This window comes from Acinetobacter sp. P37 (assembly GCF_057480965.1).
The window spans coordinates 173,015-230,685 of sequence record NZ_JBLIYY010000005.1; the positions used below are offsets into that span (position 1 = coordinate 173,015).

Annotated in this window: 51 protein-coding genes and 1 pseudogene (2 of these 52 running past the window's edge); 33 read left to right on the plus strand and 19 right to left on the minus strand. The window is 40.6% G+C overall.

What is annotated here, in order from left to right; translation table 11 throughout:
• From AC25JC_RS06520 to AC25JC_RS06530, 3 genes are all read left to right on the plus strand, one after another.
• On the plus strand, nucleotides 1-569 hold the 3' end of the coding sequence (locus AC25JC_RS06520) for an amino acid permease (RefSeq protein ID WP_249679807.1). The gene continues 835 nt to the left of window position 1, outside the view; the window shows 569 of its 1,404 coding nt (coding positions 836-1,404); its start codon lies beyond the left edge, outside the window; the stop codon is at nucleotides 567-569.
• Between the two features lie 194 nt (nucleotides 570-763).
• A complete protein-coding gene (locus AC25JC_RS06525) occupies nucleotides 764-1,048 on the plus strand; it encodes a cation efflux protein, CzcI-like (protein WP_486923705.1) in 285 nt (94 codons plus the stop codon).
• Nucleotides 1,049-1,243: 195 nt separating this feature from the next.
• Nucleotides 1,244-1,453, plus strand: a complete 210-nt coding sequence (locus AC25JC_RS06530; protein WP_486923706.1) for a hypothetical protein — start codon at nucleotides 1,244-1,246, stop codon at nucleotides 1,451-1,453.
• A gap of 51 nt (nucleotides 1,454-1,504) precedes the next feature.
• On the opposite strand, the gene AC25JC_RS06535 is transcribed toward AC25JC_RS06530, so the two are convergent.
• The 4 genes from AC25JC_RS06535 to paaZ form a co-directional block, all read right to left on the minus strand.
• Nucleotides 1,505-2,203 (minus strand): DUF1826 domain-containing protein, encoded by a 699-nt coding sequence (locus tag AC25JC_RS06535; protein WP_486923707.1) that lies wholly within the window; start codon nucleotides 2,201-2,203, stop codon nucleotides 1,505-1,507.
• A 128-nt stretch (nucleotides 2,204-2,331) separates the two neighbouring features.
• Nucleotides 2,332-2,568: a VF530 family protein gene (locus tag AC25JC_RS06540; protein ID WP_078193741.1), complete on the minus strand. Its 237-nt coding sequence runs from the start codon at nucleotides 2,566-2,568 to the stop codon at nucleotides 2,332-2,334.
• A gap of 396 nt (nucleotides 2,569-2,964) precedes the next feature.
• A complete protein-coding gene (locus AC25JC_RS06545) occupies nucleotides 2,965-4,350 on the minus strand; it encodes an MFS transporter (RefSeq protein ID WP_233943956.1) in 1,386 nt (461 codons plus the stop codon).
• 302 nt (nucleotides 4,351-4,652) lie between these two features.
• Nucleotides 4,653-6,767: a phenylacetic acid degradation bifunctional protein PaaZ gene (paaZ, locus tag AC25JC_RS06550; protein ID WP_486923708.1), complete on the minus strand. Its 2,115-nt coding sequence runs from the start codon at nucleotides 6,765-6,767 to the stop codon at nucleotides 4,653-4,655.
• A 262-nt stretch (nucleotides 6,768-7,029) separates the two neighbouring features.
• Here paaZ and paaA point away from each other — a divergent pair, with 262 nt between their 5' ends.
• The 12 genes from paaA to AC25JC_RS06610 all read left to right on the plus strand — a co-directional run bounded on the left by paaA (nucleotide 7,030) and on the right by AC25JC_RS06610 (nucleotide 18,070).
• Nucleotides 7,030-7,974 (plus strand): 1,2-phenylacetyl-CoA epoxidase subunit PaaA, encoded by a 945-nt coding sequence (gene paaA, locus AC25JC_RS06555; RefSeq protein WP_111884663.1) that lies wholly within the window; start codon nucleotides 7,030-7,032, stop codon nucleotides 7,972-7,974.
• 37 nt (nucleotides 7,975-8,011) lie between these two features.
• Nucleotides 8,012-8,302, plus strand: a complete 291-nt coding sequence (paaB, locus tag AC25JC_RS06560) for a 1,2-phenylacetyl-CoA epoxidase subunit PaaB (protein WP_078193737.1) — start codon at nucleotides 8,012-8,014, stop codon at nucleotides 8,300-8,302.
• Nucleotides 8,303-8,317: 15 nt separating this feature from the next.
• The gene (gene paaC, locus AC25JC_RS06565) at nucleotides 8,318-9,073 is read left to right on the plus strand and encodes a 1,2-phenylacetyl-CoA epoxidase subunit PaaC (RefSeq protein ID WP_078193736.1); all 756 of its coding nucleotides are present in this window, start codon (nucleotides 8,318-8,320) and stop codon (nucleotides 9,071-9,073) included.
• Between the two features lie 27 nt (nucleotides 9,074-9,100).
• Nucleotides 9,101-9,601, plus strand: coding sequence for a 1,2-phenylacetyl-CoA epoxidase subunit PaaD (gene paaD / locus AC25JC_RS06570; RefSeq protein WP_180172010.1), 501 nt, complete (start codon nucleotides 9,101-9,103; stop codon nucleotides 9,599-9,601).
• A gap of 61 nt (nucleotides 9,602-9,662) precedes the next feature.
• The gene (paaE, locus tag AC25JC_RS06575) at nucleotides 9,663-10,721 is read left to right on the plus strand and encodes a 1,2-phenylacetyl-CoA epoxidase subunit PaaE (RefSeq protein WP_486923709.1); all 1,059 of its coding nucleotides are present in this window, start codon (nucleotides 9,663-9,665) and stop codon (nucleotides 10,719-10,721) included.
• A gap of 25 nt (nucleotides 10,722-10,746) precedes the next feature.
• Nucleotides 10,747-11,517, plus strand: a complete 771-nt coding sequence (locus AC25JC_RS06580) for an enoyl-CoA hydratase-related protein (RefSeq protein WP_486923747.1) — start codon at nucleotides 10,747-10,749, stop codon at nucleotides 11,515-11,517.
• Complete coding sequence (paaG, locus tag AC25JC_RS06585) at nucleotides 11,517-12,308, plus strand: 2-(1,2-epoxy-1,2-dihydrophenyl)acetyl-CoA isomerase PaaG (RefSeq protein WP_180084975.1); 792 nt, start codon at nucleotides 11,517-11,519, stop codon at nucleotides 12,306-12,308. The genes AC25JC_RS06580 and paaG overlap by 1 nt, the downstream gene beginning before the upstream one ends.
• A gap of 3 nt (nucleotides 12,309-12,311) precedes the next feature.
• Complete coding sequence (locus AC25JC_RS06590; RefSeq protein ID WP_486923710.1) at nucleotides 12,312-13,859, plus strand: 3-hydroxyacyl-CoA dehydrogenase; 1,548 nt, start codon at nucleotides 12,312-12,314, stop codon at nucleotides 13,857-13,859.
• Nucleotides 13,860-13,869: 10 nt separating this feature from the next.
• Nucleotides 13,870-15,090, plus strand: coding sequence for a 3-oxoadipyl-CoA thiolase (gene pcaF, locus AC25JC_RS06595; protein ID WP_180079110.1), 1,221 nt, complete (start codon nucleotides 13,870-13,872; stop codon nucleotides 15,088-15,090).
• Nucleotides 15,091-15,136: 46 nt separating this feature from the next.
• Nucleotides 15,137-16,429: a phenylacetate--CoA ligase PaaK gene (paaK, locus tag AC25JC_RS06600; protein WP_486923711.1), complete on the plus strand. Its 1,293-nt coding sequence runs from the start codon at nucleotides 15,137-15,139 to the stop codon at nucleotides 16,427-16,429.
• A 57-nt stretch (nucleotides 16,430-16,486) separates the two neighbouring features.
• Nucleotides 16,487-17,428 carry a PaaX family transcriptional regulator gene (locus AC25JC_RS06605; protein ID WP_486923712.1) on the plus strand — a complete coding sequence of 314 codons (942 nt, stop codon included), beginning with the start codon at nucleotides 16,487-16,489 and terminating at the stop codon, nucleotides 17,426-17,428.
• Between the two features lie 42 nt (nucleotides 17,429-17,470).
• On the plus strand, nucleotides 17,471-18,070 hold the full coding sequence (locus AC25JC_RS06610) for a gamma carbonic anhydrase family protein (RefSeq protein ID WP_486923713.1): 600 nt from the start codon (nucleotides 17,471-17,473) through the stop codon (nucleotides 18,068-18,070).
• 5 nt (nucleotides 18,071-18,075) lie between these two features.
• Here AC25JC_RS06610 and AC25JC_RS06615 read toward each other — a convergent pair.
• Nucleotides 18,076-18,765: pseudogene (locus AC25JC_RS06615) on the minus strand (cupin domain-containing protein).
• Nucleotides 18,766-19,923: 1,158 nt separating this feature from the next.
• Here AC25JC_RS06615 and AC25JC_RS06620 point away from each other — a divergent pair.
• Genes AC25JC_RS06620 through AC25JC_RS06655 form a run of 8 tightly spaced genes read left to right on the plus strand, consistent with a single transcriptional unit; the run spans nucleotide 19,924 to nucleotide 27,205 of the window.
• Complete coding sequence (locus AC25JC_RS06620) at nucleotides 19,924-20,664, plus strand: GntR family transcriptional regulator (RefSeq protein ID WP_486923714.1); 741 nt, start codon at nucleotides 19,924-19,926, stop codon at nucleotides 20,662-20,664.
• Between the two features lie 19 nt (nucleotides 20,665-20,683).
• A complete protein-coding gene (locus AC25JC_RS06625; RefSeq protein WP_486923715.1) occupies nucleotides 20,684-22,420 on the plus strand; it encodes a fumarate reductase/succinate dehydrogenase flavoprotein subunit in 1,737 nt (578 codons plus the stop codon).
• 33 nt (nucleotides 22,421-22,453) lie between these two features.
• A complete protein-coding gene (locus AC25JC_RS06630) occupies nucleotides 22,454-22,699 on the plus strand; it encodes a 4Fe-4S dicluster domain-containing protein (protein WP_486923716.1) in 246 nt (81 codons plus the stop codon).
• Nucleotides 22,700-22,712: 13 nt separating this feature from the next.
• Nucleotides 22,713-24,176: an ABC transporter substrate-binding protein gene (locus tag AC25JC_RS06635; RefSeq protein WP_486923717.1), complete on the plus strand. Its 1,464-nt coding sequence runs from the start codon at nucleotides 22,713-22,715 to the stop codon at nucleotides 24,174-24,176.
• A gap of 48 nt (nucleotides 24,177-24,224) precedes the next feature.
• Nucleotides 24,225-25,073: an ABC transporter permease gene (locus tag AC25JC_RS06640; protein WP_486923718.1), complete on the plus strand. Its 849-nt coding sequence runs from the start codon at nucleotides 24,225-24,227 to the stop codon at nucleotides 25,071-25,073.
• A complete protein-coding gene (locus AC25JC_RS06645; protein ID WP_180155671.1) occupies nucleotides 25,073-25,924 on the plus strand; it encodes an ABC transporter ATP-binding protein in 852 nt (283 codons plus the stop codon). Before AC25JC_RS06640 ends, AC25JC_RS06645 begins: the two co-directional genes overlap by 1 nt.
• A 5-nt stretch (nucleotides 25,925-25,929) precedes the next feature.
• Complete coding sequence (locus AC25JC_RS06650; RefSeq protein WP_486923719.1) at nucleotides 25,930-26,922, plus strand: HEAT repeat domain-containing protein; 993 nt, start codon at nucleotides 25,930-25,932, stop codon at nucleotides 26,920-26,922.
• Nucleotides 26,912-27,205 (plus strand): DUF971 domain-containing protein, encoded by a 294-nt coding sequence (locus AC25JC_RS06655; RefSeq protein ID WP_180084964.1) that lies wholly within the window; start codon nucleotides 26,912-26,914, stop codon nucleotides 27,203-27,205. The genes AC25JC_RS06650 and AC25JC_RS06655 overlap by 11 nt, the downstream gene beginning before the upstream one ends.
• 973 nt (nucleotides 27,206-28,178) lie before the next feature.
• Here the strand turns inward: AC25JC_RS06655 and AC25JC_RS06660 are convergent.
• From AC25JC_RS06660 to AC25JC_RS06690, 7 genes are all read right to left on the minus strand, one after another.
• The gene (locus AC25JC_RS06660) at nucleotides 28,179-29,516 is read right to left on the minus strand and encodes an MFS transporter (protein WP_486923720.1); all 1,338 of its coding nucleotides are present in this window, start codon (nucleotides 29,514-29,516) and stop codon (nucleotides 28,179-28,181) included.
• A gap of 202 nt (nucleotides 29,517-29,718) precedes the next feature.
• On the minus strand, nucleotides 29,719-30,744 hold the full coding sequence (locus tag AC25JC_RS06665; protein ID WP_486923721.1) for an enoyl-CoA hydratase/isomerase family protein: 1,026 nt from the start codon (nucleotides 30,742-30,744) through the stop codon (nucleotides 29,719-29,721).
• Between the two features lie 23 nt (nucleotides 30,745-30,767).
• On the minus strand, nucleotides 30,768-31,541 hold the full coding sequence (locus tag AC25JC_RS06670; protein WP_486923722.1) for an enoyl-CoA hydratase: 774 nt from the start codon (nucleotides 31,539-31,541) through the stop codon (nucleotides 30,768-30,770).
• An 80-nt stretch (nucleotides 31,542-31,621) separates the two neighbouring features.
• Nucleotides 31,622-32,749: an acyl-CoA dehydrogenase family protein gene (locus tag AC25JC_RS06675; RefSeq protein ID WP_180040943.1), complete on the minus strand. Its 1,128-nt coding sequence runs from the start codon at nucleotides 32,747-32,749 to the stop codon at nucleotides 31,622-31,624.
• 121 nt (nucleotides 32,750-32,870) lie between these two features.
• Nucleotides 32,871-34,526: an AMP-binding protein gene (locus AC25JC_RS06680; RefSeq protein WP_486923723.1), complete on the minus strand. Its 1,656-nt coding sequence runs from the start codon at nucleotides 34,524-34,526 to the stop codon at nucleotides 32,871-32,873.
• A gap of 80 nt (nucleotides 34,527-34,606) precedes the next feature.
• Nucleotides 34,607-35,506 (minus strand): 3-hydroxyisobutyrate dehydrogenase, encoded by a 900-nt coding sequence (gene mmsB, locus AC25JC_RS06685; protein ID WP_486923724.1) that lies wholly within the window; start codon nucleotides 35,504-35,506, stop codon nucleotides 34,607-34,609.
• A 15-nt stretch (nucleotides 35,507-35,521) separates the two neighbouring features.
• The gene (locus AC25JC_RS06690; protein ID WP_078193327.1) at nucleotides 35,522-37,039 is read right to left on the minus strand and encodes a CoA-acylating methylmalonate-semialdehyde dehydrogenase; all 1,518 of its coding nucleotides are present in this window, start codon (nucleotides 37,037-37,039) and stop codon (nucleotides 35,522-35,524) included.
• Between the two features lie 163 nt (nucleotides 37,040-37,202).
• Here AC25JC_RS06690 and AC25JC_RS06695 point away from each other — a divergent pair, with 163 nt between their 5' ends.
• Both AC25JC_RS06695 and AC25JC_RS06700 read left to right on the plus strand, forming a co-directional pair.
• Nucleotides 37,203-38,084, plus strand: coding sequence for a LysR family transcriptional regulator (locus AC25JC_RS06695; protein WP_078193328.1), 882 nt, complete (start codon nucleotides 37,203-37,205; stop codon nucleotides 38,082-38,084).
• Nucleotides 38,085-38,205: 121 nt separating this feature from the next.
• Complete coding sequence (locus AC25JC_RS06700; protein WP_168379604.1) at nucleotides 38,206-38,364, plus strand: hypothetical protein; 159 nt, start codon at nucleotides 38,206-38,208, stop codon at nucleotides 38,362-38,364.
• A 210-nt stretch (nucleotides 38,365-38,574) separates the two neighbouring features.
• Here the strand turns inward: AC25JC_RS06700 and AC25JC_RS06705 are convergent, their stop codons facing one another.
• On the minus strand, nucleotides 38,575-39,390 hold the full coding sequence (locus AC25JC_RS06705) for a hypothetical protein (protein WP_486923725.1): 816 nt from the start codon (nucleotides 39,388-39,390) through the stop codon (nucleotides 38,575-38,577).
• A 197-nt stretch (nucleotides 39,391-39,587) separates the two neighbouring features.
• Here AC25JC_RS06705 and AC25JC_RS06710 point away from each other — a divergent pair, with 197 nt between their 5' ends.
• Both AC25JC_RS06710 and AC25JC_RS06715 read left to right on the plus strand, forming a co-directional pair.
• Nucleotides 39,588-41,012 (plus strand): aminotransferase-like domain-containing protein, encoded by a 1,425-nt coding sequence (locus AC25JC_RS06710; RefSeq protein WP_486923748.1) that lies wholly within the window; start codon nucleotides 39,588-39,590, stop codon nucleotides 41,010-41,012.
• 120 nt (nucleotides 41,013-41,132) lie between these two features.
• Entirely contained in the window at nucleotides 41,133-42,569 is a 1,437-nt protein-coding gene (locus AC25JC_RS06715) for an amidase (RefSeq protein WP_486923726.1), read from the plus strand.
• 105 nt (nucleotides 42,570-42,674) lie between these two features.
• Here AC25JC_RS06715 and AC25JC_RS06720 read toward each other — a convergent pair whose 3' ends face one another.
• From AC25JC_RS06720 to AC25JC_RS06735, 4 genes are all read right to left on the minus strand, one after another.
• Nucleotides 42,675-44,804 (minus strand): TonB-dependent receptor family protein, encoded by a 2,130-nt coding sequence (locus tag AC25JC_RS06720; RefSeq protein ID WP_486923727.1) that lies wholly within the window; start codon nucleotides 44,802-44,804, stop codon nucleotides 42,675-42,677.
• Between the two features lie 369 nt (nucleotides 44,805-45,173).
• On the minus strand, nucleotides 45,174-46,436 hold the full coding sequence (locus tag AC25JC_RS06725; RefSeq protein WP_486923749.1) for a DcaP family trimeric outer membrane transporter: 1,263 nt from the start codon (nucleotides 46,434-46,436) through the stop codon (nucleotides 45,174-45,176).
• 177 nt (nucleotides 46,437-46,613) lie between these two features.
• Entirely contained in the window at nucleotides 46,614-47,987 is a 1,374-nt protein-coding gene (locus AC25JC_RS06730) for an aromatic acid/H+ symport family MFS transporter (RefSeq protein WP_486923728.1), read from the minus strand.
• Nucleotides 47,988-48,178: 191 nt separating this feature from the next.
• Complete coding sequence (locus tag AC25JC_RS06735) at nucleotides 48,179-49,093, minus strand: LysR substrate-binding domain-containing protein (protein ID WP_486923729.1); 915 nt, start codon at nucleotides 49,091-49,093, stop codon at nucleotides 48,179-48,181.
• A 281-nt stretch (nucleotides 49,094-49,374) separates the two neighbouring features.
• Between AC25JC_RS06735 and catA the strand changes: the two genes are divergently transcribed.
• The 6 genes from catA (at nucleotide 49,375) to benE (ending at nucleotide 55,482) form a co-directional block, all read left to right on the plus strand.
• Nucleotides 49,375-50,295 (plus strand): catechol 1,2-dioxygenase, encoded by a 921-nt coding sequence (gene catA, locus AC25JC_RS06740; RefSeq protein ID WP_486923730.1) that lies wholly within the window; start codon nucleotides 49,375-49,377, stop codon nucleotides 50,293-50,295.
• An 85-nt stretch (nucleotides 50,296-50,380) separates the two neighbouring features.
• A complete protein-coding gene (gene benA / locus AC25JC_RS06745) occupies nucleotides 50,381-51,778 on the plus strand; it encodes a benzoate 1,2-dioxygenase large subunit (protein ID WP_486923731.1) in 1,398 nt (465 codons plus the stop codon).
• Nucleotides 51,775-52,284 (plus strand): benzoate 1,2-dioxygenase small subunit, encoded by a 510-nt coding sequence (gene benB, locus AC25JC_RS06750; protein ID WP_078190730.1) that lies wholly within the window; start codon nucleotides 51,775-51,777, stop codon nucleotides 52,282-52,284. Before benA ends, benB begins: the two co-directional genes overlap by 4 nt.
• Nucleotides 52,285-52,378: 94 nt before the next feature.
• The gene (gene benC / locus AC25JC_RS06755; RefSeq protein ID WP_180115646.1) at nucleotides 52,379-53,395 is read left to right on the plus strand and encodes a benzoate 1,2-dioxygenase electron transfer component BenC; all 1,017 of its coding nucleotides are present in this window, start codon (nucleotides 52,379-52,381) and stop codon (nucleotides 53,393-53,395) included.
• A 14-nt stretch (nucleotides 53,396-53,409) separates the two neighbouring features.
• Complete coding sequence (gene benD, locus AC25JC_RS06760; RefSeq protein WP_486923732.1) at nucleotides 53,410-54,195, plus strand: benzoate diol dehydrogenase BenD; 786 nt, start codon at nucleotides 53,410-53,412, stop codon at nucleotides 54,193-54,195.
• Nucleotides 54,196-54,258: 63 nt separating this feature from the next.
• The gene (gene benE, locus AC25JC_RS06765; protein ID WP_486923733.1) at nucleotides 54,259-55,482 is read left to right on the plus strand and encodes a benzoate/H(+) symporter BenE; all 1,224 of its coding nucleotides are present in this window, start codon (nucleotides 54,259-54,261) and stop codon (nucleotides 55,480-55,482) included.
• Nucleotides 55,483-55,860: 378 nt separating this feature from the next.
• Here the strand turns inward: benE and hcaR are convergent, their stop codons facing one another.
• Together hcaR and AC25JC_RS06775 are read right to left on the minus strand one after the other, a co-directional pair.
• Nucleotides 55,861-56,754, minus strand: a complete 894-nt coding sequence (hcaR, locus tag AC25JC_RS06770) for a DNA-binding transcriptional regulator HcaR (RefSeq protein ID WP_078193338.1) — start codon at nucleotides 56,752-56,754, stop codon at nucleotides 55,861-55,863.
• A 306-nt stretch (nucleotides 56,755-57,060) separates the two neighbouring features.
• Nucleotides 57,061-57,671, minus strand: the 3' portion of a protein-coding gene (locus AC25JC_RS06775) for an SDR family NAD(P)-dependent oxidoreductase (RefSeq protein WP_078193339.1). 226 nt of this gene lie beyond the right edge of the window; 611 of the gene's 837 nt are visible here — the last part of the coding sequence; the start codon falls outside the window, past its right edge; the stop codon is at nucleotides 57,061-57,063.

A 57,671-nucleotide genomic window follows, 5' to 3' on the forward strand; every position in this document is an offset into this window, starting at 1 on the left:
TCCAATATGTCTTGGTCAGTTTAAATGTCCCTCAATCAAAATTGATTATTGATAGTGTAGTCTTTATTGCGGTTGCAAGTTGTATGAATGCTGCACTTTATAGTTCATCAAGGATGCTATTTTCATTGGGGACACGCAAAGAAGCACCTCAATGGGTCACATCAATTAATGCCTCTGGTGTGCCTGCAATTGCAGTATTGGCATCGTCTGTAGTGGGCTTAATTTGCTGTGCAGTCAATTATTTATTTCCAGGCCAAGTATTTGGATTTTTACTGTCTACAACAGGTTCAATTGCCTTATTGGTTTATTTAGTGATTGCATTTTCACAGCTTAAATTGAGAACACAAATCGAAAAAAATGGAACTGAGGTTGCGTTTAAAATGTGGCTATTTCCATGGCTCACATGGGCAGTCATTTTGGTGATCTTAAGTGTGCTGATCTATATGTTTTTATCTCCAGCCTATAGTTATGAAACTTCATTATCTTTAGGTGTTACGACATTGGTGGTTATCTGCGGCTTAGTTGTGACAAGAAAAGCTAAGTTGAAGCATGATTCAGAACTAAATTAAAAAAGTTTCGCTGATAAAAATCGTAATCATGAACCAATGGATTGTTTTTAGAATGTGCCGTGTCAGGGGATTAAAGCGAATGCGTTACGTTATATCTCTATGGCAATCCATTTTTAAGACAAATTCAAAGATTCACTTGACCTTCGACCGACTCCAAGCTTTATAATCGTTAAAATTTTCTTGATTGATGCAATATGCGTTCTGCGACATGGATAACAGTCTTAGTTGGATTATTCATGTTCCAAAGCCTTTGGAACGTGGCAGCCGCTTTCTGTGTGCATGAAGAGCAAACTCAAGTTGTTCAAAGCTATCATTTTGGTCATCATCAAAATACCTTATGCGTCAGCAGTGAAACCAATCCACAGCATTCGTTGCATCAAGCATCTGATGAATCCAATAGCAAGCCAATCAAAAATACCGCAAGTGATCTGCAACTCGGTGAAGATTATCAACAGTATTTGCCGTCTATGACGCATTAGATTGTACAAAACCAACAATCGATTATTTTTATTGCGCACCAGGCCTTTGAATATTCGCCAAAATTTGTTTGGACGAATCTTTATCAGACGCCTGATCTCTTTCTGCAAACACCTCCTCCTGTTTATGCCCCGCTAATGGCGGGGTAGCCTAAAACATTCCCGCCACTTTTTTTTAATAAATGAGTGGGAAAAATCATGTCTTTATATTTTACGGCGTTTATACGCCTAGGCTTAGCTGTTGGTATTTCGACGGCCTTAAAAAGTACTTTTGCTAAAAATGTCAGCAATTTCGAATCTGCATTTGCCAAGGTACAATACGACCAAGCACAAACAGATATTTGGCTACTACCAGTGCTTTACCGCTGCCTTAATACAGCTCGATCTCAATTACGGTTCATTCATTAGACAGAATGGATCGTATGGACTCAGGATTTATCAATATTTAAAATCAGCAAATCAGCAAATCAGCATAAGCCGATATTCACCTGCATTTTCAACAGGTGCGCGGTGCACACAAGGTAAAACTGGCTGTGTAGGATGATCCACCGCTAAACGCCATAGATGACCATTGCCTAAATTTACAGGCACAGCATTGTTTTTGAGTTGATAATGTAAATCAAAAAAATATTCCTTTAAAAAGTCATCAAACTCTGAGTCAGGGCCATCGTATAAAGCTTTGAGTTGATTTCGTATTTCAGGAATTAAGATTTTTTGTGTGACTTGATCATTTGGCACAATATCACTGGAAGCACCATAATACGTACATAAAAAGGTATCGGTAGCGATGGGTGATCTATCAACATGAAAAGAATAAACATCGGTTGAGATGAAATCGAATTCATCATCGCGTTCATAACATTTAAGCAAATTCAGCGAGGGTGATGCACCAAATGCTGTTAATTGTTGCATGTCATTTAAAATGATTTCTCTAGCTAAATGACCTTGCGCTGAAAGCTTTAATTCCATCAGATCATCTATAGAAACTTCAGTAATATTTTCAATCAGTTCGAGTTTTTTGACTACTTCTTTAAAGTCACCTTGTAAGCTACGTTGCCAACAAAGCGCATTCATTTGACCTTCGAAATGACGATGAATCAATTCAGAAAATGTAGTGACTACACCAATTTGAGGATACTGGGAAAAAGGATTGCTCATAATAGGGATCGAATTAAATCTGAGGCGAAAATACTGCGTGCAAGGAATAGCTAGAAGGATTCAGCAGTTTCATTTTATCTTAAAACACAAACTGCTATACAAGATTATTTGAGCTTAGGTATTAATCGTTATGCTTTCTGTTTGGCTTTTTGGCGTAAGACATACAAATATAAGCTTTCTACTTTTTCACGTGCCCAAGGTGTAGTACGTAAGAATCGTAGTGATGATTTAACGCTTGGATCTATACAAAAACATCTAATTTCAATTTTACGGCTTAAGCCCTCAAAACCGCCGTAGTAATCCAATAATTCATCCAAGATGTCAGCAAGTTTTTTGCCGTGTAAAGGGTCATTGGAGGTGCTCATATTAGATCAATCGTATTTTGGGAGACGATCATTATAACCCGAGCGAGTTGAAAAAGTGGGAGCTTGAACTGAAATGTGATTCATATTCAATATTTAACATATTTCCGAAGCCATTTTGCAAGACTAAGATTTCTTAAAAACAAAGAAACACTCTGGATAAGATCTTGGGTATGAAGATTTATAAGCGTAAAATTAATAAAAGAAGAATTGACATTCAGAAAATAATTAATTTAAACAATTCATTTTTAGTTAGTCAGCTTATACTTCTTTTGACTGTTTATATATGCAGAAATTTATAAGCATCGGTCAAGAAAAAACTCGGATTGAAAAGTCCGAGTCAGGTCTTATTTTTAATGACAGGGTGTGCAAGTCATTTAAAAAATCTAAACGCTTAGATTATTTCCAAATAAATGGCGATTTCTTTTGTGCATTCTCAGCTTCATCGGTTGGTTCCAGTGTAATACCTGTGCGGTCTTTAAGTACACAGATTGCAATGAAAGCAATAACAGCCATAACCGTCAGATAGGTGCTTACCAAGAAAATGCCGTTAGCTTTAGTGATTAAAGCTGCAGCAATCAGGGGAGCAAATGCACCACCAATGATTGAACCCAGTGCATAAGTAATCGAAATACCAGAGAATCGAATAGATGCAGGAAAGAGTTCAGAATAATAAACAGCTTGCACACCATAGGTGATTCCAATTCCCATAGCGAGTATTGCTAAACCAAGCATAATGTATACATATTCACCAGTGCTAACCAATGGGAATAAGAATAGTGCAGTTAAAATTTGGATGATTGAACCTAAAATATAAATAGGTTTTCGACCAAATTTATCGGACATGACTGCTGAAAGCCAAGTAAAGAATGTCCAAATGACTGCAGAAGTACAGACTAAACTCAAAATTGTTGGTCGATCTAACGCCATGCCATTTGGATTAGTAGTAAAGCTTTGAATGAAACCGCCTGCTGTCATATAACCAAGTGAAGTTGTACCAGCAGTAAGAAGGGAAGCTGTTAAAATAAGTTTTTTATACTCAGAAAATAGTTCCCGTATTGGTTTTTTTGCTGTGCCTTTACGCTCTTTTAATTGTTCGAACACTGGACTTTCTTCAACGGAGCGACGAATCCAATAGCCTAAACCAAATAAAATAATACTGAGTAAAAATGGTACGCGCCATCCCCATTCTAAAAATGCGTCACCAGGAGAAACATAAGCGGTCATAATCACCAGAACAAAGGATGCAAGTAACAAACCTAGTGGTACACCTAACTGTGGAAATGAACTAAATAAGCCACGTTTTTTGGTAGGAGCGTGTTCAACAGCCATTAATACAGCTCCACCCCATTCACCACCTGCAGAAATACCTTGTAAAATACGCAATAAAATTAAAATGATCGGAGCTGCGATACCAATATTCTCATAGGTTGGAAGTAAACCAATCATGGTCGTTGTCCCACCCATCAAAAGCAAAGTCATAGCGAGTACAGCTTTACGTCCTAATTTATCGCCAAAGTAACCTGCAATAAAAGCACCAAAGGGTCTGAAAATAAAACTAATACCAATCGAGGCGAAGACTAATAGGGTTCCGAAAGCAGGTCCGGCAGGTGTAAAAAAAAGTTGGTTAAAAACTAAACCTGCAACAGCAGCATAAATAAAATAATCATACCACTCGATGGTGGTACCAACGATGGTTGCTAAAGCAATTTTCTGTGTCCTCGATTGTTCGGGGATATCCATTGCAAGTTCTGGTGTATTCATTTCTATTTGCGAATTATTCATGCGAAATTCCTTTTATTCATGTCCATAAAACTACCTACTTTGATTAAAATGGCAGGTTGCTTGATGCAACCAACTGTTTCTAAAACCATTGTTTTGTCATTCATTTTGCAACTTCCTGTGCAAAGCTATTATTGAAATATATTTGATACATTTATTATTTATTTTAGTTTTAAAAAGTATCATTAATCGAATTTAGGTTGAAATTCATTGTTCGTCAATGTTATTTACAAAAAAAAGATACAGATAAATCTATAATATAAAAAAAAGGAATCATATTGATTCCTTTTTTGGTTGAGTCGAAATTATACATCACGCTCGACAAGCGTTAAGATGTCATAGGTTGCAACCAATTCACCGCGTTGGTTTTTCACTTTAATGTCCCAAACCACCACGCCGTGTGGTTTTTGTTCAGGATCACGCAACGCTTTAGGTGTTTTTTGCTTGCAGGTCAGTTCCACTTGAATGGTGTCACCAATTTTGACCGGCTCAACAAAACGTAAATTATCCATACCATAGTTGGCAATGACTGGGCCTGCTGCAGCATCGACAAAGAGACCCGCTGCGGCAGACACAATAAAGTAACCATGCGCAACGCGTTCACCAAATAATGATTCTGCAGCGGCAATTTTATCCATATGTGCATAGAAATAGTCGCCACTCAAACCACCAAAATTAACGATATCTGCTTCGGTAATGGTGCGGCGTGCTGTTAGTAAACGCTCTCCAATACGCAGTTCATCAAATGATTTTTTAAATGGATGCACGCGATCTTCAAAGACTTGTGCACCTGCTGTCCAGCGATGACCAATTTGGGTTAACACATTTGGTGAGCCTTGTAATGCTGTACGTTGCATATAATGTTTGACTGCACGTAAGCCTCCTAATTCTTCACCGCCACCTGCACGACCAGGACCACCATGGACTAAAAGTGGTAGGGGTGAACCATGGCCAGTACTTTCACGCGCACTTTCCGTATCTAAAATATGCAGACGACCATGCCATGGTGCAATTTTTGCGACTAAGCTTTCAATATTTTCATCCGCATTGCGTACAATGGACGCCACAAGACTGCCTTCACCTTTTGCAACCAAGGTTGCCAACTCGCTTTCTGTGCTATACGGCATCAGTGTGACCACAGGGCCAAAGGCCTCAACCTGATGGACGTGTTGTGCATCAAGTGGTTGACGGCAAAGTAAGACTGTAGGTGGATATAAGGCTGATTTTTCATGATATGCACCATTTACCGTGATATCTTGGCGTAAATGACTGCCAAAAATAATGTCAGCATCTTGTGCCAATATTTCGACTTTTTCTGCAACATCGAGCTTTTGTTTATAGCTCGCCAAAGCACCCATCGTCACACCTTCTTGGCTTGGATCACCCAATACGACTTTTTTCAGCTTCTCAATTAAACTCTGTTGCACCGTCTCTAATAAAGCCGTAGGGACAAATGCTCGGCGAATCGCGGTACATTTTTGTCCGGCTTTGGTGGTCATTTCACGGAAAATTTCACGGACAAACAAATCAATGCTTTCATCTGAGGCTTGGGTTGTCAGGATGGCACTGTTGACTGAATCGGCTTCCATACTAAATGGAATGGAATAGGCATTTAAATGCGGATGTGCACGTAATTTTTGTCCCGTTGAGGCAGAACCAGTAAATGTCACGGTGTCCTGTTCATTTAAATGTTCAAAGAGATCGTAGGTTTGACCGCAGATCAGCTGTAATGCACCTTCAGGCAAGAAACCACTTTCATGAATGGCTTTCACCACCGCATGGGTCAACTGAGCACCTTCTGTTGCAGGTTTTACAATACACGGCACACCCGCCAATAAAGTCGGTGCAATTTTTTCCAACATGCCCCAAATCGGGAAGTTAAAGGCATTGATATGTACTGCTACGCCGGCTTTGGGACTCAGTAAATGCTTGGCACCAAATGAACCGTGTTTAGACAGTTGAATAAAATCATCTTCAATCCAAACTTTTTCATCGCTCAGCTCACGGCGGACTAAACTTGAGTAGGCAAATAATGTGCCGATACCACCTTCGATATCAATCCACGCATCTTTACGTGTACAGCCCGTTGCTGCGGCAAGGGCATAGTAGTCTTCTTTACGTTCCAATAAGTACTGTGCAATTTGCTTTAATGCATTGGCACGTTGATGAAAGGTCCAATTGGCAACACTTGAACCATGCGTTTTGGCATATTGCACCACGGCTTGAGTGTCAATGCCATGACTACTGACTTGGTAAATGGCTTGACCTGAAATGGCGTGAAATACTGTACGTAAGTCTACTGATGCAACGTATTCTTGTCCAAGAACCAATGAGCTTAAGCGCAGTAAAGATTCCGATGGCTCATATTTGCCATCCACTGAAATGGTATTGTCTTGTGAATTTTGCTCAAGATCCAACATCGATATAACTCCATTTATGATACGTTGTTAATATTAAATTTATAATATGTGTTTCATAAATTGCATTCAAAAAAACAGATTGTCAATCAAATTCCCTGTTAAAAAAATTATTTTTTAGTATGAAAAAAATATTAATTAAATAAAAACAATATCTTATTAGTAGATGTTAAAAATATTTATATGATACCAATAAAAAGCAATTGAATTATTTTTTGTATCGTATTAATTTAAATCTAACGACACTTGGGATAAGTGAGACAACATGAACACGCAACAACAAAGATTTGATGACAACATTGTCAATAATGTATCGATTGAGCCAAAGGATTGGATGCCAGACGCTTATCGTAAAACTTTAATTCGCCAAATTGGACAACATGCACATTCTGAAGTGATTGGTATGTTGCCAGAAGGCAATTGGATTACCCGTGCGCCCACCTTAAAACGTAAAGCGGTATTACTTGCCAAAGTACAAGACGAAGCAGGTCACGCGTTATATCTCTATAGCGCAGCTGAGACCTTAGGCGCAGATCGTGACGATATGATGGATAAACTGATTGCAGGCCGCATGAAGTATTCATCAATCTTTAATTATCCAACCTTAAGTTGGGCAGATGTCGCAGCCATTGGTTGGTTGGTCGATGGCGCGGCGATTGTCAATCAGGTTGCTTTATGCCGTACCTCGTATGGTCCTTATGCACGTGCCATGGTGCGTATTTGTAAAGAAGAAAGTTTCCATCAACGTCAAGGCTTTGAAGCCATGATGCGTTTAGCAGAAGGCACACCTGAACAAAAACAAATGGCGCAAGATGCAGTCAATCGTTTTTGGTGGCCTGCACTCATGATGTTTGGTCCAAGTGATGACAATTCACCGAACAGTGAACAAAGCATGAATTGGAAAATTAAGCTGTTTAGTAATGATGCCTTACGTCAAAAATTTGTGGATAACACCGTGCCACAAGTTTTACAGCTTGGTTTAACTGTGCCAGATCCAGACCTGAAGTGGAATGAAGAGACCGGTCATTATGAGTTTGGTGAAGTGAATTGGACTGAATTCTTTAATGTGATCGCAGGTAAAGGTCCATGCAACCATGAACGTATTGAAGCACGTCGTAAAGCATGGGAAGGCGGCAAATGGGTTCGTGATGCAGCAGCAAGCTATGCCAAAAAACAACAGCAATTCAATGATACGCGCAAAATTGCATAAGCATTTAAGTCATCAATGACATACAGGAAGTTTAATCATGGATAACAAAAACAATTGGTCTTTATACGAAGTCTTCGTACGTAGCAAACAAGGTTTAAGCCATCGACATGTGGGTAGCTTACGCGCACCGGATGATGAAATAGCCTTACAAAATGCGCGTGACGTGTATACCCGTCGCAACGAAGGCATCAGTATTTGGGTGGTCAAATCTGAGTTAATTACTTGTTCACAACCAGATGAAAAAGCGGAGTTTTTTGAACCACATTTGGATAAGGTTTACCGTCATCCAACCTTTTACAACATTCCACACGGCATTGAGCATATGTAATTGGAGGATCACAGCATGACCAATAAAGTTTTATCCGAATTTCTATTACACATTGGTGACAGCCAACTGATTTTGTCACATCGTTTAGCGGAATGGTGTGGGCATGCACCTGAACTTGAGCTTGATATTGCACTTGCGAATATTGGCTTGGACTTATTAGGTCAGGCACGTACTGCGCTTTCACTGGCAGGGAGTATTGAAGGTTTAGGACGTGATGAAGATCGTTTAGCGTACTTTCGAACTGAGCGTGAATATCGCAATTTACTGCTCTGTGAACAACCCAATGGCGACTTTGCACAGACCATCGTACGTCAATGGTTAATGGATCATTATCATGCCTTGTTATTTGCCGCGTTAAGCAATAGCAACAATGCCGAACTGTCTGCCTTTGCGATTAAGTCTCTCAAAGAAGTGAAATATCACCAACGTTTTTCAACAGCTTGGATGGAGCGCTTAAGTCTGGGTACGCAAGAAGCACATGACAAGGTGCAACATGGTTTAAATCAATTGTGGCGTTTCACCGAAGAGCTATTTGCACTGACTAACGATGAAAAACAATTGGTAGAAGCCGGCATTGTTCCTGACTTAACAATATTACCTGCGAAATGGTTAGAACTGATTCAATCGGAATTAACGCGTTTCGAGCTACAACTACCACAAGAGGGAGCCTACCGTAGCGGAGCCAAGCAAGGTTTACATACTGAACATTTAGGTTATGTCCTTGCCGAGTTGCAATATTTACAACGCAGCTATCCAGAGATGGTGTGGTAATCACAGCGTTCACAGGGAGTGAGTGACATGAACCGAATTCAACACGTTGAGCAGCAATGTTGGGAGATTTTACAACAGGTGTCTGACCCAGAAATTCCGGTGTTATCGGTCTTGGATTTGGGCATGATTCGTGGTGTAGAACTCAATGCAAGCCAAGAGATTGTGGTGCGTTTGACCCCAACTTATAGCGGTTGTCCTGCCACTGATTTACTCAAAGACGAAATCAAAACAGCGTTGTTGGCGCATGACATTCACCCTGTCAAAGTAGTGGTGGATTTATCTGAGGCATGGACCACGGATTGGATGAGTGAATCAGGTAAAGAAAAGCTACGTGAATACGGTATTGCACCACCACAAGGTTCATCTCATCTGTGTGGTACGCATGTGGCGCTGACGGATGGCGTGGCTTGCCCACATTGTGGCAGTGTAAATACACAGCTGTTAAGCGAGTTTAGTTCTACTGCATGTAAAGCCTTATACCGCTGCCAAGACTGCTTAGAACCCTTTGATTACTTTAAATGTATTTAATCTAATGGACATCGATGTGCGCTGAACAGCACAGCAACAAAATAAAAGAAGGATTTTAACAATGAGTCAATTTATTCCCTTAACCATTAAATCAATCCAGCCGCAAACGGAAAATGCCATTTGTATTTCTTTTGCTGTGCAAGATGAACAAGCCTCAGCGTTTCAATATCAACCAGGTCAACACCTGACTATTCGCCATCTCACAGAGCAAGGTGAAATTCGTCGTTGCTATTCGATTTGTAGCGATGTGCAAGAAGATATGAGTATTGCCATTAAAAAAATTGACCAAGGTCAATTTTCAACGTGGGCGAATGAACACCTCAAAGCAGGGGATGTGTTAGAGGTGATGCCACCTCAAGGGGTGTTTTTCCAAAAAGCAGCAAAAGTCGGTGGACAACATTATTTAGGTTTTGCTGCAGGCAGTGGAATTACGCCAATTTTATCCATCGTGAAATCAGTGCTGAATCGTCAGCAAGATGCCACATTTACACTGGTTTATGGCAATCGTTCATGGAAACAAACCATGTTTGCTGAACAAATCATGGATCTTAAAGATCGCTTTCATCAGCATTTGCAATTGGTGAATATTTTTTCACGTGAATTGAATGACAGCGAGATCTTTAACGGTCGTATTGATGCTGAAAAGCTCCAGCAGTTGGCCAAAGCCGGTTTGATTCGTACAGATACTGATCACTGCTTTGCCTGTGGTCCAGAAGAGATGATGACGGCCGTTGAGGAAATTTTGCCGACGCTAGGGATTGAGCGCAGCAAGATTCATACAGAACGCTTTAATACAGGTACGACTACAAAAGCATCAGCACAACAAGTTGCGCAACGTAGTGAAGAAAAGGTCAACATTATTTTAGATGGTCGTGAGTTGATCATTGAGGTATCAAAACAAGATGACAGTATCCTCGATGCCGCATTACGTGCAGGTGCAGATTTACCTTATGCCTGTAAAGGTGGGGTGTGTGCCACCTGTAAGTGTAAGGTGCTTGAAGGTGAAGTCGAAATGGCCATCAACTACAGCCTTGAAGAGGATGAAGTTGCAAGAGGTTATGTCTTGAGCTGCCAAGCCCGTCCAACCACTGCCAATGTACGCTTAAGTTTTGATGAATAACGCTGTGTGGAATGAAAGTATGGACATGCAATATCTAAAAAGTAGTTCTCCAAAAACCGGTGTGGTGCTCATTGAACTGAATCGCCCTGAAAAACGCAATGCCTTAAACAATGCCACATTGCAAGAGCTCGCGGATTATTTAACAACCTTAGATAAAGACCGTGAAGTGCGTGCAGTCGTGATTACAGGTCATTCACAATGCTTTGCTGCAGGCGCAGACTTAAATGAATTGGCACAGCTTGATGTGGTCAGCATTCAACAGGATCAACGACCACAGTTGTGGAAGCGGATTGATGAGTTTTCAAAGCCTTTAATTATGGCCGTCAACGGTTATGCCTTAGGTGCAGGTTTTGAATTGGCATTGCATGGTGACATTGTGTTGAGTGGTGAAAATGCACAATTTGCTTTACCAGAAATTGGTTTAGGCATGTTGCCCGGGGCAGGTGGAACACAGCGTTTGGCACGTCTCGTCGGTCAGCAACTGTGTATGCGTTGGGCAATGACAGGTGAAATGATCAGCGCCCAGACCGCATTGCAACACGGGATCAGCAGTCAAATTTGCCCAACAGCTTTAACGGTGCAATATGCCGTTGAATTGGCAGAAAAAATTGCCAAGCAAGCACCCTTAGCGATTCGTGTGATTAAACAGTCGCTAAAAAGTATTCATGAAGTGACCCTAAGCCAGGGTTTAAAACTCGAGCGTCAACATTTTGTGTGGTTGGCAGCAACCCAAGATCGTCACGAAGGCATTCAAGCTTTCTTAGAAAAAAGACAACCCGCATTTAGAGGTGTGTAATGGATTACCAAACAATTATTGTCGAAGAAAAAAATGCAGTCGGTTATTTAACGTTTAATCGTCCAAAGCAACTCAATAGCTTTAATGAAATCATGCATCAAGAAGTCTCAGGAGTTCTCAAAGCATGGGCAAAAAATGCTGAGATTCGTGCAGTGGTGATTTCTGCGGAAGGTCGAGGTTTTTGTGCAGGACAAGATTTAAGCGACCGCGTGGTTGATCCGAATGCCGATGCACCTGATTTAGGCCGCTCGATTGAAATGTATTATAACCCACTGATCAAACTGATTACTGAAATGCCGAAACCAGTGCTGTGTGCAGTGAATGGTGTAGCAGCGGGTGCAGGTGCCAACATTGCTTTGGCGTGTGACATTGTACTGGCTGCAAAATCAGCATCCTTTATTCAAGCCTTTTGTCGTTTAGGTTTAGTTCCAGATTCGGGTGGAACATGGTTTTTGCCACGTTTGGTTGGTCGTGCACAAGCAATGGCTTTGGCTATGCTTGGCGATAAGATTCCTGCTGAGCAAGCACAACAATTGGGCATGATTTGGCAAGTGGTTGAAGACGAAAAACTGAAAGCCGAAGCCAGCAAATTGGCAGAACATTTAGCGACACAACCCACTTATGGTTTGTCATTGATTAAAAAAGCCATTCATGCTGCAGCAGCTAATAGCCTCGATGAGCAATTGATTTTAGAACGTGATTTACAGCGTTTAGCAGGGCGTAGCAGTGACTATCGTGAAGGCGTACAAGCCTTTATGCAAAAACGTACACCACAATATACAGGATGCTAAATCATGGCAGAACTTCACTTACAGCATGCCCCTGTGGCAGTGATTGGTGCCGGTACCATGGGCATCGGCATTGCACAATTGGCGGCCATGCATGGCCATCCGACCCATGTGTATGATGTCGATCCACAACGTGTAGAAAGTGCTTTTGCTGCACTAAAACAGCAATTACAAAAACGTGTAGATGCCGGAAAAATGGCGGCTGATCTCTTGCAACTGACCTTGTCCAATTTAAACGTGGCAGCGGATTTACACGAATTAGCAGACAGCCAACTGATTGTAGAAGCGATTGTAGAAAACAAAGACGTTAAACAAAAGCTATTTCAACAGCTTGCTGATATCTGCTCGCCTGAGACGATCTTTGCATCCAATACATCTTCAATCTCGATTACTGCGATTGCTGCCAATATTCCACATCCAGAACGCGTGGTCGGTTTGCATTTCTTTAACCCCGCACCAGTGATGAAGTTAGTGGAAGTGATTGCAGGCTTAAAAACAGACCCAGCAATTTCTGATGCTTTAGTCAGCTTGATGACAGCATGGAAAAAAGTGCCAGTACGTGCCAAATCCACCCCAGGGTTTATCGTCAATCGTATAGCACGTCCTTATTATGCAGAAGCCTTCCGTGCCTTGCAGGAAAATGCCACCACACCTGAGCAGCTTGATTTTATCATGCGTGAATGTGGACGCTTTTCGATGGGGCCGTGTGAGCTGACCGATTTAATTGGCCAAGATATTAATTTTTCTGTCACGCAGAGTGTCTATAATGCCTTTTTTGATGAACCGCGTTATCGTCCATCCTTAATTCAAAAAGAATTAGTCGATGCAGGTTGTTTCGGTCGCAAAACTCAACAGGGTTTTTATGACTATCGAACGGAACATTCTAAAAAAGTGTATCAACTCCCTGCGATTTACAGTAAATCACCTGAAAAAATTGAGGTGGTGGTCAAAGGTGATTGGTCACATTCACAGGGTTTGATTGCGCTGTTGCAACAATCTAAACATATTCATCTGAGTATTGAAGCGGCGCCTACGGCTGAAATTCTCATTGGTGATGTGTCTTTACGTTTATCAATGGGGCAATCTGCCGAAATTGATTATGCATCACAAAAAGTGGTGTTGATGGATTGGCATGGCGATTGGTCACAAGCCAAAGCCATTGCAGTTACAGCTTCACCAGCGTGTACAGCGATAGATCAAAAAGCGATTGAACAGTTGTTTATCGGTCTAAATATTATTCCGATTTGGTCTCAGGATCATCCTGGCTTATATGTGCTGCGCAGCATTGCCATGTTGGTCAATGAAGGATGCGAGGCCGTTTTACATCAAATTGCGTCTGAACAAGACATTGATGCAGCCATGAAATTTGCTGTGAATTATCCTAAAGGACCATTCCAATGGGCACAAGAATTAGGATACAACATTATTTTACAGACTTTGCAAAATCTGTATCGTATTTATGGTGAAGAGCGTTATCGTCCTAATCTATATTTATTAAAAAAAGCGGCACAAGGACATGTGTCAACGCAGCAGCCATTACGCGCTGCCAGTTAAGGATAAAATGATGCAAGACGTATTTATTTTTGATGGGATTCGTACCCCAATTGGGCGCTATGCCGGTGGTTTAAGTAGTATTCGTACCGATGATTTGGCTGCATTGCCAATTCAGTACTTGAAGCAACAACATCCAAATTTGCCTTGGACGGAGGTCGATGAAGTGATTTTGGGTTGTGCCAATCAAGCCGGTGAAGACAATCGTAATGTGGCACGGATGGCAAGCTTGCTTGCCGGTTTACCTGACAGTGTACCTGCCATTACCGTGAACCGTTTATGTGCTTCAGGTCTTGATGCAGTGGGGCTTGCTTCACGTGCGATTAAATCGGGTGAAGCGCAGTTTGTATTAGCGGGTGGGGTGGAAAACATGTCACGTGCGCCCTTTGTTCAGTCTAAACCGACGAGTGCATTTAGCCGTACACCTGAAATTTTTGATACCACTATTGGTTGGCGTTTTATCAATCCGCTATTTAAAGCCAATTTTGGCGTCGACAGCATGCCTGAAACTGCTGAAAACGTGGCAGAAAAATACAATATCAGCCGTGCCGATCAAGACCAATTTGCCTACAACAGTCAGCAAAAAGTCGCAAAAGCACAGGCTGAAGGTCGCTTTGAGCGTGAGATTCTACCAGTTGAGATTAAAAGCAAAAAAGGTGTAGTGCGTGTTGCTCTAGATGAACATCCACGTGCAGAAACCACACTAGAGGCTTTAAATGCACTTAAAGCACCATTTCGTAAAGAAGGCGGTTCGGTCACAGCAGGCAATGCATCAGGTGTTAATGATGGTGCTGCATGTTTACTCTTAGGTAATAACGCCTTTGCTGAGCAGCATGGTTTAACTCCCCAAGTGAAAGTTTTAGGGATTGCAAGTGCTGGTGTAGAAGCACGTTATATGGGTATTGGGCCTGTACCTGCAGTGCGTAAAGTTTTAGCACAAACGGGCTTAACTTTAGAGCAAATGGATGTGATTGAACTCAATGAAGCCTTTGCCGCACAAGCTTTAGCTGTGATTCGTGAACTGGGTTTAGCGGATGATGATGCACGTATCAATCCAAATGGTGGTGCCATTGCTTTGGGCCATCCACTTGGCATGAGTGGTACACGTTTAGTCCTTACCGCAATGCATCAACTGAAAATTCAACAAGGAAAATATGCGCTGTGCACCATGTGTGTGGGCGTTGGGCAAGGTGTTGCCTTAATACTCGAAAATATCAATTCAGGACGTAATTGATTGACATAAAACAAGCTGTCGCGATGACTGCGTAAGGAGTAAGACAATGAATAAAAATGCAATGGAACACATCGAAACCGCATCTGTAGATGAATTACGTCAACTGCAAGTTGAGCGTTTAAAAAAGACGCTCAATCATGCTTATCATAACAGCACGGTGTATAAGCAAAAGTTTGATGAAGCAGGTGTACATCCGGATGATTTTAAACATCTTGAGGACTTAGCAAAATTCCCTTTTACCACCAAAAAAGATTTACGTGACAATTATCCATTTGGCATGTTTGCGGTGCCTCAAGAGCAAATTGTGCGCGTACATGCTTCATCGGGCACCACAGGTCAACCGACGGTGGTTGGCTATACCGAACATGACATCAATATCTGGTCGGACGTAGTCGCACGATCGCTGCGTGCTGCAGGGCTAAGCAGTAAAGACACCATTCAAGTGTCGTATGGTTATGGTTTATTTACCGGTGGCTTAGGTGCACATTATGGCGTAGAGCGTTTGGGTGCTACTGTCATTCCAATGTCAGGCGGGCAAACAGACAAACAAGCGCAGTTAATTCACGATTTTAAACCAACAGCACTCATGGTGACACCATCGTATTGCTTGAATATCATTGAAGCCCTGGAGAAAAAGTTTGGTTCAGCCAAAGACTGTTCTATTAAAACTGGTGTATTTGGTGCTGAACCTTGGACCAATGAAATGCGTAAAGAAATTGAAACGCGTTTAGGTATTGATGCCTTAGACATTTATGGCTTATCTGAGGTCATGGGTCCTGGGGTGGCAATGGAATGTTTAGAATCAAAAGATGGCCCAACCATTTGGGAAGATCATTTCTATCCTGAAATTATTAATCCAGAAACAGGTGAAGTTGTTGCAGATGGGGAGCTCGGTGAATTGGTTTTCACGACAATTACCAAAGAAGGTATGCCGGTGATTCGTTATCGTACCCGTGATCTGACACGTTTACTGCCAGGCACATCACGTACCATGCGTCGTATGGATAAAATAGTGGGCCGCAGCGATGACATGATGATTATTCGTGGTGTGAATGTATTCCCATCGCAAATTGAAGAGCAAATTTTGCAAATTCCACAATTAATTGCCAATTATCAGATTCATATTTGTAAGCAAGGTCACTTGGATACATTGCATATTCGCACTGAAATGCGTCAAGATAGCAGTCCTCAATTGGCGATGCAGCTTGCAAACCAATTAAAATCACAGATTAAAACCATGGTGGGGATTAGTGTGAGTGTTGAAGTGCTGAATGAAGGGAGTTTACCTCGCTCTGAAGGCAAAGCGCAGCGCGTTTTTGATATTCGACAATCCGCTTAAATGAACATGCCTGACGATAAAGGTCGTCAGGCAATTCAATAGGTAAATGAAAACGCAATGAATCCTAAATTAAAACAAATTATTGATGAGTTTATTCAACGTGAAGCGCTCAGTGGGACTTCATTGGTCATGACCATTTTTGGTGATAGCATTTATCACCGTGGCGGTGTCATCAGTCTTGCGAGCTTAATTCAGCTAATGGACGTATTTGGCTTGAATGAACGTTCAGTGCGTACGGCGGTCTTTCGTTTGGTACAAAATGGCTGGCTCAGTTCAGAGAAAATTGGGCGCACCAGTTATTACCGTATTACGGAAAGTAGTCGTCAGCGTTTTATCATGGCCGATCAAAAAATCTATGGCTTTAGTCATAAAGATTGGGATAAAAAGTGGGACTTGGTGCTACTGAGCTCAGTTGAACTTGAAAACAAATTGGTGTTAAAGAAAGAGCTTGAATGGTTAGGTTTTGCCAATATAGCGACCAATGTCATGGCGTATCCGGGCTGTGATCAACAAAAGCTGCAAAATTTATTACTCAGTCATCAAATGACCGATCAAGTGGTGGTGTTTCGTGCCGAAACCTTAGAACTTTGGCAAGAATCTTATCCGACGATTAAACGTATGGTGGTTGTAAACTGGCCGATTCAAGAATTGCATCAACGCTATGAAAAGTTTATTAGTGATTTCCGTGAGTTTTTCTATTTTGTTGAGCAAGAAGAAGAAATAGATGCTGTCCAAGCCTTTCAAATTCGTATCTTATTGATTCATCAGTTCCGTCGTATTTTACTTAAAGATCCAAATTTACCATTTGAGTTGTTACCGACGGACTGGCTGTCGTTAATTGCACGTAATTTAAGTACCAATTTGTATCAGGCGGTATTTATGGCAGGCGATGAGTTTTTCTTAAATGTTGCACGTACGGCTGAAGGCAGTATGCCGCCTGCACACCCACAGTTTTATAAACGTTTTGGTGGTTTAAAACAGCCAGATTTGAGCTATTAAGTTAGCGTCTAATTTATAAAAATTAACAACAAGGATAGAACAATGCCGTGCTATGCCATTGATGGCGTGATTCCTGTGGTCGATCCTCAGGCTTTTGTACACCCAAACGCCGTGTTGATTGGCGATGTGATTATTGAGGCAGGGGTTTATATTGGACCTTTTGCTGCCTTACGTGCTGACTTTGGCCGTATTCATATTCAAAAAAATGCCAATGTTCAAGACTCTTGTACCATTCATGGCTTTCCAAACAGTGTGACCTTGGTGGAAGAGTATGGTCATGTTGGTCATGGTGCTATTTTGCATGGCTGTGTGGTACGCAAGAATGCCCTCATTGGCATGAATAGTGTGATTCTCGATGAAGCTGTGATTGGGGAAAATGTGATTATAGGTGCCAACAGTACAGTTAAGGCAAAAGCAGAGATTCCTAATAATATGCTGGTATTGGGCAGTCCTGCACGGGTGGTAAGAGCCTTAAGTGATCAAGAAATTGCTTGGAAGCGTCATGGTACGGCGCAGTACATTGAGTTAACCGAGCGTTGTCTCAACAGTATGCAAGAAGTGAAGCCATTACCCCATGACACATCAGAACGTTTAACCTATCGAAATTTTCAGGCAGATCATGTCTTAAAGCAACAGATTTAAGCTCTTCACATATTTAATTCAGCTGTCCAAACGTCTCTAGCATGTTGCAAATGTCCGCTTTTGATATACAGCGTTGCACCTAATTCGGTGGCGTTTAGATCAATATCATAATCTGAAGGGAAGCGCATCAAGGTTCCCATAGGATATACATGGTGTGCTGAGCTAAGCGCACCTGTAAGGATAAAAATTTCAATGCCATGCTCAGCACTTTCAGCCATGCATTGATTGGGTTTTAATTTTTTCCAAAAAAGTCTGTTCAATATTTGATTTAAATAAGGAGCAGATTTTTCGACCTTGCTGAATGTGCCAATGCTTTGGGTCATGAGTATTGATGCGTGTTGGAGTCACTTCATGTTCTGTCATTTGCATGAGTTTAACAAAAATTTGGCAACCCATTTCACTCGATACCCGATGGCTAGATTGGTGTGGATTACGCATATACCATCCTGCAAGATAGTGTTGATCCTCATTTTCAGTAAATGTTCCAATTAAGACCAAAACCTCTTCACAAAGTGGATGCGAATGTTCAGGAAATTGAGATTTTGCAGCAAACACTACAATACTCGTGGCACATGCCTTTTCTGCACCAATTCGGTCAAGCATCATACGATTGACTTCACCACCTGGAGACTTAACCCTTTGGTAATTTTGCGGAGTGATGATAATTAGTTTTGAAAGTCAGCATGAAGATGCATCACACAATACACGTTTAATAATTTATAGAGAAAATAAGTGTAACTTTTTCAACAACACTATACGAGTTTAAACAACATGTCAGCAGTTGAATTATCAAGTGAATTGCAGTGCAACGGACTGAAATGGAAAGGAGGGATGTCGGTTGCATGTAAAGGTGGGGGCAGGTCCGAGTGATCACAAGGGGCTCAGTACAAGGAGATACTATGATGATTAATGGCTCAATTTAGCGGTTCAAAAGTATGCTTACACCGCGTAGCAAGATCAGCATTGTGATTATCTATAAACAAAATACCTGTTGCGATTTTAACTGCTCTACAGCGCCCAAAATTTTATAATTTCAAGCCCAAGACGGAATTTCTTACGAGCAGATTGCGACTTTACATAGTCATGCTGTGATATCGACTTACGTTAATTTGCTTTAAAAAGCATGCAGTTGCTTGGACGTTTTGGTGATTTTAAAGATCACTCTTATTTACTTTTCAGTCGATGTTACAGTAAAAATTAGACTAAGCATCATTGGTTTGCCATGGTTATATACGTGCGGTTCTGCTTGTTTCTTAGGAATTGATCAAGATGCCAAATATGTGTCAAAGCATATTTTAAAATGTTATCAAATTTTTCAAATATGCTGGGAGGATTGCTTGGCGTTAATATGACGCATAACAAGATGACTCTGGAAAAATAGGGTCATTTTTCGATGTTCTATTTTAAATCCTAAGAAAACGTCATGTGACAAATTTTTGGAATCAAAGTATTAAACAAGTGATCAATGTGAGAAAGTAAGAATAGTTTTTGTGCCAATTAAAGAATCAGAGAATTAAGTAAGCCAGACAATAGGTCAGTATCGTGTTTAGGTTTGCATAATAGCTTATTTAACTTACATTCACATAAAGTTAGATTCACAAAATAATTTTCAATATTTTTATCTATATCAGTAAATTATAAATTTTTACTCACGGGTTTTAATTTCAATAGTTCATGAACCATTATTTAGATTCTCTATCTTATATTTTTTTAAAAAAAAAATTCATTTTAAGAATAATAATTTACTGAGTTTATTCAGCTTTATTTTTCATAAATAAATCAAATCTTAATATTTCAATTTCTGGGTTTAATTAATTATTGTTTGGTCAAGTTGTTATAACAAGTTGAAAGCGATGTCTGAGCCAAGCAGTAAAAATAGCCAGTTGCCATTGTATGAACAAATCAAAGGACAGTTACAGCAAAAAATTCAATCAGGTGAATATCCAGCATTGAGTCAATTGCCATCGGAAAATGAACTTTCAGAGTTGTTTTCTGTGAGTCGCATAACCATTCGTCAGGCGCTGCACAAGCTTTCACAGGATGGTTTGATTTTTAAAGTGCATGGCAAAGGTACTTTTGTCAGTAAGCCAAAAGCCTATCAAAACATCACACAGCTTCAAGGTTTTGCAGAAGCGATGTCATCGAGCGGACATCACATTTTAAATGAAGTGTTGTCAATCGAGTTCATTGAAGCGCCGCTGAAAGTCGCATCTAAATTGAAGCTGGCTGTGCGTAGTCAAGTGGCTGAAATTAAGCGGGTGCGTTTACTAAATAACGAACCTGTGTCTTATGAATTGACTTATTTACCTGCGGAAATTGGCCTACAACTTCAAAACAAACAGGTGGATTTACGTGTTAGCGATATTTTCACCGCCATTGAACAAGACTTATCTATACCACTGGGTTATGCCGACTTAAACATTGATGCCATACAGGCAGATGATGAATTAGCACAGCTACTTTCAGTGGACATTCATACACCTATTTTACGTGTGGAACGACTGACACACGATGCTCACGAACATCCGATTGACTACGAATATTTGTACTTCTCAGGCGAAAGCTTCCAGTACCAATTACGTATTTTTCGTTAATCGGGATCAAGGAAATATCATGGAAACTAAATATTTAGAATATGACATTGTGGTGATTGGCGGGGGAACCGCAGGGCCGATGGCTGCAATCAAAGCCAAACAAGCCAATCCTGATTTAAGGGTCTTATTGATTGAAAAAGCCAATGTGAAACGCAGCGGCGCCATTTCCATGGGGATGGATGGTTTAAATAATGCGGTGATTCCGGGTTATGCCACGCCTGAGCAATATACCAAGGAAATTACCATCGCCAATGATGGTGTGGTCAATCAAACTGCCATTTATGCCTATGCTCAACATAGTTTTAAAACCATTCAACAGTTGGATCAATGGGGCATCAAGTTTGAAAAAGATGAAACAGGTGAATTTGCTGTAAAGAAAGTGCATCATATGGGCGCTTATGTCCTGCCAATGCCTGAAGGACATGATGTTAAAAAAGTCTTGTATCGTCAAATGAAGCGTGCGCAGGTCAAAATTAATAACCGTATTGTGACCACCAAATTATTGAAAAATGAACAGGGTGCTATCAATGGCGTGCTTGGTTTTGACTGTCGTAGTGGTGATTTTTATGTCATTAAAACCAAAGCTGCCATTTTATGCTGTGGTGCTGCGGGGCGTTTAGGTTTGCCATCTTCTGGCTATTTGATGGGGACCTATGAAAACCCAACCAATGCGGGTGATGGCTATGCCATGGCTTACCATGCAGGTGCTGAACTTGCTAATTTGGAATGCTTTCAAATTAACCCTTTGATTAAGGATTATAACGGACCCGCTTGTGCATATGTGACAGGGCCACTGGGTGGCTATACCGCAAATAGTAAGGGTGAACGTTTCATTGAATGTGACTACTGGAGTGGTCAGATGATGTGGGAGTTTTATCAAGAGCTTGAAAGTGGAAATGGTCCAGTATTTTTAAAAGTGGATCATTTAGCAGAAGAAACCATTCAAACCATTGAAGAAATTTTACATACCAATGAGCGTCCAAGCCGTGGGCGTTTCCATGAAGGACGTGGTACGAATTATCGTTCTGACATGGTTGAAATGCATATTTCTGAAATTGGTTTCTGTAGTGGTCATAGTGCGTCAGGGGTATGGGTCAATGAAAAAGCCGAAACATCTGTAAAAGGTTTATATAGCGCAGGCGATATGGCGGCAGTGCCACACAACTATATGTTGGGTGCATTTACCTATGGTTGGTTTGCAGGCGAAAACTCTGCAGAATATGTCATAGATGTTGCTGATTCAGAGCTGAATCAAGCGGAAATTGAGGCAGAACGTGAACGCATTTTTGCACCATTGAAGCGTGAGCAAGGTTTACCTTCAGATCAAGTGGAATACAAGTTACGTCGCTTTGTGAATGACTATTTGCAACCACCCAAAACGCGTCAAAAAATGGAAATTGGTTTACGTCGTTTTGAAGAAATTAAGCAAGATATTGCCCAAATTTCAGCTTCAAATCCACATGAACTCATGCGCGCTGCTGAAGTATCGGTGATTCGAGACTGTGCAGAAATGGCGGCTCGGGCATCTTTATATCGAACAGAAAGCCGTTGGGGACTGTATCACTACCGTGCGGATTTTCCAGAAAAAAATAATGATGATTGGTTCTGTCATGCACATTTGAAAAAAGATGAGCAGGGCAATATGACGAGCTTTAAAAAGCCGATTGAACCCTATGTGGTCGCAATTGAAAAAGCAGAACAACATTCCTATGACCAACTGCGTATTCAAAAACAGCAATTTGCAGTTGCAGACTAAATTTTAAAATATTCAAGATTCGGAAATATAAAAATGGCACTGATATTTAAAGAAATTTCACATCGAACTGTCGCTCCAGTTTTGGTTGATGAAGATAAATGTATTGCAGATAAGGGCTGCACGGTCTGTGTTGATGTTTGCCCGATGGATTTGTTGGCGATTGATCCCGAGACCAATAAAGCTTTCATGCAATTCGATGAATGCTGGTACTGCATGCCTTGTGAAAAGGACTGCCCAACCGATGCAATACACGTCAACATCCCGTATTTATTAAAATAAAAGAGAATATTTCATGCGTAAATTAAAAACACAAAAAGCGCTAGTCAGTACCATTGTCAGCTTAATTGTTGCAGGCGGGTTAAGCGCTTGTGATAGTAAAAATACTGAAAAAACTAATGCAAAGAGCTCATCGACAAAAGCTGAAACGGTTCGCGTTGCCATTGGTACACAAGATACAACTATTAACTGTGCAACGGGTGGTTTATTAATCCGTGAACTCAATTTACTCGATAAATATTTACCCAAAGATGGTGAATATAAGAATGTGAAATATGATATTCAATGGAAAAACTTTACTTCAGGTGCTCCATTAACCAGTGAAATGGTGGCAGATCGATTGGATATTGGTGCGATGGCTGATTTTCCTGCAGTCAACAATTTAGCGGCTTTTCAAAAAGCAGGTAAACAAAGTTTATTCTTAAATCCGCTCTCAGGAAGTACTACGGGTAGTGGGAACGCAATCGTAGTGCCGACAGATTCTAAGGTGAACTCGATTGCAGAACTGAAAGGACAAACGATTTCTGTTCCTTTTGCTTCGACTGCACACGGACTATTGCTACGAGTAGCCAAAGAACAAGGCTGGGAGTTGGATAAAGACATTAAAATTATTGCACAAGCACCTGAAGTTGCAGGTCCTGCATTAAAGAGCAATAAGATTGCAGCGCATGCAGATTTTGTGCCTTTTGGTGAATTGTTTGCATATCAAGGCATTGCTCGAAAAATTTATGACGGTTCACAGGCCAATGCACCGACTTTTCATGGTTCGATTGTTGCTAAAAACTATGCAGAAAAACACCCTGAAGTTATAAAAGCTTATTTGCAAGCTACGATTGAGGCAGATCAACTGCTACAAAAAGAACCTGAAAAATATAGTCAGATCATTGCCGATAAAACAGGTATTCCTGCGGAAGTGGTGTATTTATTTCATGGGCCATTAGGTTTACAAACCCGAGATTTAACATGGAAGCCTGAATATCGCCAAGCGACACAAACAGCTGTCGATACCTTAAAAATATTAGGGAAAAATGACGGAAAAATTGATGTAAATCAATTTATTTCAGAGCAATACATCAAAGAGGCATTTTCAGCATCTAAGCTCGATTATGCCAAGTCTTTAGCCAATTACGGCAAATCGCCACTTGTTGCAAAGGATGCCTTAACAGGTGAACCAATTCAGACCTTTAAGCATGTGACACAAATTTGGGTCAAAGGTGAAAACCACGTGCGTAGTTATGAAACTGCTGAACATGCATTCCAAGATTTAAAGAAAATTCAACAAGCGGGTCAACAAACCCGTGTGGTGTATAGCCAAGATTTCCAAAGTGACATCAAGTTACTGTCGAATTTAGCATGGTTCGCAACCAATCAAACGGGACAGATTCAAGCCTTTTTACTCAAAGATGATGCCACGAAGTTTGCGCAAACCCACAGCGGTAAAGTTTATGACTTTAAAGCCGTTCAACAACTCGTGAAATAAAGGCAATCACATTGTCTAGCCTAATCGCCAACAATGAGGAAACGCATTATGGGAAGTTTAGTTGAAAATCAGGAAAAGGCGCTGCATCCAGCCATTTCTGTAAAATGGGATGCACTTAAAAATCCAAAATTGAGTCAATTTATCTTGGGTACAGTTTCGCTGGTACTGTGCTTATTACTGTGGCAAGCGTTGGCTCAATTTAAGATTAATCTGGGTATTGTGAATTTTAGCAACGTACCGACACCTATTGAAGTTGTTCAAGCTGTTATTCAATTTTTCCAACTGCCGACGGCTTTGGCACATTTAAAAGCCAGCATGTTACGGGTGCTGATTGGTTTTGCTTTAGCGGGGGTGATTGGCGTGGCATTAGGCTTGCTGATTGGTCAATATAAGAAAATGGCAACTTTTTTTCTGACACCACTTGAGGTCTTGCGTCCAATTCCTGCGGTGGCTTGGATTCCATTGGCGATTTTGATTTTTCCATCGTCTGAAGCTTCCATGATTTACATCACTTTTATTGGAGCACTCTTTCCAATTTTATTGAATACCATTCATGGGGTGGAAGCAGTTGATCCTCGACTGATTGCATCTGCAAAAAGTCTCGGTGCATCTGAATTTGCCATTGTACGTGAAGTAGTTATACCAGGGGCTTTACCCAACATCACTACAGGTCTATCCATTGGTATGGGGACATGCTGGTTTTGTTTAGTTACGGCTGAAATGATTTCAGGTCAGTTAGGCATTGGTTATTTCACTTGGGAGTCTTTCACGCTACAGAATTACAGCAGCATCGTGGTCGGAATGTTACTGATTGGTGCCTTGGGCATGATGAGTAGTGCCTTAGTACGTTGGATTGGTAAGAAATTTACTCCCTGGTATCAATTGAGGAAAGCCTAATGACTGAGCATGTGAACCCATCTCTGAAAAAACTCGGTGAAATTGACATCCGCAATTTGTCTTTACATTTAGGACAAGGCCAGCAGCGTTTTCAAGCTTTAAATCAAGTCGATATGCATATTCAAGCGGGCGAGTTTGTGTGCTTACTTGGACCTTCGGGTTGTGGTAAATCCACACTACTTGGCGCATTGGCTGGGCATTTGGCGTATAGCGCTGGTGAATTGCTGGTCGATACTGAAACAGTGTCTAAACCGCATCCTGATCGTGGCTTGGTATTCCAGCATCACACATTATTTCCTTGGAAAAGCGTCATTGAAAATGTTGCTTTTGGCTTAAAAATGAAAGGTATTTCACCAACTGAGCGCCTAAAACAAGCACAGCACATGATCGACTTGGTGGGACTAACGGGTTTTGAACAAAAATTTCCAGCAGAACTCTCAGGGGGGATGCAGCAACGCGTGGAAATTGCCCGTGTACTGATTAATCAGCCTAAAGTTTTACTGATGGATGAACCCTTTGGTGCTTTGGATGCCCAAACTCGCATTCGTATGCAGCAACTCCTACTTGATATTTGGCAAGATATTCAAACCACAGTGCTGTTTATTACCCATGACATTGATGAAGCGCTGTTTTTGGCGGATCGGGTGCTGATCATGAGCCATCGTCCGGGGCGGATTATTGAGGAAATTCGACTGAATTTTGCCCGTCCTAGAGACATTGACATTGTTACATCGCCAGAATTTACCGAATTAAAGAAACATTGTATGCATGCTTTAAAGCGTGAAATTTTAGAAGATATGAATCGATTAAATCCTTTGGGGATTCCCAAAAAAGCAGTTGTAGAAGGATAAACCCCATGCAGTTCCAATACCCCGAATTAAAAAATATAGATGAAGATGATTTAGATTTTCTTGAGCAACTCAATCAAGAGGATGAAAAAAGACGTTTTATCGCATTAATGAATATTGCAGATGAAGAGCGGGAAGATTTATTACCTTGGTTGCATTATGCATTGACACATGACCCAGCGTCTTTAGTACGTTTAGAAGCGGCAAAACGACTTGAAGGTTGGGAAGATCCACACAGTTTAAATGCTTTGGCAGGAGCATTATTAGATCCAGATGCTGAAGTGGTTGCAGCAGCGACGCAAAGTTTAAGTGAAGTTAAACAAGCTCAATCTGCAGAGGTTTTAGCAGGCTATTTGGCTAAAGAAGAACCTGCGGTCAAAGTTGCCATTTTAAGAGCCTTAAAACCTTTACGTGATCTTAGTTTTTATCAAGAAATTGAAAAACATATTCATCACACAGATGTATTGGTACGCCGTGAAGCGGTGAGTACATTGAGTTGGTTACAGCAAGAACAAGCCGTTAGTAGTTTAAGTCAAATTGCACGCAACGACCCAGATTTAGAGACTCGTCGTATTGCAACAGGTGGGTTAGGTTATGTAAAACAGGCACATCCTGAAGTTATAGATGCCTTAGCCTATGGTTTAGCCTCACACGATTGGCAATTGCGCGTTGAATCTGCATTAACCATTGGAAAATTAAAATTAGCCTCACTTGAAGAAAATTTGGTTGAACTGTTGTATGACACCTATTGGCAAGTGCGTATTGCAGTGGTGCGTAGTTTAGGACTCATTAAATCCAAACAGGCTTTGGATGGCCTGGCACATAATTTTGACTTTAAAATTAGTAACCTCCGTAAAGAAGTCGCTTTGGCATTGGGCGAAATTGGGGGTAGTCGTGCCGAACAATTATTACAAGAGCATGCAGATGACCCAGACCCTGAAGTGCGTAAAGCGATTCGTATTGGTTTAGGGTTAATTTTGGAGCAAGCCCATGCAGAATAATTCGCAAACAAAACCGACAGATATCCAGTTTGATGTTGAGCGAGATCTCATCCATTTTATTTGGTCGGAAGAAAAGACCATCACTTTGAGTCATGATCAACTGCGAAATGCATGTCCTTGTGCATTTTGTCGTTATAACAAGATTAAGAAGTTACCGATTTCATTGGTCGATCATGTACAGGTTACCGAATTGAATAGCCAAGGTTATGGTGTACAGATCTGTTTTAGTGATGGTCATAATCAAGGGATTTTTCCTTGGGAATATTTAAAAAATATTATATGATATAATGAAAGATGAATATTTTTCCTGAATATTCATCTTTTATTTATAATAAATTGTTAAATAGTTTAGAAAAATAATTATTTTAAATATGGTTTAAAAAAATTAATAATTAAAAAAATGCGTTTAATATTATGAAATCAAAAGATTTATATAGAAAATATGCAATAAGATATAGAAGGTTGTTATTCTATAGAAACTTAGTGATAAAATTAAGAAAAATAATACTTATAGTTTTGTTAACTATATTTTCTATATTCTTCTTGGTTTTGTATTGCTTGGATTTGCAAAACATAAATATAGATATATATTTTAATTTATTTATAAAATTTTTTATTGTAATGGGTATTATTTATTACTTTAAAATTGATCATTTTTTTGCAAACAAATTAGCTTTAGTGGTTTGTAACATCCGTTTTTAATAGACCTATAAAAACTTTCAGCTATGGAAAAAAAAGGGCATTTTAACCAAAGATGATTATATATATACATGCGCGATCTGCTGGAGACAGTGCTAGAGCAGTTGCAAAAATCAGAATTAGATCATGATGAAGAATACGATACTAAAATTATTGTTTGTCCGGCTAGATCATCACATAGCGTACCAGATTTCGGCATAACGTATATTATGTTCATTAGGATACTTCACTGGAGAGATTCACCATAATATTAATCTCTCCAGTGAAGTTGCGCCAACGGCTGAGTTATGTAGGGCGCAATCTTGGATATCTTATTTAACATAATATACATTATACGAAATGCTTCAACTTTATTTACAAAGATGATAATTCACAGCTCTTGCACATCAACTGTATTCAAATTGCTATGTTCCTAAGCTACGCTAAAAATAAATTTGTTCTGGCACAATCCTTAAACAAAAAAAGCCATAACAACGATTGCTATGGCTAAATCACATGTATTTCTATAGTTGAAATTCTGAATTTTAAATCAATCAATTGTTTTACTGATTGTTGATTTAGGAAGATTTCATTTCCTCACTGCTAAATGCTTTTGTCTTTTGCTCTATTTGATCCGGCTTTAAAAATGATGATGCAATAATCGCAATCACTGCAAAGCCTGAAATATAGGCAATAATTAAATTTGGGCTTCCATCACCAATACTTAGCAATTTCGTCGCGATTAATGGTGCTAAACCGCCACCTAGCACGCCTGCAAATTGAACTGAGATTGAAATACCGCTATAACGTATTTCTGCTGGAAATTGGCGCGAAAATAACTGTGACTGCGGCGCATACATCAAAGGAAAAACAACACCAATACCAATCACTATGGCCGTCCAAACCAATACTGGATCCTTGGTATTTAACATCGCAAAAAATGGATAGCTGTATAAAGCCAGTACGCATAAACCAAATCTAAACATGTTTTTTTGCCCAACTTTATCAGACAAATGTCCAAAAATTGGCGTAATAACCATGATGACTGCAGCACCACAAATCGTTGCAAACAAGATATCTTGTCGAGGAATATTTAGCTGTGTGGTGGTATAGGCTAAAGCAAATGTCGATGCTAAATAGAACCAAGCATTTTCAGCAGCTCGAGATAAAATAATCGTAATCAACTGCTTAGGATGATTTTTAAAAACTTGTTTTGCTGGAACTTTAATTGTTTCGGTTTGAGCTTTAACTTTTTCAAAGTCTGGTGACTCCGGCACTTTTACACGAATATACCAACCTACAGCCAGTAAAATAATGCTGGCTAAAAATGGTAGACGCCAACCCCAGCTAAATAACGCTTCTTCAGGTAACATTGAGACTAAGCCTAAAGCTACCGAAGCGAGCAATAAACCACCACCAGTACTGGCTTGCGGTAAACTTCCCCAAAAGCCTTTTTTACCCGATGGCGCATGCTCTACCGCCATGAGGACTGCTCCGCCCCATTCTCCACCCATGGCCATGCCCTGTATAAATCTTAAAATAATTAAACAGACCGTTGCCCAATAACCAATGGTTTCAAATGTCGGTAACAACCCAATCATCACCGTTGGAATACCCATCAACATTAGTGTGACCAATAACATTGATTTACGACCGATTTTATCGCCGAAATGACCAAAAACAATTCCACCAAGTGGTCGACCAATAAAGCCTACAGCATAGGTAGCAAATGCTGCCAATACGCCAGTTAAGGGATCAAGATTTGGGAAAAAAAGTCGATTGAAAATGAGTGCTGCGGCAGCACCATAGATAAAAAAGTCATACCATTCGATGGTTGTACCCACCATGCTGGAAATACCCGCTAAACGATGCGAGGACTTAGCTGGTGGAGCTGTGTTTCCCTGTACATTTTGCATTGTTATCTTCCTTATTCTGCAAGATATTTCTACGTTGCATTTTCACGATGCTTGATTTGTATGATGATTTTCTTCATGAAAATCAATACTTTTAGATCTTATATGTGTTTAATTTACGCTGAGTCACTGGTTCATATCGAACATAAAATCAAATATGAATATTGACCAAGGGTTTGAACCGTTAAAAATATAAACCTACTGATTAAATAGATATTTCCTCCATTATTTTGTCTAAAGTCGGACTGGACTGTTGCCACTTTGGCTGTTTGTCTTTATCCACAATTAATGCACGCACACCTTCAACAATATCGCCATGTTGAAACCAAACGTCTTGTAAATGTCGTTCAATTTGCATGCATTGCTTCAGTGAAAGACCTCGACCTAAATGTTGGAGCTGTAAACTGATCCTTTTTGCGATTGGAGACCGTTGTTCCAAGGTATTGCGTATTTTTAACGCCCACGCTTGAGCATCATTATGCTGTTCATTTTCAAGACTATTTTCAATGGCATCAATGCTCTCAAAACCAAAATGCTTACGAATTAAATCTGCATTTTGACTGAGTTCACTTTCCGCTGGTCGAGTAATATATTTCGCAATCAATTGTTCAATATTTTCCTTGCTGAGTTGCTTAGAATTTCTTAAATCTTCTTCTAATTGAACAAGTTGCTCACTCGGAACATGGTAGTCAATCAAATCTAGGTATAACGCATCGCTGGCACTGATTTGATCGCCCGTAGTTGCCATGTACACACCAATATCATCCAAACGTGATAAAAAGTGTGTCGCAGCCACATCTGGGAAAAATCCAATGGCAGTTTCAGGCATGGCAAATCTAGACTTTTCGCTGCTGACAAGCACATGACATGCTTGGGCTAAGCCAAATCCACCGCCAAGTACATAGCCATCGAGTATGACAATAATGGGTTTTTCATACGCACGAATGCTATTCAGCATTTCATACTCAGCTTGAAAATAAGCTTGATAATCTTCTTTACCATTCATATAACTATCATAGAGATAGCGAATATCTCCACCTGCACAAAATGCTTTGGGACTATTTGAGCGAATAAGTACAGCATGAATATTGGTTTGATCAGCCCATAGTGCTAATTGCTGTTGAATCCCTTGGATCATATTCAAAGATAAGGCATTTAAACTTGCCACGCGATCTAAACTGATTTGGCCTAAATGTCCATGTTCTTCAATCATTAAGTTATTTGTACTCATATCCATATAATCCTTTTTTATTTTTAATTGTCTTTAAAATTGGCTTGGCGCTTTTCAACAAATGCTTGCATGCCTTCTTTTTGGTCTTGAGTGGCAAAAATCGAATGGAATGTTCTACGTTCAAAACGTAAACCTTCTTGCAAACTGACTTCAAATGCACGGTTAATTGACTCTTTGATCATCATGGTTGCGACTACAGATTTTTCGGCTATTTTTTCAGCAGCTTTTAAGGTCTTTTCGACCAACTCCTCTTTAGGGAAGACTTGAGCAACTAAACCACTCTGCTCTGCTTCTACTGCGCCCATTTGTCTCGCAGTCAGACACATTTCCATTGCTTTGGCCTTACCAATAGCAATCGTTAAGCGCTGTGTCCCACCTATCCCTGGGATTACTCCCAAAGTCACTTCTGGTAAACCGAATTTTGCATTATCGGCACAGTAAATAAAGTCACACATGAGCGCTAACTCACAGCCTCCACCTAACGCATAACCACTGACAGCTGCGATTAAAGGTTTACGGCGCTGTGCAATTCGATCTGCCAGATGAAAAAAATCATCCAAATAAATATTCGGAAAACTCAGTTCAGCCATTTCTTTAATATCTGCACCAGCGGCAAAGGCTTTTTCAGAACCTGTAATAACCATACAACCGATGGTTGGATCTCGATCTAAATCATCTAAGGCTAAATTAAGGTCTTGAATTAATATGCTATTCAACGCATTTAAAGCCTGAGGACGATTTAAAGTAATAAGTCCAACACCATTGTTCTTTTCGAGCAGAATCGTTTCAAATTGCATGTGATATCCCTATATATGTTCAATATTTATAAGTAGGCTTTGTCTGAAGCCTTGTCGTTTTAAATGTCTTAAAGACAACGTTATAAGCTACGGGCAATTACTAAACGTTGAATATCACTCGTACCCTCATAGATTTGGCAAATACGTGCATCACGATATATACGCTCTATCGGGAAATCTTTGAGGTAGCCATAACCTCCAAAGACTTGTAATGCTGCTGAGCAAACACGTTCAGCCATTTCAGATGAAAAAAGCTTGGCCATAGACGCTTCATTTAAACAAGGTTGTCCTGCTTCTTTTAAACGTGCCGCGTGATAGACCAATTGGCGTGCAGCTTCTATTTCTGTTGCCATACTTGCCAATCGGAACGCAACTGCCTGATGTTCAAAGATCGGCTTTCCAAAAGTAATACGCTCTTTGGCATATCGGGTTGCTTCTTCTAATGCTGCTCGTGCAAGACCAACCGCTTGCGCCGCTATACCAATACGACCGCCTTCTAGATTTGATAAGGCGATTTTCAAACCTTCACCTTCTTTTCCTAACATCAGGCTTTCATGCACTCGCACGTCTGTGAGTGCAATTTGGCAGGTATCTGAGGCATGTAATCCAAGCTTTTCTTCAGTACGAATCACTTCATAACCAGGTGTTTCTCTTGGGACAATAAAAGCACTCATGCCTTTTTTCCCTGCACTTGGGTCAGTCACAGCAAAGACAATAATGACCCCTGCATTATGTCCCGAGGTAATAAACTGCTTAGCACCATTAATCACCCATTCATTGCCATCTTTTACTGCACGAGTTTTAATGGCAGCAGCATCTGAACCCGTATGTGGCTCAGTTAATGCAAATGCACCGATCATTTTGCCTTGTGCTAAAGGCACTAAATATTTCTGCTTTTGTTCTTCTGTGCCAAATTTAGCAATAGGAACACAGCCTACCGAGTTATGTACACTCATAATGGTTGAGGTTGCCCCATCGGCCGCGGCAATCTCTTCTAAAGCCATAACATAGGCAAGATTACCTGTATCTGAACCACCCCATTCATCTGATACCAACATACCCAATAAACCCAGTTCTCCCATCTGCGCTAATGCCGCTTTGGGAAAGGTACCGTTTTTATCCCATTCAGCCGCTTGAGGTTTAATTTGTTCCTGTGCGAAACTGCGTGCCATGTCCTGAATTAATAATTGTTCTTCGGTAAATTGCATCTTATCTTCCTGTACATCAATCAATTGCTTTCATCCACTTTGAAAATGATTGAAACTGAATGAAAGCTTGATTCCTGATCATGATTGTTCGGCATTAATTAAGGGTTAATCGTTACGTCATTTAACTTGCATGCTGCGTGGATTGTTTTGCAATCTCTTGATTTCTTAATAAGAAGCGCTGAATTTTTCCGCTTGGAGTTTTCGGCAGTTCTTGAACAAACTCCACCAATCGTGGATAAGCATGTGCAGATAAGCGCTTTTTCACAAATTGCCCTAGTTGCTCTGCTAACTCTTCTGACGCTGTGACATGCTCAGCTAAAATCACAAAAGCTTTTACAATTTCTGTCCGATCCGGATCAGGTACACCAATGACCGCAGCTTCAATCACTGCATCATGCTCAAGTAAAGCGCTTTCAACATCGAATGGCCCGATACGATAACCGGATGTTGTAATCACATCATCATTACGACCAACGAAGCTCATGCTGCCATCTGCGTGTAATTCTGCGGTATCACCCGTGAGGTAATAATGCTTTACAAAGGGTGACTTACGACTTTCTTTATAGCCACCAAACCACATCATCGGTGATTGACTAATATCGATAGCCAGTACTCCTGGCGTTCCTGCAGCTAGCTCTTGCCCTTGTTCATCAACAACCGCCACGCGATATCCCGGACTGGCATAACCTGCGACACCTGCGCGAATATCATGTTGTAAGCCATGATGATTACACACCACCATACCAACTTCAGTCTGACCATAATGGTCAAAGATCGGTGCATCTAAAACTTGTTTAAACCAGCGGAACACTTCAGGGTTAAGCGGCTCTCCAGCGCTACTGACGACTCGAAATTTCCCTTTGAGTTTTGCCATTTGTTCAGGATCAGCTGCCATCATCATCCGATACGCTGTCGGTGCGCCTGCAAGGTTCGTCACTTTGTAGTCATCTACGATCTGACACAAACTATCAATGCTAAAACCACCTTCGTAAAAGAGTGTTGCATGTCCAAGTAAAAGTGGCCCAGTAATTCCGTAATACAAACCATAAGCCCAACCCGGATCGGCAATATTCCAAAACGAATCATCTTCACGCAGTCCTACCGCATTTTTCATATATTGACCAAAAGCGATCAAAGCTTTAAGCGGGACTTCTAAGGGCTTTGCAGGACCTGTAGTACCTGAAGTAAACATCAAAAGAAATGGATCATTGATGCTCTGTAGGACAATTTCACAATCTGTAGACTGTGCGTTTACTTCATCCCAAAAGTTTAAATCTCCCTGTTGTATCCCTTGACCCGCTGGATCTGCAACAGTAACGATTTGAGGACAATGTGCGACTTCATCTAATTTACTGCGATTACCAACATCGCTAATCACCAATTTGCTTTGTGCAAGGTGTAAACGATGTTCAATGGCTTTGGGGCCAAAGGCGGTAAATAGCGGTTGATATACAGCACCTATTCGCCAAGCCCCTAAAATCACCACAAGTAATTCAACTGTACGGGGTAATAAACCCGATACACGATCACCTTTTTGCACACCCTGTGACTTTAAAAAATTGGCAAATTGGCTCGACCACTGTTGCAGCTCTGCAAAGGTATATTGTTCTTTCCACCCATCTTTACCTTGCCAATATAGTGCGACCTTATTTTGATCAATCGCATGACGGTCGCAGCATTCATAACATGCATTTAATTGCTCTAAAGAGCCTGATAACATTTCTTTGGCAGCATGATTTAAGTCAAATGCCTTTGCAACATCTTGATAATTCGACATCTTCTCTACCTCAGTCTCAATTTATTGTTATTCCGACACGAGTGTTAGTATTTTTAGCCATCCCTAGGCTAGATTGGTGTTCAATGTGATTCAGCATCCTTAGGTAAATATTGCTGCACGATGCTTGAAAAATCTAAGTGTGCATTACCTTGTAAACACAGCTGTTGATACATCTGCTGAACCAGTCCACCTAAAATAATCGGCTGTTTGACTTGTCCTGCGGCTTCTACAGCCAATCCTAAATCTTTCAACATCAACTGCGTTGCAAAACCATCGGTATAGCCACGTCCTGCAGGTGCATTTGCTGAGATACCCGGCCATGGATTACATACATCCGAACTCCAGCAACGTCCGCTCGAACTATTCACCACACCTGCTAAGGCTTGAGGATCAATCCCCAGACGCGCACCGAGCGCCATACCTTCAGCAACGGCTGCCATGGAAATACCAAGAATCAAGTTATTGCAAATTTTCGCAATTTGACCTGCACCCACATCACCACAATGCACAATGTTTTTACCCATGTGGCCCAATACCGCTTTGGTTTTTTCAAAGGTTTGATCATCCGAACCGACCATAAAGGTTAATGTACCTGCCTGAGCACCAATAGTTCCGCCTGAAACAGGTGCATCACAGATTTTTATCTGATGTGCAGCACCTGCCTCGGCTATGTCCTTAATGGTTTGCGGATCAATGGTACTGCTATCGATACATAAGCTTCCTGCTTTCATTACCGCTAATACACCATTTTCTCCCAAATACACTTCTTTGACATGCTTGGCAGCAGGCAACATGCTAATCACAACATCTGCTTGTTTCGCGGCATCTTGTGGGCTGTGGCAAACAGTACCACCTGCTTCAGTAAAATGCTGAATCGCAATTTCGCTTAAGTCGAAACCGTAAACCGTAAAACCTGCTTTGAGTAGGTTTTGGGCCATTTTTCCGCCCATGTTTCCTAAACCGATAAAGGCAATATTCATCCTTGAACTCCTAAATTAACGTAGGTTAATGGTGGTATTCACTTCACCTTTTTCTTGTGTATCTTCGAACCAACGACTGGTGATGGTTTTGGTTTGTGTATAGAACTGAACCGCTTGCTTACCATATGGACCTAAGTCCCCCAGTTTTGAACCACGCGATCCTGTAAAGCTAAAGAAAGGTACAGGTACAGGAATTGGAATATTGATACCCACTTGACCAATATCGATATCACTTTGGAATGTACGAGCGACTGCACCGCTTTGTGTAAATAGTCCAACACCGTTGCCAAATGGATTGGCATTAATCAATTCAATCGCCTGCTCCAGAGTATCGACATGAATAATGGCTAACACGGGCCCAAAGATCTCTTCGGTATAGATGCGCATATCGGTTGAAACTTGATTAAAAATCGTTGCTCCGACAAAGTTTCCTTGCTCATAGCCGATGACTTGAACATCACGACCATCCAGCAGCAACTCCGCACCTTGCTCTACACCGCTTTGAATTAAATCCAGTACACGTGCTTTTGCGCGAGGTGAAATAACTGGGCCAATATCGGTATTCGGCTCATGCCCTGCATTGACCTTCAGCGTTTTGGCTTTTTCAACCAGTTCATTAACCCATTCTTTACTTTCACCAACCATGACAGCAACCGACAAAGCCATACAACGCTGACCCGCCGCACCAAATGCTGCACCAACGAGAGCATTTAAAGTGTGTTCTTTATTGGCATCTGGCATCACCACCACATGGTTTTTAGCCCCCATCATCGACTGCACACGTTTTCCATGCTGTCCTGCAAGGTTATATACATGTGTACCAACAGCCGTAGAGCCAACAAACGAAATGGCCTTAATAGCTTGATGTGTGCATAAACGATCAACAACGTCTTTACCACCATGCACTACGTTTAATACACCTGCTGGAATACCGGCTTCAATCGCAAGTTCGACAAGCATCATGGTCGATAATGGATCTTGTTCAGATGGCTTTAAAACAAAGGTATTTCCACAGACGATGGCCATTGGGAACATCCACAGTGGAATCATCGCAGGAAAGTTAAATGGCGTAATTCCTGCACATACACCCAAAGGTTGCTGCAAGGTATAGGTATCCACACCACGTGCAACACCTTCTATATATTCGCCCATTTGAAGTGTGCCAACCGAACACGCATGCTCAACGACTTCTAAACCACGTTGAATATCACCTTCAGCATCTGCAAGTGTCTTTCCTTGCTCAGCAGTCAGTACGCGGGCAATCTCTTTCATATTGCTACGGATCAGATCTTGTAGCTTCAACATAATGCGCATACGTGCTTGTACGGGTGTTAAGCGCCAAGTTTTAAACGCCTCTTGCGCTGAAGCAATCGCTGCATCCACTTCTTCCATAGTCGCCATTGGAACACGACCCAAAACCTCTTGAGTTGCAGGATTTAGAATGTCTTGCCACTCTGTAGTGTTTGACTCTACAAATTTACCGTTAATTAATAATTTAGCCGTCGCTGACTGAATATTTGACATTGTGTTCATGACCTCTCCATAGGCACTTATTGTTTTGTACTGACTTAGAAAATATCCAAAAGCCTTATATTTATATTTTCCAATTCACTTCAAACTAGCAAAGAAAATTTTGACTACCAATAGAGATTCACGCACGATTGATGTGCAAATATACACAGGGATGACAATAACAATGAAAGTAGATTGGGATCATTTACAGTATTTTTTGGTTTTGGCTCGTGCGAAAACCCTAACCAATACTGCACGTATTATCGGTGTTGAGCACAGTACGGTTTCTCGACGTATACATGCGCTAGAACTGGCTTTAGGCACACCATTATTTAAACGTGAAGCCACAGGTTATGAGCTCACTTTAGAAGGTTTGGCACTGGTTCCTCGCGTTGAACAAATGGAACAGGCATTTTTACAAATCGAAAAACCTAACCAACCTATGCAAGGTCGTGTGCGAATTGGCACACCCGAAGGGTTTGGAACAGCATTTTTGACACAGCTCTTGGCAGAATTGTCCAAAAAATACCCCTTGCTGACTATCGACCTTATTCCTGTGCCGAAAATGATCAAGCTTTCACATCGTGAAGCAGATATTGTTATTTCCATCGATCGACCAAAATCAGGCCCCTATATCATTACTCGACTGGCAGACTATTGTTTAAAGATTTATGGCAGTAAAGAATACTTAAAAAATACGCAACCCATTCATACATTAGAAGATTTAAAATCACATACCTTTGTGAATTATATAGATGATTTAGTCTATAGCCCTGAACTGTATTGTTTAGAACGTTTACCTATTCAGCTCAATGCAAACTTTAGAAGTAGTAGTATTTTGGCTCAACAAATTGCCGTGAGTGCGGGTGCAGGATTGGCAATATTGCCCAAGTTTTTGGCCGAGGAAAAACCCGAATTAGAACAAGTCTTGGCGCAAGATGTTCGTTTTGTGCATACCTTTTGGATGCTGACCTTAGTCGATTTACAACATGAGCCACGCATTAAGCTAGTCTGGGACTTTTTGAGAAAAAGAACTGACCAATATCATAGTTTATTAATGGATTAAGAAATGAAGCTACCTTCCAAACTATAACTGTTATAGAAATTTAGATGAATGTTGTATCTATGCTTTCAAGCGATATACCTCAATAATCACCTATAACTACTAGGGATTTAGAGTACATCTTATGAGCAATCAAGAGCCTAAAAAACCGCAAAAATATGCAGACAGTGAAATTTCAGATAAGGCCTTTAAGCGTGCCATTATTTGGTTCTCGATCTATGTGCTTTTATTCTGTATTGGTGTAGCGTTTGTTGTTGGTGCAGATAATTCCTATCTACCTTAAGCGATAATCTATTCACTTATTGCAACTCGCAATTGCATGTATATCTTACATTTCATGTTTGCTCATGATCAATTCATAATGAATTGATCATTAAGCCAAATAATTTGGTTTTAAATTTAAAAAAAGCTTGTAAGTCTAGATTTACAAGCTTTTTTGCATTTTTAAAGTGATCAAATTACAGCTATAAAATTACTTGCCCATCTGAATCGCTTATGCAGGACTCTGCTTTTTCACTTGGTGCTGTAGATGTGTTTGAATATATTCACCGTATACCGACATTTTTTCAAAGATGTGTTCTGAATAAAACATGTCTTCTACCAAGACTTGCGCACGGTCAAATTCATATAAACCTAATCGTTGTAAAATTTTCGCATTGATAAACGAAAACTTTTGGCATAAATCGATATATTGCTGATCTTTGTCTTTAAATAGCAGCTTTAACATATTGATTTTATTTAGATCAAAGTCAATCGGTTCAGCGTTATCCGCCAAGACATGGATTTCAACATCTAAATATTCAGCAAGCTGATTTAATTTTTCTAAGTCGATATGTAGATGTGTAATACAAATAATTTTGGAAACTTTCGGATTACATAAGCTATTGATCAAACTAAAATAGAAGTATTCTGCTGGCGATAGCTGTTCATTATTTAGCTCAATGTAGACATTGAGTCCCGATAAAACATCATCAACTTTAAATGCGCTAAGTTTAGCCTCAGCATGATAATAACGATTCAATATCGCAACATTTTCAGGGCTTTGTGGTGTAGCGTAGATCACCTTCTGATTCAAATTCGCTAAGATAAAGGGTGCAAATAAAAAAGCCGCATTTTCAGCCTTGGCGTGCATATACTCCTGACAAATACTGACATAGCCCACTTGCTGTACTTGGCGCAAAATTCGACTTCGTAAAAGCACCGCTTCTAAATTAGTATGCTGTTGTTGCAACAGATGCAGCGTTGAATCTGTCAATGGAACATCCACCAGTAAATGTTGTAACAGTTCTAATTCACTGGCTTTAAACATACTCAACTCCCTAACTTCCATACCATTTGACGCCACAAGTGTTGTGGTCTATGCACCTTATAAAAAATTCAAGCTTAAAACTAGATACAGTGATTTTGAAAAAACATATAACAGTATAGACTCATCTGTTATAAAAATTTAATGTAAAGTTTCATTTACTGATATATTTATAACAGAATTTTGTCTTGTTGATGACTATGTATAAATCGGAACAGCTCGCTCAGCACCTACGTCAACTGATTGAAAATGGCACTTTAAAAGCGCACGAAAAACTTCCGTCTTTACGTGAACAAGTGCAGTTGTCTGGCTTTAGTTTAATCACGGTCATGAATGCTTATCAGGAGTTGGAATCACGTGGCTTAATCTATGCACGTGAGAAATCTGGCTACTATGTGGCGCAAGGCTTACTCGAAATAGAAGCTGAACAAACTCAAATCGTGTCCTTAAACACACCGGTTGAAATTAACTCTCTGGTCTTTAAGTATTTAAAATCAATACAAGATGAAAAAATCATTCCCTTGGGTTCAGCCTTTCCAGCTCAAGACATTGTTTTTTCTAAAAAGTTAACCCAAATCATGGGGCAAATTTCCCGAAATCCCAAAAGTTACGATGCCATTGATAATCTTCCACCCGGAAATTTAGCCCTACGTAAGTTGATTGCACAGCGTTATTGCATGCAAGGTATTGCCACAGATCCAGAGGATATTGTGATTACCTCAGGCTGTATGGATGCGCTGAATCTTTCCTTACAGGCCATAGCCTCACCGGGTGATTATATTGTGTTACAGCAAAATATTTTCTATGGCGCCTTGCAAGCTGCAGAGCGCTTAGGCCTTAAAGTGGTGACCTTACCTGAACATCCACAAGACGGTTTTGATTTAACCGCGTTTGAACATATTTTAAAAACTTATCCCGTCAAGATCTGTTGGCTGATGCTGAATTCGCATAATCCTGTTGGCTTCACAGTGAGTGATGAAATCAAGCAAAAAATTGCCGTGTTATTACACCAATATCATGTGCATTTAATTGAGGACGATGTGTATGAGGAAATGCATTATGCATCCAAGAAACCCGTTTCAATGAAATACTTTGACCAAAATAATATGGTCTTGCATTGCTCATCTTTTTCTAAAACGTTGGGCGCTTCATTTCGGGTCGGTTGGGTGCATGCAGGTAAATACTCTCAAGCGATTCAACACTTACAGCTTATGAGCACGATTTCCGTTAATACCTTATTGCAAAATGCCTTGGTGGAATTTATTTCAAATTATCATTATGAAAAACATTTACGGGTCCTAAGAAAAAGTCTACAGCAACACAAATTACAGTTTTACCGTTATTTGGAAAGCCGCCTACCGACTGGATGCAAATTACAATATCATCCAAGTGGTTATTTTCTTTGGTTAAAACTACCAGAAAATATTGAAAGCATGGCGGTCTATGAAGCCTTAATTCAACAGCAGATCGGTGTTGCTCCAGGCCGTTTATTTAACGTATCAGAAGCCAAAACTCAATATATCCGTTTAAATTGTTCCTTTGCATGGAAGGATGAGATTCAAAAGGCTTTAGATGCCCTCCTTAGTACAATCTCTGCACTTTCCTCAGATCAGATGAATATTTGACAATTTTTATTGTCATTATTATGCTCAAACAGATATTGTTCAAATACATATATTTGTTGTTGAGATAACACCGAATTCATTCAACATTTACCAAAATTCAAAAAACAAATGGGTTAGTTCATGGAAGATCAAAAACACAGTCAACGCATACATGCCTTTAGTTCGGATGTACTCACAGATCTGGATGCTGTGGGGATTGCACAGCTCATCAAATCTAAAGAAGCCTCTGTACAGGAAATAACACAAGCAGCCATTGCACGTGCGGAACACGTCAATCCGTATCTAAATGCCATTGAACTGGACTGTTTTCAGCGTGCTTTAGAGCAAAATCAATATGTTGAACATGGTCTTTTTGCGGGCGTCCCTTTTTTCTTTAAGGATAATTTAGATTATCAAGGCGTGCCATCACGCCATGGTTCAAAAGCCATAGGTTCAAAACCAGCCGATCGTAATCCTCAAATTAGCCAACAAATCTTAGATCAAGGTTTTGTCGTATTAGGAAAATCTAAGCTCCCTGAATTTGGTCTAAATGCCAGTACCGAATATAAAGATGGCTCAGCCACCTATAACCCGTGGCATTTAAGTTATTCCTGCGGCGCGTCTTCTGGCGGTTCTGCAGCTCTCGTTGCAGCCGGTGTAGTGCCGATTGCCCATGCCAATGATGGCGGTGGTTCTATTCGTATCCCTGCTGCATGCTGCGGTTTGATTGGATTAAAGCCTAGTCGTGGTCGTACTTATGACAGTGAAGCAGCAGGCTCTCTTCCGATTAATATTATCAGTGAAGGTGTTTTAACCCGTAGCATACGAGATACTGCGCATTTCTATGCAGGAATGGAGTCAAGTTATTACAATAAAAAGTTGCCACGCATAGGCATGATTCATGGCCCTTCTAAACGTCGATTACGCATCGGTTTAGTCCCGCAATCGATTACAGGGCAAATAGATAGCGAAACAACTGCAACCTTAATGCATAGTGCAGCACTATTAGAAAAATTAGGCCATCATGTTGAAGAACTTCAGTTACCTTTTTCCTTAAGCTTTGTTGAAGATTTCAGTGAATATTGGGGGATGTTGTCCTTTTTACTGAGTACCTTTGGCAAGAAAATCTTTGGCGCTGACTTTAATCCAAAAGAGTTAGATCACTTAACCGTTGGTTTATCGAAGTTGTATAAAAAGAACTTTTATAAAACCCCGCTATTTCTGTATCGATTAAAGAAAATGCAGCAACAATATCGTGAAATCTTTAAGCATTATGACGTTTTGCTATCGCCTGTACTTGCACATACCACACCTAAAATTGGCTATTTGTCACCTCAATTACCGTTTGACCAGTTATTTGAGCGTATACAGAACTATGTGACATTTACACCTATCCAAAATGTGGTGGGTGCGCCGGGTATGTCGATTCCTATGGGAGAAACGCAAAACGACGGACTACCGATCAGTATGCAAATTTCAGCCGATGTCGGTGATGAAAAAACCTTGATTGAACTGGCTTATGAAATTGAAGAAGCTCAGCCATGGCGACGTATTCAGGATATGCCTCGAACTGCTTAACAAACCAATCAAAGGTTTAAAAAAGGAAGCTGATTGACTCCCTTTTATATTCATATCCGCAGAATAAGGCTTTTTAATTGTTCGCTGTATTTGAATACACGATGCTTAATTAAAATGATACGTCAGTCCTGCATATACCGCCCGACCTTCACCAGGTGTTAAACGAGCAGGATCTTTGCCGGCATCGTTATAGCCCGGTGTCACGGTAGATGCATATTTTTTATTGGCTATATTTCTAAAATCCAACCACGCCATATATTGTTTTTGTGGTTGCATATAGCCGAACGATGCTCCCCAAATTTGCCAATCTTTTGCATAGAAACTATTGGCATAGTCGGTTGCGACCTTTGCGGCATAAAGTGTATTAACCGCAGCATAAAAGCCTAAAGGATGTTCATATTTAAGTTCAGCCTGATAGATGTGTTTTGGTATACCTGCCAGCTCATTTTTTCCAAATACCACATCATTTTTATAGTGAAAATCATTCAAGGTGTAGGCTTGTTTCAGATGAACTTGTCCATATTCATCATTTTGCCAAAATAAACTGTTTAAACCGAGTTCAAGCCCCTGATGAACGGTGTCTGAAGCATTCGATTCGGCAATAATCTTTTTAGGCTCTGATTGGATTTCAACAGCCAACAGTTCATTTTTAACCTGTGAATAGTAATATGCAATATTCCACTCACCTAGTGCATGTTGACCACGCCCACCTAATTCAAGAGTGTTCGCTGTCTGACTATTCAAATAAATCGGAGCACTTTGGCGTCCCGTTGCTGCGCCACTACCATCTGGGAAGTATTGATCCGAACCCCAAATTAAAGCCCATGGATGTGGTGCTTCTAAGCTTCGACTGACATTGGCAAAGAACTGTGTTTCAGGTTGGATTTGATATCGAAAACCTAGCGATGGTAGGACATTCCATTCACGAATATTTTCTTTATGGCTTTGTACAGGCCATGTCACTTCACTTTCACGATGGGTGTACGCCAATGCAACTCGACTATCGAGCCAAAACTGTGGGTGTAGTGCCAAGGCATTGGCATAATGTAAAACATAGTCACCGCCTTGGTAGGTATAATGCCGCGTTTCTGTACCCGCAGCATAGGCGCCTTGCGCAACACGCAAGCGTTCAACGACCTGACCATCTGGCAAATGCGTGGTACTACGAAAACCTAAGTTATTTTGGCTTTCATGCCCCCACAAGGTTCGGTCAAATTGGTAGTTAAATAAGGTACTGATATCGTCATAGTCAACATCAGTACTATAAAGTCCTTCTTGCAAATTCATCGGATAATGATGATAAGCCAGACCCAACTGTAAGTGATCGCCTGAGTCCAAAGTCATATTGGTTTTATTCGCCAACCAAAGACTTCCCGGCTGCGGGCGATTGTTATTTAGCGAGATATTTAGGGGTACTGCTTGTTTTGGATCTTGTTCAATCTGTTGTTGGGTTAGACGTCCCGGTGTTTGGTGTTCAGTTTCTCGGTAACGCAGATAAAAACGTGTATCTAGGATAGAGTTTATTTGATATCCCACATTGGCCGATATACCTTTGCTCTGGCTTGAGGCATGATCTTGAAAACCATCATCTTCACTTTGCGTTAAGGAAAGATAATAGTCTAAGTCACCGATTTGTTGTCCTGAGCTGATTTTACTTTTTTGATAACCGTGGCTGCCCATTTCATGATGCACTGACAGTTTTGCTGCATTTTTTCCAGTTGGGCTGGCATAGTTAATTAGACCACCCAAGCTTAATGCGCCACGTGTTAAACCATTAGCCCCACGTAAAACCTCTATATGGTCTACCCACAGCGGCTCAAGCAGTTCATAAGGTGTTCCTCCTGGCCCTGTAAATGGCAAATCATCTAAGGTTACATACAACCCTGAAGCATGCGCCCCCGGTGCACGATTGATCCCCGAGCCACGTATCGACAGTTTCACCCCTTCATTTCCTGAAGATGCCGCGTATATCCCCGGTTGATTTTTAAATAAATCAGCATTTGTTCGCTTGGGTACATCTTGAATGTCTGCTGCAACGATCGCATTGGTTGCACCATTTACTTTAGTCAGTGCTTTTTTTATTTGATCATCCATTGAACTTTGTTCAACGTTGATGGTGATTTCAGGTAATACATTGCTATCTGCAACACTATATTGTGCCATTGCAGTAAGCATCATCAGGCTTAAAAGCTTAAGTGACGTGTTGTTATATTTGGAAAATTGAGGGACATCCATGATTGCGTCTTCTAAGTGAAACGAAATTGACGGCAAGGATTGTAGTGTGTTTTATCATCATGTATGTATCAAAATATTTCAAAATTCATGATTTTTATCAAGATCCTTCTTCGTATTTTTATATTCAAATGATTTGTTAAATGAAATAAAACAGATAATTATATTTTTTAGTCAAAAAATATAAGTTTCTAAATAAGATAAAAGCCCTCAATCTGAGAAGATCAAGGGCGTGTATTGATTAAGAGTACGCATTGAAAGATTGTCGGAAAATTAGATGTCAAATCCTGAACATACTTCCAATCCCGCTCTCGTTAAATTGATATTGAAATTTCTAAGCCAATTTAAATTAAACAATTCTCTGTAACGGCATTAGAAGTTATACATCGCGACCGCATTGATTCGGTTATCTTCACCCTTAGTACTGCCATTTGGTGCAGCGCCAAAAGCTTCACGTTCACCATAGACATATTCCAGACCTAAACTAATCGGCTTAACAGGGCTGTAAAATACATTTGCCCAAGCTTGCCACAAGTTTTTATTGGCCTTGGTTTTATCGACTAATGAGTTGACATAATCAGCATTATTATCTGCTTTCATATAACCATAGCCCAATGTTCCGCGCCATTGTGCTGAAATTTGTTGAGTTAAACCTACTGTAATCGAGTCAAATTCATTGGTGGCGATGATGTCTTTATCCGCATTGGTGACAAAACCTTGGTTCGTCCATGACACAAAACTACTGTCGCCTTTGACATGGTAATAATCCGCTTTGAGCACGGTTTTATCCGTCAAATCTAGTTTTGCGCCCAGACCAAGTCCCCATGCGGTTTCTGTATCCGTATCCGTTTTCTTTTCAGCACCCATCGCACGTGCGCTCAACATGAGTGTATCTGTCATTTTATGGTTTAAACGCGCTGTTAATGCAGGCAAACGCATATTTGAGCTGTCATCCTTAGAATCTTCCGCTGCGAGTACGAGATTTGTCTCTGGACTAAATTTGTAACTATAGCGAACTTGCGGTGTACGTTTAACAGCACCACCAACATAGCCCAATGCATCAATGGTTTCAGGCATATAATCAGGTACAGCAAAGTTAGACCATGTTTGCCCCACTAGCCAATCACCATAGGTCAAATAGGCATGACGAATCCGCAGTCCACCATTTGCACCCAAAAAGTCGACTTCAATTTTACCGCCTACATCGCCCACTTGAGTCGGTGTTTTAAAGTCTAGTCCTAAACGTGTGGCAGCAAGTGTTGCTTTTAAACGATCTGAACTTTCAGCATTCCCTTCTAGCGGAACACTATTCATTTGGTTATACAGGCGAGATAAACTGCCGCCTTCTGCCTGATAAGATGCATCTGCTCGCACATTGCCATACAAGCTAAACTCAGCGCCCGATTTGGTATTTAAACTCAGGCTCGGTGTTTGAGTCGGTTTTTGATTCTGCACAGCAACTACAGGCCCTTGTTTTACGTCTTTGATTTCACTCGACAAGGTATTTTGCTGTTGAACATATTGCTGCATCATGGCTTTTAACGCTTTGACTTCTTCATGCAACTGTTCAACTTCAGCCTCGCTGACTGCCGCATGTGTCCACATGGGTAACACGGCTGCACAAGCCAGTAGCATCGGTTTAATTTTAAAGGTTTTTTTGACTAAATTTAGCTTTTGAGTTTTCATCCTGACCTCGATTTGGGCGATGCCCTTTCCTTATTTTTTGTCACAATTTCCCACTAGCCCTCATGCTGTGCATCAGGGCCTGGAAACTTAAAATTTTGGGGTAATGTTAAATTTATTTAAGAATGCTTAATTCGCTGTATTTTTGATGGCTTGCGTATTGAGCTTTGGCGATTGACCTTGAGTAGACGCTTCTACTGAAGCTTGTAAATTCACCATAAAGATTGCTAATGCAGCGATGACACCGGGAATGGCAATCACCAAGAAGTTCATTTGATGCGGTAAATTCATGGTTAACAGCGCACCAGTAAGTACTGGTCCAACGATTGCACCAATTCGTCCAATGCCCGATGCCCAGCCCATACCTGTAGAACGTACCGTGGTTGGGTAGTATTGTGCGACAAAGGTATAAAGTAAGATTTGTGAACCGATGGTAGCTGCACCTGCAACAGCAATTAAGGTATACAGAACCATTTGCGGACTGTTAAAGCCCAGTAAGATTAAAGCCAATGCGCCACACATGAACATGATGCTCAGAACTTTTTTGATATGGAATCGGTCTGCCAAAGCACCACCACCAATAGCACCTACCATTCCACCAATATTCAGTGCAAAGAGGAAGATCATACTTGCACCAAGTGAATAGCCGGCTTGAATCATCAATTTCGGTAACCAACTTCCAAGTGCATAAACCATCAGTAAGCACATGAAAAATGCAATCCAGAACATAAACGTACTGAAACTACGGCCTTGTTGAAATAATGCTTTTAACGGAGCGTTATCTTCTTCAGAAACTTCATTGAGTACAAATTGTGTATCCGTTGTGAGGACTTGTTCAGGGGCAATTTTAGAGACAATCGTTCGAGTCGTATCTGTTTGATGCTTTGAGGTTAAATACATCAATGACTCAGGGAGGAATTTCCAAATTAAAGGCAATGCAAGACATGGAATAATTGCAATATAAAACATGATTTTCCAGCCATATACAGGCACTAACCAAGCACCCAATAACGCTGAAGCCATACCACCTATGGCATAACCACTAAACATTAGTGCAACTAAGGTACTGCGTATACGTTTTGGCGCGTATTCTGTCATTAATGCGACAACGTTCGGCATAACGCCACCGATGCCTAGACCGGCAAGAAAGCGTAAAATACCAAACTCAACGGGAGTACTTGCAAAAGCGCCGCAAAAGGTAAAACCACTAAAAATACCGACGCAGATCATAATGGTTTTTTTACGACCAATTTTATCGGACAGTGTGCCAAAACACATGGCACCAAACATCATGCCAAATAAAGCCGTACTTGCCAGTAAGCCGGCTTGTACCGCAGATAATGACCACTCTTGCATCAACAAAGGTAAGGCAACGCCATAGATCACCAAGTCATAACCGTCAAAAATAATAATCAAAAGACACCAAATCAAAACACCCCAATGAAATGGCGTAAATCTGGCTTCATCAACCAAGGTATTAATATTAATTTTCTGGTTTTGCATAGCCCACCTCCTAATTGTGAAGCTTGTAAAATTCGCTTTTCACAATGAATAAGTCGGTGCTTAATGTCCAAAACCGATTAGGCATGTTTGTATACCTAAAAAGTTGAATACAAATTAATCCCTTGATTCCGCTTTATTTAAATAGATCATTTCATATGTGCAGTTCATCTGAACGTCTAGCGACAGCATACTCAAAACACAGCACGATCATAAGGAATCGCTTCTAAATCATATACTTGATAAACACTATCAAATAAACCACGAATATCTTCGCTCTCATCCATATGACGTACAGCCATAAATATAGGACTAATCGCGGCTTCATCTAAGATCGGAACAAATGTTAAATGTGTTAATTGCACACTTTGGGCACTCATTGGGGTAATACACACCCCTTCATTCGCTGCAACAAAGCCTAGTGCCAGTTGTAATTCACGAACTTCACGTACTTTTTTAGGATCCAAACCATACTCTGAAAATATGCCACGCACTTGGGTCGAAAAATTCGGTTTATTGTGATTTGGATAAAAAATCAATTGCTGATCGATCAGATCTGCAAGATAGACTCCTTCCTTTTTTTGTGCGAAAGGATGACTTGCATGTAAGGCTACCACTAAGCGTTCTTCACGCAGTAAAACCCGTTTGATCGCGGGGTCTGAAATACGCAATCGACCAAAGCCGACATCTATACGGCCTTCTTTTAATGCTTTGATTTGTTCAGTGGTCGCCATTTCCTCCATTTCTATTTTTAAATGTGGATGTTGTTGTTTAAATAAATACAAAATATTCGAGAGTAAACCAAACAATAAAGAGCTCACAAACCCAATCGTCACGGTCCGTTCTGTCAAACCGATTCGTTTCGTCATCGATTTAATTTCTTCTGCATTAGACAAAAGTTTTAAAGCATGATGATAAAAAAATTGGCCTGCTTCCGTAGTCTTAAGCGGACGGCTACCGCGTTCAAATAACTGAATTCCAAGCTCATGTTCCAAATTTTGAATCTGCCGACTCAAAGGTGGTTGAGCTATATATAGTTTTTCTGCCGCTTTGGTAAAACTCTGCTCTTCAACCACCGCGACAAAGTATCTTAAGTGTCTTAGTTCCATGGTCATCAATACCTATTAAGTATAATAAAATGCAAATTTGATCTTCGACGTGAAGATTTTATTCTTTTAAGGTATATCACATAGACAGGATTAAGCAACTTTAATCCCATCCAACAGATCAAATACATCGTGCAGCGCATTACCTGAAAGAAACTTCAGCCGCTACACGAAACAACTTAAAAAGTATTGTTAGACAACCAAACAAGGAACGTGGCAGCCAAAGACCTCTTTTATCGAGTGATAGCCACCCATACTTAAATGCATACTTAAGGAGATATAGTATGAACCGTCAAGAGATTGATGTTCTGGTTAAACAAATGAACGTAGATACAGCGACAGGGCCTGTTGACCGACGTGTACAGCAAGTTGTGGTACGTTTATTGGGTGATTTATTCCAAGCGATTGAAGATCTAGATATTACTCAAACTGAACTATGGAAAGGTCTAGAGTATTTTACAGATGCGGGTCAAGCGAACGAATTGGGTCTTTTAGCCGCTGGTTTAGGTTTAGAGCACTATCTAGATTTACGTGCCGATGAAGCTGATGCGAAAGCAGGTATTACAGGTGGTACACCACGTACCATTGAAGGCCCTTTATATGTGGCTGGCGCACCTGAATCTGTGGGCTTTGCTCGTATGGATGATGGTACGGAAACCGATAAAATTCCAACACTGTTTATTGAAGGTACAGTAACAGATACCGAAGGCAACATCATTGAAGGCGCTAAAGTTGAAATTTGGCATGCCAACAGCCTAGGTAACTATTCTTTCTTTGATAAGTCTCAATCTGACTTTAACCTTCGCCGTACGATTCTTTCTGACCAAGACGGTAAATATGTTGCACAAACTACGATGCCCGTTGGTTATGGCTGCCCTCCAGAAGGTACAACTCAATTTGTTTTAGACAAATTAGGCCGTCATGGTAACCGTCCATCACATGTTCATTATTTTATCTCTGCACCGGGTTACCGCAAGCTAACTACTCAATTCAACATCGAAGGTGATAAATACCTTTGGGACGACTTTGCCTTTGCAACTCGTGATGGTCTGGTAGCAACTGCTGTTGATATCACAGACGAAGCTGAAATTGCGCGTCGTGGTCTAAACCAACCGTTTAAGCACATTAGCTTTAATGTTGAGTTAGTTAAAGAACAAGCCGCAGCACCAAATACTGAAGTTGATCGTCGACGCGCTAGCGCTTAATTACTCACTCAAAGGAAGCCGAGCTGTCTCATCTAAGTTTGACAACTCGGCGACTATCCCCTCATTGGACAGTCGGAGAATGGACATGCCACGTATTCCTGTAATTAACACCAGCCATCTAGATCGTATTGATGAACTTCTTGTCGATAATTTTGACACTGGTGAATTTAAACTGCACCGCTCAGTATTTACCGATCAAGCGTTGTTTGATCTTGAAATGAAATACATTTTTGAAGGTAACTGGGTATATTTGGCACATGAAAGCCAAATTCCAAATAACAATGATTATTACACGACTCATATCGGTCGCCAGCCCATTATCATTGCACGTAACCGTAATGGTGAACTGAATGCCATGATCAATGCCTGCTCACACCGTGGCGCACAGTTATGTCGTTATAAAAAAGGCAACAAAGCAACCTACACCTGTCCATTCCATGGTTGGACTTTTAATAACTCAGGTAAATTGCTCAAAGTTAAAGACCCTGCCGAAGCGGGTTATTCAGATTGCTTTAACCAAGATGGTTCACATGACTTGAAAAAAGTCGCGCGCTTTGAAAGTTATAAAGGCTTTTTATTTGGTAGCTTAAATCCTGATGTGCCAAGCCTTGAAGAATTCTTAGGTGAAACCACCAAAATTATCGACATGATCGAAGGTCAGTCGGAAAACGGTTTGGAAGTTTTACGTGGTTCATCTACCTATACCTATGAAGGTAACTGGAAACTGACAGCTGAAAATGGCGCAGATGGCTATCACGTTTCAGCCGTGCATTGGAACTATGCAGCCACCACACAGCACCGTAAAGAAGCACAAGCAGCGGATAATATTCGTGCTATGAGTGCGGGTTCTTGGGGCAAGCAAGGCGGTGGTTCTTATGGTTTTGACAGTGGTCACATGTTGTTGTGGACCCAATGGGCTAACCCAGAAGACCGTCCAAACTTTAGCAAAGCCGATGAATATACCGAAAAATTTGGCGCGCCGATGTCGAAATGGATGATCGAACGTTCACGTAACCTATGTCTTTATCCAAACGTTTATTTGATGGATCAATTCGGTTCACAAATTCGAGTTTTACGCCCGATTTCTGTCAATAAAACTGAAGTCACCATTTACTGTATCGCCCCTGTCGGTGAAGAGCCAGAAGCACGTACACGTCGTATTCGTCAATATGAAGACTTCTTTAATGCTTCAGGCATGGCAACACCTGACGATTTAGAAGAATTTCGTGCCTGCCAAGCAGGTTATGCAGGGATTGAACTGGAATGGAACGACATGTGCCGTGGTTCAAAACACTGGATTCATGGACCGGATGATGCAGCCAATGAAATTGGATTAAAACCACTATTAAGTGGCATCAAAACCGAAGATGAAGGTCTTTACCTTGCTCAGCATCAATATTGGTTAAAAACCATGAAACATGCCATCGCTGAAGAAAAAGAATTGGCACAACAATTCGCAAATGAACAAGGAGATGTCGCATGAATGCAACTGCACATTTAGACAGCGTAAGCATTGAAGCTGTATCTCAGTTCCTCTACCGCGAAGCGCGTTTTTTAGATGATGAACAGTGGGATGAATGGCTAGCGTGCTATGCCCCATCTGCATCATTTTGGATGCCTGCTTGGGATGATGATGACCGCCTGACAGAAGATCCTCAGTCTGAGATTTCTTTGATTTATTATCCAGACCGTCAAGGTTTAGAAGACCGTGTCTTCCGCATTAAAACCGAGCGTTCATCTGCCACGATGCCAGATACTCGAACCAGCCATAACATTAATAACGTCGAGATTATTGAACGTGATGGCGACAAAGTGACGGTGCGTTTTAACTGGAACACCTTAAGTTTCCGCTACAAAACCAACTATAGCTACTTTGGCATGTCACGTTATGAAATTGATTTTTCAGGCGAGCAGCCAAAAATCCTCAGCAAATATGTTGTTCTGAAAAACGATTATATCAACCAAGTTATTGATATTTATCACCTCTAAAAGCTTATTTCACTAAGCAAGGTTTTACTTTCAGCCAGAAGGATATTTGGCTGAAAGGACACGTTATACCAGATTTTCAAAAGGATATTCAGCCATGTCAAACCATAATGTTGCACTTCAATTTGAAGATGGCGTTACTCGTTTTATTAGTGTTGCTCAAGGTGAAACCCTATCCGACGCAGCCTATCGTCAAAAAATCAATATCCCTCTAGATTGCCGTGATGGCGCATGCGGGACATGCCGTGCATTTTGTGAGTCGGGTACTTACGACATGCCTGAAGAGTCTTATATCGAAGACGCTTTAACCCCCGAAGAAGCTGAGCAAGGTTATATTTTAGCTTGCCAATGTCGTCCAAGTTCAGATGCTGTTTTCCAAATCAGTGCATCATCTGACGTATGTAAAACTGAAATTCATGAGTTTCAAGGCACATTGTCTCGTGTTGAAAATATGTCGGATTCTACGATTACCTTTGATATTCAACTGGACGAAGATCAACCTGACATTAACTTCTTGGCAGGTCAATACGTCAATGTCGGCATTCCGGGGACTGAAGAAACTCGTTCGTATTCGTTTAGTTCAAAGCCGGGCAATCGTTTAACAGGCTTCGTGGTTCGTAATGTCCCTGAAGGAAAAATGAGTACCTTCCTGAGTGCCGATGCGAAAGCCGGTGACAAAATGACCTTCAAAGGTCCTTTTGGTAGTTTTTATCTGCGTAATGTCGTCCGCCCTGTGGTCATGCTTGCAGGTGGTACAGGTATTGCGCCGTTTATGTCCATGTTACAAGTGCTTGAAGAAAAAGGTTCTGAACAACCTGTTCGTCTTGTATTTGGCGTAACCAATGACTTTGACATCGTGGCAAAAGACAAGCTCGATGAATTTCAAAGCAAACTCCCTTGGTTCGAATACCGTACTGTGGTCGCTCACCCTGAGTCACAGCATGAACGTAAAGGCTATGTGACCAGTCATGTTGAAAAAGATTGGTTAAACAACGGCGATGTAGATATTTATCTCTGTGGTCCTGTGCCGATGGTTGAAGCTGTACGTGGCTGGTTAGATACAGAAGGCGTTAAACCTGCAAACTTCTTGTTTGAAAAATTCTCAGCGAATTAAGGGAGAATAGTTTAATGTCAGAACAAGCCAGATTTAGCAATAAAGTTGTCATTGTAACCGGTGCCGCTCAAGGTATCGGTCGTGGAGTCGCACTACAAGTGGCCCGAGAAGGCGCTCAAGTGGTATTGGCAGATCTTTCAGATTTTGTTGAAGATACGCTGAACGATATTCAAGCCCATAATGGCGATGCCATTATTGTTAAAGCCAATCTTGAAACATATTCAGGCGCTCAATTAGTTGCTACCCAAGCCATTAAAAAATATGGCCGAATTGATATCTTGATCAATAACGTCGGAGGTGCGATTTGGATGAAGCCCTTCCAAGAGTTTTCAGAAGAAGAAATCATTAAGGAAGTTAATCGTTCATTATTTCCAACTATGTGGTGCTGCCGAGCCGTGTTACCTGAAATGATTCAAAATCAGCAAGGGACGATTGTAAATGTATCTTCTATTGCAACCCGTGGTATTAACCGTGTGCCATATTCAGCGTCAAAAGGTGGGGTCAATGGCTTAACTGCTGCACTCGCTTTTGAACATGCCAAAGATGGTATTCGAGTCAATGCCGTAGCTACAGGTGGTACAGAAGCACCTCCACGGAAAGTACCTAGAAACGCCAACCCATTGTCAGATCATGAAAAACAATGGATGCAAGACGTGGTCGATCAAACCATTGACCGTACATTCTTAGGACGCTATGGCACAATTCAGGAACAAGTCAATGCCATCTTATTTTTGGCATCCGAGGATTCATCTTATATGACTGGAACGGTCGTCCCTGTTGGTGGTGGAGATCAAGGTTAATCTCTAAAAATCATTGGTTAAATTCAACAGGCTCATTGACATAGTCGCATGGAGACAAAAGCGATGGCACCCCTGTTAAAAATATTAAAAGAAGATTGGTCGATCTCAGCGACGGTTGCAGGATTTTTAGCCGTGCTGATCTCCTATTCAGGCCCATTGATTATTTTTTTTCAAGCTGCACAAAAAGCCCAAGTTTCCCCAGCCATGATGATTTCATGGATTTGGGGGATTTCTATTGGCGCAGCACTGGCAGGTATTTATCTCTCTATTAAATATAAAACCCCGGTGATTACCGCGTGGTCAGCGCCCGGTACGGCTCTTTTAGTCACGCTCTTTCCGAATATTTCGCTGAATGAAGCCATAGCGGCTTATATCACGTCTGCTATTGTTATTTTTTTGATTGGCATCACCGGCTATTTTGACAAACTCCTAAAATGGATTCCTCAAGATGTCGCTGCGGGAATGATGGCAGGTATTTTATTTCAGTTTGGGCTTGGACTGTTCACTGCTACAGATAGTATGCCGATCATTGTCTTTGGCATGTTATTGGTCTTTCTTATTTCGAAAAGACTATCGCCACGCTACGCGATGATTTGGGTCTTACTGACTGGAGTCGTTTTGAGTTTTGCATTAGGCAAAATTAATCCTGTTGATGTGAATTTTCAACTCGCTATACCGCAGTTTATTGCCCCAATTTGGACTTGGAACTCAACTTTAAATTTGGCGATTCCCTTAATCTTAGTCAGTCTGAGTGGTCAATTCCTTCCGGGGATGGCGATCATGAAACTCAGTGGATATGACACGCCAGCCAAGCCGATTATCACAGCGACCAGTATTGCCTCGCTCGGTGTCGCATGTGTCGGAGGCATTACCATTGTTTTAGCGTCTATTACCGCAGCTATGTGTATGGGCAAAGATGCACATGAACTAAAAGAAAAACGCTATATAGCCGGTATTGCCAATGGTATTTTTTATATTTTAGGTGGCTTATTTGCAGGCAGCATTGTCATGTTATTTAGCCTATTACCTAAAGAGTTAGTCGCTGCACTTGCAGGTTTAGCGTTATTAGGTGCGATTGGGACAAATATGTCGGTTGCGATGAAAAATGAGGCCAACCGTGATGCAGCGCTGATCACCTTTTTAGCGACAGCCTCAGGTATGCATTTTTTAGGGCTAAGCTCAGTATTTTGGGGGATTTGTATCGGTGTCGCGGCACATGTCATTTTGACCAAACGAGTAGCCACACAAGCACCGATAACAACGACTCAAGATTCTAAAAGTTCATAATATCCAAACGCATTGTTAATACAAAGAAGATGGAAAATTACATCTTCTTTGTTTAATCAAAAACAAAAAGCTTTCATTTAGACTTCGGTTAATTCAGGCAATTCTCGATGAGCGATTTCAAAAGCTTATTGAACATCTAATCCCACAGCAGTCAATAAAAGCTCTACAACTTTGGCAATCCAGTGAACCCTTTAGGCAAATAAGCATAGCATCGCACAGATTCAATTTTTATGATGAAGTAATCGCCACTTAGCCTTAGTTTAAAAAAACCGTCTAATTTGAACCAACATAAACTTTATCAGCAGCGTAAATCTATAGGTTTTTACCCCCCTGTGAAGATTATTTATTGAGCAGAATCATTTAACTAAATGATATACTTCAATCAAACTTCAAATGAAAAAAATCGTTAATTAAATTTATAAATGCTTGCACACTAGGTGATGTATTTGTACTGCGCTTACTCATATATAAGTTGATTGTTGGAAGGTCCGTATCTAACTTTTTGACAATAATATTTTCATAAGCAATATCTGCAATATAACTCGGTAAAATCGTACACGACTGTGTGATATTGATTGAATTAATGTTGAATAAAATATTACTGGCGCGCTGGATGATTTTTAAGTTGATCTTTTTGTCTTCTGCAAATTTTAAAATCTTATGATGCAAAACTGACGACACTTCCTCAGCCGGAATAATAAAATCTATTTCTTCTAAAGATTTGACTGATATTTTATTTTGATTTGCAAATGGATGCTGATTATTCATCAAGAAAATCAAAGGCTCTTCAAATATCAACTGGCTCGAAATTTCATGGTTATTAACATCTGCCCTTGATATGGCGATATCAATACGCCCATTATGTAAATCACTGACGATTTGCGTGTCATTTAAGCTCAAAAGTTCAACTTTTAAGTCAGGAAACATCTCTGTGAGTTTCGGAATAATAAAAGGAAAAATTTTCATTTCTGCAACTGGTACAAAGCCAATGGTGATCTTTTGGTCTTTGGCTTTTTTGACTTGGCGCGTCATTGCAACTGCTTTATCGGCACTTTCTAAAATGTTTTTGGCATGTTCTAAAAACACAATTCCTTCATCGGTCAGTTCAACTTTACGTTTAGAGCGAATAAATAACTGTACGCCAATAAACTCTTCGAGATCTTTGATTTGTTGGCTAAGAGAAGGCTGAGCCGTATAAAGTTTTAAGGCCGCTTGGCTAAAATTAAGTTCTTGTGCAACCATGACAAAATATTTTAAATGTCTTAATTCCATTTAAGTCACCTGTGTAGTCCAATCCTTAGGACGTTTTTAATACAATTCTGTTAGCAAGCTAAAATAGTCTTATATTTTGTGGTGAAGTGTTCATTTTTTATTTAAATATCATTTTTTCTCATATTTTACTTCTAAATAGTTCAAAATTTTTAATCAATTGAACTCATGCTAAATTTTTGTGATTTCAAAATAGCGACTTCTCTAGCACCGCAAAATTCAGTTTAGAAATACATTTTCAAATATATATTTTGACAAAAACAAAAAAAAGGATCATGTTGCATCATCCCTTTTTTACTTATCTTTGAATTATTTACGCTTTTTCTTACCACTGAGCAGATCTATGGCTTGGGCATAACGTGTAGGTGCAATCCGCTGAATTAAATCAATGATTTTGGCGTCATTGCCGATTAAAACACGACGTTTATTCTGTTTCACTGCATCTAAAATCACTTTTGCTGCAACTTCAGGCGGTGTTTTCAGCACTTTATTAAAGGCTTTCGTGGCTCTATCTGGGTTCATACCCAACGCGCGAATACTGTCACTCATACGTGCGCTATTTGCAATATTGGTTCGAATTCCACCCGGATGCACGCAGGTAGCGCTCACTCCGACATTTTCCAAATCTAATTCTTGACGTAAAGATTCTGTAAAACCACGGACTGCAAACTTCGTTGCATTATAGGCACTTTGAGTCGGTTGAGCTGTCAAACCAAATAAGCTGGAAATATTCACAATATGTCCATCGCCACTTTGTCTTAAGTACGGTAAAAATGCTTTTGTCCCATACACCACGCCCCAGAAATTGATATTCATAATCCACTCAATTTCATCATAATGCATACCTTCTACTGTACTGGCTAGCGCGACACCCGCATTATTAAAGATCAAATTGACCTGACCAAATTCAGCTTGGGTTG

What these genes read in the sequence shown, in the direction of transcription:
- benA (WP_486923731.1), top strand. Translation starts at nt 50,381, where the DNA reads ATGCCACGTATTCCTGTAATTAACACCAGCCATCTAGATCGTATTGAT.
- AC25JC_RS06680 (WP_486923723.1), bottom strand. Translation starts at nt 34,526, where the DNA reads ATGTCGAATTATCAAGATGTTGCAAAGGCATTTGACTTAAATCATGCT.
- benC (WP_180115646.1), top strand. Translation starts at nt 52,379, where the DNA reads ATGTCAAACCATAATGTTGCACTTCAATTTGAAGATGGCGTTACTCGT.
- AC25JC_RS06645 (WP_180155671.1), top strand. Translation starts at nt 25,073, where the DNA reads ATGACTGAGCATGTGAACCCATCTCTGAAAAAACTCGGTGAAATTGAC.
- mmsB (WP_486923724.1), bottom strand. Translation starts at nt 35,506, where the DNA reads ATGAATATTGCCTTTATCGGTTTAGGAAACATGGGCGGAAAAATGGCC.
- AC25JC_RS06695 (WP_078193328.1), top strand. Translation starts at nt 37,203, where the DNA reads ATGAAAGTAGATTGGGATCATTTACAGTATTTTTTGGTTTTGGCTCGT.
- AC25JC_RS06530 (WP_486923706.1), top strand. Translation starts at nt 1,244, where the DNA reads ATGTCTTTATATTTTACGGCGTTTATACGCCTAGGCTTAGCTGTTGGT.
- paaG (WP_180084975.1), top strand. Translation starts at nt 11,517, where the DNA reads ATGGATTACCAAACAATTATTGTCGAAGAAAAAAATGCAGTCGGTTAT.
- AC25JC_RS06675 (WP_180040943.1), bottom strand. Translation starts at nt 32,749, where the DNA reads ATGCAATTTACCGAAGAACAATTATTAATTCAGGACATGGCACGCAGT.
- benB (WP_078190730.1), top strand. Translation starts at nt 51,775, where the DNA reads ATGAATGCAACTGCACATTTAGACAGCGTAAGCATTGAAGCTGTATCT.
- paaD (WP_180172010.1), top strand. Translation starts at nt 9,101, where the DNA reads ATGAACCGAATTCAACACGTTGAGCAGCAATGTTGGGAGATTTTACAA.
- paaC (WP_078193736.1), top strand. Translation starts at nt 8,318, where the DNA reads ATGACCAATAAAGTTTTATCCGAATTTCTATTACACATTGGTGACAGC.
- AC25JC_RS06540 (WP_078193741.1), bottom strand. Translation starts at nt 2,568, where the DNA reads ATGAGCACCTCCAATGACCCTTTACACGGCAAAAAACTTGCTGACATC.
- AC25JC_RS06700 (WP_168379604.1), top strand. Translation starts at nt 38,206, where the DNA reads ATGAGCAATCAAGAGCCTAAAAAACCGCAAAAATATGCAGACAGTGAA.
- paaB (WP_078193737.1), top strand. Translation starts at nt 8,012, where the DNA reads ATGGATAACAAAAACAATTGGTCTTTATACGAAGTCTTCGTACGTAGC.
- AC25JC_RS06725 (WP_486923749.1), bottom strand. Translation starts at nt 46,436, where the DNA reads ATGCTACTGGCTTGTGCAGCCGTGTTACCCATGTGGACACATGCGGCA.
- AC25JC_RS06545 (WP_233943956.1), bottom strand. Translation starts at nt 4,350, where the DNA reads ATGAATAATTCGCAAATAGAAATGAATACACCAGAACTTGCAATGGAT.
- pcaF (WP_180079110.1), top strand. Translation starts at nt 13,870, where the DNA reads ATGCAAGACGTATTTATTTTTGATGGGATTCGTACCCCAATTGGGCGC.
- AC25JC_RS06590 (WP_486923710.1), top strand. Translation starts at nt 12,312, where the DNA reads ATGGCAGAACTTCACTTACAGCATGCCCCTGTGGCAGTGATTGGTGCC.
- AC25JC_RS06635 (WP_486923717.1), top strand. Translation starts at nt 22,713, where the DNA reads ATGCGTAAATTAAAAACACAAAAAGCGCTAGTCAGTACCATTGTCAGC.
- AC25JC_RS06710 (WP_486923748.1), top strand. Translation starts at nt 39,588, where the DNA reads ATGTATAAATCGGAACAGCTCGCTCAGCACCTACGTCAACTGATTGAA.
- AC25JC_RS06630 (WP_486923716.1), top strand. Translation starts at nt 22,454, where the DNA reads ATGGCACTGATATTTAAAGAAATTTCACATCGAACTGTCGCTCCAGTT.
- benD (WP_486923732.1), top strand. Translation starts at nt 53,410, where the DNA reads ATGTCAGAACAAGCCAGATTTAGCAATAAAGTTGTCATTGTAACCGGT.
- paaK (WP_486923711.1), top strand. Translation starts at nt 15,137, where the DNA reads ATGAATAAAAATGCAATGGAACACATCGAAACCGCATCTGTAGATGAA.
- paaE (WP_486923709.1), top strand. Translation starts at nt 9,663, where the DNA reads ATGAGTCAATTTATTCCCTTAACCATTAAATCAATCCAGCCGCAAACG.
- AC25JC_RS06580 (WP_486923747.1), top strand. Translation starts at nt 10,747, where the DNA reads ATGCAATATCTAAAAAGTAGTTCTCCAAAAACCGGTGTGGTGCTCATT.
- AC25JC_RS06735 (WP_486923729.1), bottom strand. Translation starts at nt 49,093, where the DNA reads ATGGAACTAAGACACTTAAGATACTTTGTCGCGGTGGTTGAAGAGCAG.
- AC25JC_RS06605 (WP_486923712.1), top strand. Translation starts at nt 16,487, where the DNA reads ATGAATCCTAAATTAAAACAAATTATTGATGAGTTTATTCAACGTGAA.
- AC25JC_RS06650 (WP_486923719.1), top strand. Translation starts at nt 25,930, where the DNA reads ATGCAGTTCCAATACCCCGAATTAAAAAATATAGATGAAGATGATTTA.
- AC25JC_RS06610 (WP_486923713.1), top strand. Translation starts at nt 17,471, where the DNA reads ATGCCGTGCTATGCCATTGATGGCGTGATTCCTGTGGTCGATCCTCAG.
- AC25JC_RS06525 (WP_486923705.1), top strand. Translation starts at nt 764, where the DNA reads ATGCGTTCTGCGACATGGATAACAGTCTTAGTTGGATTATTCATGTTC.
- benE (WP_486923733.1), top strand. Translation starts at nt 54,259, where the DNA reads ATGGCACCCCTGTTAAAAATATTAAAAGAAGATTGGTCGATCTCAGCG.
- catA (WP_486923730.1), top strand. Translation starts at nt 49,375, where the DNA reads ATGAACCGTCAAGAGATTGATGTTCTGGTTAAACAAATGAACGTAGAT.
- AC25JC_RS06670 (WP_486923722.1), bottom strand. Translation starts at nt 31,541, where the DNA reads ATGCAATTTGAAACGATTCTGCTCGAAAAGAACAATGGTGTTGGACTT.
- AC25JC_RS06535 (WP_486923707.1), bottom strand. Translation starts at nt 2,203, where the DNA reads ATGAGCAATCCTTTTTCCCAGTATCCTCAAATTGGTGTAGTCACTACA.
- AC25JC_RS06690 (WP_078193327.1), bottom strand. Translation starts at nt 37,039, where the DNA reads ATGAACACAATGTCAAATATTCAGTCAGCGACGGCTAAATTATTAATT.
- AC25JC_RS06720 (WP_486923727.1), bottom strand. Translation starts at nt 44,804, where the DNA reads ATGGATGTCCCTCAATTTTCCAAATATAACAACACGTCACTTAAGCTT.
- AC25JC_RS06655 (WP_180084964.1), top strand. Translation starts at nt 26,912, where the DNA reads ATGCAGAATAATTCGCAAACAAAACCGACAGATATCCAGTTTGATGTT.
- AC25JC_RS06640 (WP_486923718.1), top strand. Translation starts at nt 24,225, where the DNA reads ATGGGAAGTTTAGTTGAAAATCAGGAAAAGGCGCTGCATCCAGCCATT.
- AC25JC_RS06660 (WP_486923720.1), bottom strand. Translation starts at nt 29,516, where the DNA reads ATGCAAAATGTACAGGGAAACACAGCTCCACCAGCTAAGTCCTCGCAT.
- AC25JC_RS06625 (WP_486923715.1), top strand. Translation starts at nt 20,684, where the DNA reads ATGGAAACTAAATATTTAGAATATGACATTGTGGTGATTGGCGGGGGA.
- AC25JC_RS06665 (WP_486923721.1), bottom strand. Translation starts at nt 30,744, where the DNA reads ATGAGTACAAATAACTTAATGATTGAAGAACATGGACATTTAGGCCAA.
- paaZ (WP_486923708.1), bottom strand. Translation starts at nt 6,767, where the DNA reads ATGTTGGATCTTGAGCAAAATTCACAAGACAATACCATTTCAGTGGAT.
- paaA (WP_111884663.1), top strand. Translation starts at nt 7,030, where the DNA reads ATGAACACGCAACAACAAAGATTTGATGACAACATTGTCAATAATGTA.
- hcaR (WP_078193338.1), bottom strand. Translation starts at nt 56,754, where the DNA reads ATGGAATTAAGACATTTAAAATATTTTGTCATGGTTGCACAAGAACTT.
- AC25JC_RS06730 (WP_486923728.1), bottom strand. Translation starts at nt 47,987, where the DNA reads ATGCAAAACCAGAAAATTAATATTAATACCTTGGTTGATGAAGCCAGA.
- AC25JC_RS06715 (WP_486923726.1), top strand. Translation starts at nt 41,133, where the DNA reads ATGGAAGATCAAAAACACAGTCAACGCATACATGCCTTTAGTTCGGAT.
- AC25JC_RS06620 (WP_486923714.1), top strand. Translation starts at nt 19,924, where the DNA reads ATGTCTGAGCCAAGCAGTAAAAATAGCCAGTTGCCATTGTATGAACAA.
- AC25JC_RS06705 (WP_486923725.1), bottom strand. Translation starts at nt 39,390, where the DNA reads ATGTTTAAAGCCAGTGAATTAGAACTGTTACAACATTTACTGGTGGAT.